Genomic DNA, 57,671 nt, shown 5'->3' on the forward strand with positions numbered 1-57,671 from the left:
ACAACGACGTTCAATGTGCAGATTACGATTACTGCAGCTTGTCTTATTAATTCTGCAACCAACATGGACTTTGGTTCCAATGGTGTTTTGTCGACGAATGTCGACGCGACCAGCACCATAACCGTGCAATGCACGAATTCGACACCTTACAATATCGGCTTGAGCGCTGGCACGGGAACCGGCGCAACCGTCACAAACCGTTTGATGACGGGGCCGGCAAGCGCCACTATTGGATATTCGCTGTACACAACGACGGCCCGCACCGCAGTCTGGGGCAACACCGTCGGAACGAACACAGTCGCCGGGACAGGCACTGGTGCCGCTCAAGCCTATACGGTCTATGGGCGTGTTCCAGGGCAGTCGACGCCAGCTGCGGGTGTCTATACGGATACGGTAACCGCCACGATCAGCTATTAACGTCACGGAGGGTAGAATGCGTGTTCTCACTTTTGCCGCGGCGTTATTGGCGAGCTTGTATCTTGTCCCCGCGCATGCGGCTTCCTTGCGCGTTTCGCCGGTCATCATCGATCTGAGCGCGCCAACGGCGGCTTCAAACATTCGCATCTGGAACGATGCAAAACGGCCCATCAATGTTCAGGCCAGAATATTCCGCTGGAGCCAGAGCAATGGCGTTGATACCTACACGGCAGCAACCGATGTTGTTGTCAGTCCGCCCATATCGCAACTGAAGCCCGGCGGCGAAAACATCATCCGTATCGTGCGCACCACGAAAAGCCCGGTCAAGGCGGAAGAAAGCTATCGGCTGATTGTCGATGAACTTCCCGATAATGCGCAGCGGCGATCCGGCACGGTCAATCTGGTGATCCGCCATTCCATTCCGGTTTTCTTCTCGCAGCCCGGCACGCCGGATGCGAACCCGTCATGGAGTGTCCAGCGTCAATCGGGCGGTTATCAGGTGACCGTTAGTAACAAGGGAAACAAGCGGCTGCGTGTTTCCGATCTTGCATTGCAGGGTGCAGGCGGTCGTGCCGTCGCACAGCGAAAAGGCCTTGTTGGATATGTTCTGGGGCAATCAAGTGCAACTTGGTTCATTCCCGGAACAGGTGGTAGTCGGGGTGGTGGCTCGCTGACGATTTCAGCTCAAAGCGAAGCTGGCCCGATAAATGCGCAAGCGAGCGTCAGGGGCGGTTGATCTTGCGGTTTTGACGATTGCGTTTCTAACGGTCTGCACAGGATGTCTGAAAGCTGCGGCGCAGGAATTGCCACCTACGTCGTCGGGGACGCTTGTTTCCGACGATACCCCTCTGGAGCTTCAGCTTGAGGTCTATGTGAATGGCGCATCATCGGCGCTGATCGCTACGTTTCGTCAAACACCGGACGGATCACTTCTGATTGAGCCCGAACAGCTCAAGAATGTCGGGATCAAGCCCGCCACGGAAGCTATGCGGGATGACGGATGGATCGACGTGAACCGGCTCTCCGGGGTCAACGTCACCTATGACAAGGAGAACCAGATCGTTCGTTTCGATGCGCAGGAAAACAAGCGCGCCGCGCGTGTCATCGATGCGCAGTCTGGCGAGGAAGTCACGTCTGAAGAAGAAGACGAAAAACCCAAGGCCAAGAGCAATTTCGGCGGGCTGGTGAATTATACGATCTATGGCGCCAGCGGCGGACAGGATTGGTATGATCTGACGCAGTTCGAAGGTGTTTCTGGTCTCATGGAAGGGCGCCTGTTCGGTCCCTATGGCGTCCTGTCGTCGTCGCAGGTGCTCAGTTCGTCCGACACCGACAGTTTCGGGTCAACGCGTCTCGATACGAGATGGTCCTATTCGGATCAGGAAACGCTGATGACCTATAATGTCGGTGATTTCATTACGGGTGGCCTCTCATGGACGCGACCGACCCGTCTGGGCGGCGTACAAATCCGGCGCAATTTTTCATTGCGGCCCGATCTGGTTACTATGCCGATGCCTGAGCTGTCGGGGTCTGCGGCTGTGCCGTCAACGGTCGATGTTTATATCGATAACGCACGTCGTGCGACCAGCAATGTTGCATCCGGTCCATTTACGGTCACCAACCTCCCGGTGGTCACGGGCGCAGGCACAGCGCGTATGGTGGTTCGCGATGTTCTGGGCCGAGAGACGGTTACGGAAACGCCGTTCTATGCCTCGTCTAATTTGCTGGCTAAGGGGTTTGCTGATTTTTCTGCCGAAACCGGCTTTGCCCGCCGCTATTACGGCACGGAATCGAATGACTATGATGAGCGCATCGTGGGAAGCGGCACCTTGCGTTATGGTCTCACCAATAACACGACCTTAGAAGGGCACGTTGAAGGTGCCGAGAATTTCTACAATGCGGGCATTGGCGGCGTTTTCAATATCGGGCCTTACGGCGTTGGAACCTTATCCGGCGCGACCAGCAAATTCGGTGGGCAAACCGGCTACCAGATTGCTGCAAGCGTTGAAGCCGATCTCTGGGATGTCAAATTCTACGTGCGCACGCAGCGCACTTTCGGCGATTACAATGATATCGCCTCGATCACGGCCGATATAGACGAGACCGGGCTTCCGGACAATAGCGCCAAGCCTGCCAAAGCGCTTGATCAAGTTTCCGTTTCACTTCCTCGCATCTTCAATGAAACGAATCTGAATTTCTCCTACACGCAGATCGAAACTGTCGATTCCGAAAAATCGCGGATTCTTGGCGTCACCGCCACGCGGCCTTTTGGTAAGAAAGGCAACATGTTCATGTCTGCCTATACGGACTTCGAGCAGAAAGGCTCGTTTGGATTATATGCTGGATTGTCTTGGTCGTTCGACCATAACATCACGGCATCGACGAGTGTTTCGGCTGATGAAAACGGAACCACCGGGTCCATCGACTTGATGAAATCGGAACAGGCCGAGGTGGGAAGCACTGGCTGGCGGTTGCGCGGCTCTTATGGCCAGAGCGACATCATTGCTGCCAGCGGCAGCTATCGTAGCCAGATCGGCAGAATTGAAGCTGGTGTTGAAAAGTATGATGACAATGTTCGCGCCACCGCACAGATCGACGGTGCAGTTGTCCTCGCAGGCGGAGGTGTGTTCCTCTCGAACCGCATCGACGATGCTTTCAGTGTGGTGGATGTGGGCGCACCAGATGTCGACGTTCAATTCGAAAATCGTCCCATGGGCAAAACCAACAAGAGCGGCAAGATGCTGCTGCCCAATCTGCGTTCCTATGACAAGAACGTAATTTCCATTGACCCCAGCAATTTGCCGATTGATGCCACTGTAGGTGAAACTCGACAAGTGGTAAGCCCAAGCGATCGGGGTGGCTCCGTGGTGGACTTCAACGTCAAGGCCGATACGCGAGCTGCCCTTGTCACTCTGCGCGATGAGAGTGGCGCTTACATCGAGACGGGATCGACAGCGCAGCTCAATGGCTCGCAGGAGTTCATTGTGGGTTATGACGGTCAGGTCTATCTTGAAGGCATTGAGAACTCCAACACGTTGATAGTGACGCAATCCGAAAAGGGCTCATGCCAGATTACGTTCAACGCGCCACGCAATACAGAAGAGCGCGTTACCATTCCGGACGCCGTATGCAGGAGCACGCAATGAGATTTTATCGCATCGTCGCATGCGCGTTGTTCAATATATTGATTTTTCTACCAAGTTGGGCCCATGCACAAACCTGTTCCTTCAGCATCACCAATGTCAATTTTGGTACGGTCAATCTTCTTGGGGGTGGCGCGGTTGATACGACGGCGACATTGGGTGTTAATTGCTCCAACACGCTCACAGTCAGTCTTTTTCTTCGGGTGTGCCCCAATATCAATGCGGGCAGCGGCGGCTCAAGTGGCGGCTTGCGCACCATGCTGAGCGGCACCAACGCGCTGACCTATCAGCTTTATTCCGATACTGCGCGTTCGGTTCCCTGGGGGTCTGTTACCAACACGGCATTGGGGTCGCCACCACCCATCGACATGACCTTGCTGCCGCTCACATCCACTACCGCCACGCGTACGATCTATGGGCGTATCCTGTCCGGGCAGGCGGCCACGCCAGGCGGCGCGTATTTATCGACGTTCTCGGGTGCTCAAACCCGCTTCAACTATGCCAGCTATCTGCTTGTGGCGCCTGCCTGTACTGCTATGACGGATAATCCAACGCAGCCAACCTTCAACGTGACGGCCAATGTTGATCGCACCTGTACAGTCTCCGCCACGTCTATCAACTTTGGCAATCACGGGGTTCTGACATCCAATGTGGATGCGACCGGGGCTCTATCGGTAAGCTGTACCACCAACCTGCCCTATAGTGTTTCCCTGAATGGTGGTTTGAGCAACACCACGGCGACCCAAAGGCGAATGACGCTTGGCTCCAATGCGGTCGTCTACGGGCTCTATAGTAACACGGCACGCACAACACCTTGGGGCAACACAACCGGGCAGATCGTGACCGGTACCGGAACCGGCACTGTGCAAAGCCTGACCGTCTATGGTCGTGTCGCGCCGCAGACCACACCTCCACCGGGAACCTATTCGGATACGGTGGTGGTGACGGTCAGCTATTGAGGCTTCAAGGGGCCTTTTTCTTGCGCGGGGGCTTCGCACTATTGAGCGCTATGGCAGCGCGAACGAGGGCTGTCAGCGCATCGACATCGATCTCTTCGCCTTCGCGAATATCGATGGCCCGGCGCATATTGCCGTCCAGACTTGAGTTGAACAAACTGGTCGGGTCGTCCAGCGATGCGCCCTTGGCAAAAGTCAGTTTGACGACCTGCTTATAGGTCTCGCCGGTACAGATAATGCCATCACGTTCCCATACGGGTACGCCGCGCCATTTCCATTCCTCAATGATTTCCGGATCGGCCTTCGTGATGATGGCACGAACCTTGGCAAGCGTTTTGCCTCGCCAGTCGTCAAGCGTGGCAATGCGTTCATCGATCAACTGTGAAGCGGATTTGCTTTCGTTGGTAGTCATCATTTGGCTCACATCTTTTCACCGGGCAACTGGCTTGCTTGCCTCACCCAGTCGGTAAATTGCGCTTCGTCCAGCACGTCGTTTTCATGGATATGGAAGTAACGCGTATCCTGGCTCTTGGACTCCACGGGCGGCTGCGGCGTCAGGGAAAGACCGCGAAAGAAGGCGACCTTTATATATTTGGCGAAGCAATGATAGCTCAGAAACCAGCCTTGTCCTTCAAGCCCGTAGAAAGGCGAGTTCCACTTGACCGCCTTGTGGACGTTTGGGACAGCTTGTTCGATGAGCGTATTCAACTGGCGTCCCACATCGCTTTTCCAACCGGGCATGGCGGCGATATAGGCATTGACCGGTGCGTCGCCTTCGCCTTTTGGAATTTGCGGGTTGCCGCCGGATAGAAGCACCGGCTTGGATGGTGCCTTTTCGGCCATTTTATTTCCTCCTCCGTACCATCTGGGAGGAATCTTAGAGCATTTTTCGCGAAAATGTGAAACGGATTTGCGTGATGGGTTGCTCTGCGGCCAGTTCGGGCAGCGCTCAGGCGCGCTGTCCGACATATCGTCCGACAGCAGCCGGAACGGTCAAGCCCTTCTGGGAAAGCGTGAGGTCTTCCAGCGTTTGCAGAATGACAGGATCAGCAGCAACCGCTTTTCCTGCTTTCGTATCGACATGAAGCAACATCTGTTCCGCGCTTGCCAGTTCTGTCTCACCGCGTTTCAGCGAATGGATCAGGTGAATACGCTTTGCATCGAAGGACAGAAGCTGTGTGTCGACATGCAGTTCGTCGCCAGTTTTGGCTTCATCGCGATGCATGATGTGGGTTTCGACGGTATAGTAACTGTGGCCACCGTTCAGATAAGCGGCATCGACGCCGATCAGCGCGAGAAACTGGTCGGTGGTCTGCCCAAAAAGATCGAGATACCGGTGCTCGGTCATGTGGCCATTATAGTCGATCCATTCGGGGATCACACGGACGTCGAGCAACCGCAGCGGACCAGAACGGGGCCTAGCCTCGCCATCGGTTGCGTCGAGCTGCGCTGTATACTCGTTCAAAAGTGCGCCTGCGCCCCAGCCTTTGCCTTGCTGCTGCTGGGATAGGGCGCGGATGATGGCCACCAGATTGGCGTCGCGAATGGACTCAAGATCGCGGATCGACAGGTTTTCGTTCTGCGCGTCAGACTGGCTGGCAATGCGGCCTATCAGCGTCTCGTCCAGCTCCGGAACATCCGTCAGTTTCGTCCACGGCCATTGCAAGGCGGGACCAAACTGCGCCAGAAAGTGCTTCATCCCCGCCGGACCGCCCGCGATGCGATAGGTCTGAAACAAGCCCATCTGCGCCCAGCGCAAACCGAACGAATAGCGGATGATATTGTCGATTTGCTCAACTGTGGCAATGCCGTCTTTGACGAGCCAGAGCGCTTCGCGCCACAAGGCTTCCAGCAAGCGGTCGCCGACAAAGGCATCGATTTCCTTTTCGAGAATGACGGCTTCCATACCCGTGTGGCGGTAAAGCGCGGCGGCCATTTCGATAGCCTGCCTGCCGGTCTTTTCACCCGGTACGAGTTCCACCAGAGGCAGCAGATAGACCGGATTATAGGGATGCGCGATGATCAGCCGTTCCGGGTGCTGCAAGGGGGCTTGCAGCTTGCTCGGCAGAAAGCCGGAGGTGGATGATGCAATCAGCGCGTCGCTGGAACAGGATGCCTCGATCTCTTTCAGAACGGCCAGTTTCAGGTCGAGCCTCTCAGGCACGCTTTCCTGAATCAGTATGGCATCGCGCACAGCATCGGCCAGTGATGGCGCGAAGGAAAGTGTGCCTTCGTTTGGCAGGCGCTTCGGGGTGAGGGCGGACAGCGCGTGCCGGGCATTGTCGAGGATATGCTCGGTTGTCGCCTGCGCATCCGGCGACGGGTCATAGACTGCAACGTCATAGCCGTTGAGCAGAAAGCGTGCGGCCCAGCCGCTGCCGATGACGCCGCTACCGATGCAGGCGATCTTGGGAGGATGAATGGTCATGGGCATCACCAACGCTTCTTGAGCTTGAGCTTTTCGCGAACTTCACCGGGCGTCAGTATCTTTGACCCCATATTGACGGCGATGTTTCTGGCGCGTTCCACCAGATCGCCATTGGAAGCGAGCACGCCCTTTTCGAGCCAGATATTGTCTTCGAGGCCGACGCGGATATTGCCGCCAGCGAGCACCGCAAGTGCTGCATAAGGCAACTGGTTACGACCAATGGAAAATGCCGAGAATATCCAGTTATCCGGCAGATTGTGGAGGATGGACACCAGCGTCGCGAGATCATCCGGTGCGCCCCATGGAATGCCCATGCACAATTGCACCATCACCGGGTCGTCAAGCAGGCCTTGCTGTTGCAGCCATTGGGCCAATGGCAGGTGACCTGTGTCGAAAATTTCGATTTCCGGGCGAACGCCCAAACGTTGAATTTGCGCTGCCATTTCTTTCAGCATGGCAGGGGTGTTGGTCATCACATAGTCGCCTTCGCCGAAATTCATGGTGCCGCAATCAAGCGTGCAGATTTCCGGCAGAAGTGCTGCAATATGCGCAAGGCGCTCTGTCGCGCCCGCCATATCGGTCTTCGATGCATCCGGCGGCAGAGGCGCTTCGGCAGAACCGAAGACCAGATCGCCGCCGACGCCTGCGGTCAGGTTAAGCACGATATCCACGCCTGAAGCGCGTATATGATCGACCACTTCACGGAACAGTTCGATCTTGCGCGATGGCTCGCCTGTTTCGGGATCGCGCACATGGATATGCGCGATTGCCGCACCTGCTTTAGCGCTTTCAATCGCAGCATCGGCAATCTGCCTTGGCGTGATCGGCACCTTGTTGGAGCGATGTGTGGTGGCGCCAGCGCCGGTAACGGCGGCTGTGATGAAGGTTTCGCGAGCGGGCTGCAAAGGCATGGTGATTTCCCTCGATTTTTGTCGAGCTTGACAGGTCGCAGATTGCTGAGATTATCATTTTACGAAATTAGTTTGGCGAAGAGCGAAGCACGTGATCTTTGAACCATCCGATGAGCAACTGTCTGTCACCTTGCTGGTTTTGCCGGATTGTTCGCTCATGTCATTGGCCGCGACGCTTGACCCGATGCGCGGCGCCAACCGCGTGACGGGTCGTTCGCTCTATTCGTGGCGGGTAGTATCTCCGGATGGCAGCGACCCCATCACATCAAGCGGCCTGAAGGTTGGTGTGAACGGAAAATTCGAGGCAACACCGCAAGATATCCTGATTATCGTCAGCGCATTTCATGCGCTGGAACACGCGACCCCAAAGCTTCTTGCGCAGTTGCGTCAGGCAGCCAAACAGTCCCAATTGGTGATCGGTGTCGAGGCGGGTTCATGGGTGTTGGCAAAGGCCGGGCTGCTCAATGGCAGGAAAGCCACCACCCATTGGGAGGATCTGGAAGCCTTCTCCCAGCGCTTCCCGGATGTGGAAATGCAGTCGGATCGTTGGGTGCGCGACGGTACTTTTCTAACGACAGGCGGGGCGGCTCCTGCGCTCGACATGATGCTGGCGTTGATCCGTGCCCGGCACGGCTATTCCATCGCGCTCGATGTCGCGAGCCTCTATATTTATGACGAGGTGCGGCAGGCTTCGGATGCGCAGCCGCTGGTGTCGTTGGGGCGGCTTTTGAACCGCGAGCCGCGGCTGGCCGACGCCATCAAGATTATGGAAAGCCATATCGACCGGCCGATCCCGGTGACGCGCATCGCCAGACGGCTCGGGCTTTCGACACGCAGCCTTGAAATGCTGTTTGCCAATGTGATCGGGCAATCGCCGGGCAATTATTATCTGTCGCTTCGGCTCAAGGCTGCTCGACGCCTCATCCTCGATACGCATCTTTCAATGGCGGATACGGCGGAACAGACCGGCTTTTCATCGATCAGTTCGCTTTCCCGCGCTTTCAAGCGGCATTTCGGACAGGCGCCGAGCAAGTTGCGGCAAAAATAGTTTCGCGGCTTAATAAGTATCACAAGCCGAGGCTGGACTTCACTTCAGCGAGTGCTGGCTTGCCGTCAAAAGTATTGAAGCCGTCGAGCCACGCGTCGAGCTGTGCCGGGTTCTCCTTGATCCATTTCGTGACGGCATCTTTGGCTTCCATCCCGTCATTGAGGATCATGTTCATCATGGTGCTTTCCATCTCGGTCGTGAACTTCAACTTTGACAGAAAATGCGACACATTCGGGCAGTCGGCTGCATAGCCCTTGCGGGTCAACGTCTCGACCGTGGCGGCACCGTCATTGGGGCCAAAGAGATTATCGCCGTTCTCCAGATAGGTGAGCTTGTAGCGAATGTTCATCGGATGTGGGGTCCATGCGAAGAATACCACCGGCTCATCCTTGCGCACGGCGTTTTGCACCTGTGACAGCATGGCCTGTTCGCTCGATTCCGCCAGCTGGAAATCCTTGAGATCGAAATTGTTCTTCTCGATCATCGACTGGATCGTTGCATTGGCACTGCTGCCCGCTTCGATGCCGTAGATTTTCCCGCCGAGCTGGTCCTTGAATTTTGCTATGTCGGCATAAGTCTTGATGCCGAGATCCTTGCCCGTTGCGGCAAGACCGATCTTTGCATTTTCGAGATTGATACCGGCCTGCTCGATCTTCTTTCCTTCGAGATAGGGTTTGCGCGCTTCCTCCTGAAGCGGCATCCAGTTTCCAAGGAAGATATCGATCTGGCCATTTTCCAGTGACTGGAAGGTCACCGGTACTGAGAGGATTGTCGTCTGGGGCTGGTATCCAGCCTTTTCAAGCAAAAGCGATGCGAGCGCCGTGGTCGCGGTGATATCGGTCCAGCCGACATCCGAGAATTTCGGCGCTTTACAGGATTCTGCTTCGGCTGCAAAAGCCGGAGCAGCGGACAGGATTGCTATACCCGCCACCAGCAAGTGATTGAGCTTCTTCATCATCTCTCCCCTTTGTTTTTTGTTGGGAACAATATGATAGGGGAAACTGACAAAGTCACTTTACGATTCACGCACCATTATTGGCGGTTTACGAAGCTGCTGCCCGGCGCAAAGCCCGATTGCCTGAACGAAGCGGCGCGTTTGGCGGCGTCTCACGACGGCGAGAAAACCTTGGTCAACGCCCATGCCAGCACGCCAGCGACGATGAGAGGCAACATGGTGTAGAAGACGTGCAATATGCGTGAACAGGCTGATGTGTGCTGATCTGGAGAACATCGCCCGCGTGGGTAAATGCGGGCGCGAATTTGGTGAAATCTGGGGGCCAAAGTGCCGCCTATCGGACCAGTCTCAAGAGCGTCGATTTCTTGCCGAAGATCGCATCTGACGCGACAGAACCGGATGAGAGACAGACCGTGTCTGATGCGGTGCGGCAAGCTCTCTTCGCAAAACGAAGCGCCGTTTCGCGGTCGGTGAACAACCCGCCGGTCAGGCCAAGCCGGTCGCACACGAGCCATTGTCCCCACCTGTCCTGACCGATGGTAAATCTGGCTCGCTGTTCGGGGATTACAGTTTTCTGGATGCTGGTCATGATGGTTATACCTTAAGTATCGTTTCAAGGAATGTGTCAGCGGGGAACGACCGCCAGCTGCTTACGGCAATTGTCGTCGGGGTCTCGCAAAGCAGCGATTGGATGCGCATCGGGATCGAGCGCCGCAATGGCGCGGTGAATAGAGGCCGCGGTCTCGTCATTCGCCGCGACAAGCGGTAATCGCACATCCGGCGACAGGCCGCGCGTGTGATGCAGCGCATATTTGATAGGAACTGGGTTGGTGTCTTGCTCCAGAGCCGTCAAAAGCGGCTTGAGTGCAAAGGCGAGTGAGCGCGCGCTACAGCCATCGTTGCGCTGGCAGGCATTGTGTATAGCGAACATTTGGGCTGGCACCACGTTTGAGATCACCGATATCGTGCCGTCACCACCTTCCAGATTGAAAGTCGTGGAGGTCGTGTCATGGCCTGAAAGCTGGATGAGCCGACTTCCCATACGACGAATGAGACGCTTGGGGCGATCCAGGTCGCCAGTGGCGTCCTTGATGCCGACGATCGCCGGGAGTTTGCAAAGCCGTTCGATTGTGTCCAGCGAAAGGTCGACACCGGTTCTCGTGGGCACATTGTAGAGAATGATCGGAATCTGGGTGTTGTTGGCGACTGCCTCAAAGTGGCGATAAAGCCCTTCTTGCGAGGGACGGTTATAATAGGGCGTCACGATAAGCGCGGCATCGGCCCCGCATGCGGCGGCGGCACTGGTCAGGGCGATTGTCGAGAGCGTGTCATTCGTTCCTGTCCCGGCAATGACCGGCACGCGCCCGGCCGAAACGTCGACACAGGTTCTAATGAGACGGATTTTTTCGGCTGTGTTCAATGTCGGCGCTTCGCCGGTGGTCCCGCAAGGGGAGAGCGCATGGATGCCTTCTCCGATTTGCCAGTTTACGAGATCGGCAAAGGCGCGGTAATCGACTTCGCTATTGCGAAACGGCGTGACAAGCGCAGTTGTTACACCACGAAGCCTCGTTTTGAGTTCATCATAAGCCATAATCAGTGGTCTCCGCGTTTCGGGTGGGTTCCCACCCTCGCTCCGGCTCAATCGAACCGGTGGCGATGCGCAAAACTTACGACCGGGCGCATATAAATTCGAGACGGACACCCCGTTCAAAACATTAAAAACCCATCAATGTCCTGTGGTGCTTTCATAATTTCTCTAATTGCAAATGCTTATCATAATCATTCAACGCATTGATATTGCTTGACAATTTTTCCAGTTGCAAATAGATAAGCCGCATCGGGGAGTAGCCACCACCGAAGCGCGGCCCATTCTGGCGGCGCTGAGATCAAGTGGGATCACGTCAACACAATCGCTGAAAAGCGTGGCGTGATCAGCCGTTCAACGGCCCGGCAAGACCGTGGTATCAGCCATCCGCCGACGGACGGATGGCCTTTGTTGCCCGGCCAATCCTCCGTCTGAGCAGACATGATGTCCCCCATCACGGTATTTTTTCTGTCCGTCAGCATGTCGGTCGATGCTTTTGCAGTTTCTGTCGGGCGTGGCACCGCCTTGAACCGCCCCCGGCTTTCCGAGGCTTTGCGCACTGGCATTGTTTTTGGCGTTGTCGAAGCCATCACTCCGTTTCTCGGCTGGGTGGCTGGTGTTCTCGCGAGCGACTGGGTTTCCCATGTCGATCACTGGCTGGCATTCGGTCTATTGTCAGCAGTCGGGCTGCATATGCTTTATACGGTCTTCTGGTCCAAGGGTGACAACGCAGATGAGGCGCCGCAGGGCGGTTCGTTCCTCGTCCTGCTTGCGACGGCGCTTGGCACCAGCATCGACGCCATGGCTGTCGGCCTGTCGCTCGCCTTTCTCGGCATCGGTCTGCAGGGTATCATCGCGATTTCGCTCGCCATCGGCTTTGCGACATTCATCATGTCCACAATGGGCCTGATGATCGGCAAGGCAATCGGCGACAAGTTCGGCAAATTTGCCGAAGTGGCGGCCGGTCTTGTACTTTGTGCGCTTGGCACGTCCATTCTCGTTGAACATCTGTCAGCATAGGTTTGCAAAACATGACCTTGAGCAAGTTTCAGTATTTCCGGCGCCTTTGGGTTGGTGCAGCCGTGCTTCTCGCATTTCTTGCGCTAACGCAGGTGAGGTCGGCCTGGGCCGGTGAAACTCATGAGACGATTGAGGTGGTGGGGCTCTTCCTCATCGTCGCGGGCATTGTCGGGAGACTCTGGTGCACGCTTTATATCGGCGGCAAGAAGTCGTCGGACTGATCTTCGCCCTTGGATGCGCGGTGCTGTTTCAGTTTGTCATCCGGCGGGAAGAAAAACACCTGGGGGAAATGTTCGGCGCGCCTTATGCGGCTTATCTTCGGGAAGTGCCGCGTTTCTTGCCGAAATTCTCCATCTATCGTGACTCGACAACCCTGGATGTCGTGCCACGCAGGGTCTATGTCACATTGATGGACGGACTTGTGTTCTTCGCCGCCAAACCAGCTTTCGAAGCCGTTGAATATCTTCAATCATCGGGCGTGATCGACGCTTCGGCAGCGGTGTTTTGACCCCGGTTTAACGCCAGAATTTCTTGGCATCGAGGACGTCATCAAGAGCGGCTTGAGCCTTATCGATCAACTGGCTCTTATCGGCATAGAAGATCAGCTTCTGAGCCTCGGGCGTTTCTTCGATGCCATATTTTTTCAACACGTCATGGCCTATCGCCAGATCGTTCAGGGCGCCCAGCCGGTCTTGCAAAGCCTCCATGGCCTTGTTGAAATTCTTGTACCGGCGCAGCCCACGCTTGTCGGCAAACAGCGGGGCGAAGAATTCCGCCGCATAGCGCAGTTTCTTGGCGTCTTTGCGCGCCTCGTGCCTGTGCTCGTCATCAATCCCGGAAAGATCGCGACCGTGCTGCTTGAGCTTCTTGCGCATCCGGTCGAGCGCTTTTGCCGCGAAATCTTCAGCGGGCTTTTCGCAGTCCGGATGTTTGGCATAATCACCGCAGAGCAGCCATTCGTTGAAGTCGAGCATCAGCGTTCGGCTGCGGGCTGAACCCAGTGCTTCGACAATCTCATCGTAAGAGTTTTTGCGTGCGGCTTCGAGTTTTTCTCGCAGCTCGCCATCGGTGGCCTTCAACAAGAGCACATCCAGATTGCGGATCTCGCCAAGCGTATTGGCAAGCCAGCGGAATTCGTCTGAAAACCGCTTGGCGTTCTCATCGAGCAGAGGCTTGAACAGAGATAGCGCCGAGCGCAGCCGTCGCATGGCAACGCGCGCCTGATGCAGGCTGCCTGCATTGCCCCTTTGCAGCAGCAAGGTTTCGTTCAGCCGGAACTGGCGGAAACAGGACAGCGCGATCATCCTGAAGCTCTCGCCAGCATTCAGCCGTTGCTCCAGATCGATGGCTTCTGCCTTCGCCGCGCTGCGCATGGCCGACAACAGACGGTAGCCGCGCTCGGATTTGGATTGAACGCCGATCTTAACCGGCACAATGGCATTGACCTTGCGGGCCAGCGCGAAAAGCTGTCTCGGCTCTCCGCCTTTCAGTTCAAGCTCGATTTCATGAAACGGCGCTTGTCGGTCGCCCGCGATCACGGTGCCGGAATCGGCTGCCACTTCGATGCTCGTTGTGCTCTCGGTCAGGTTCCAGATGCGGCGATTGGTGACAACTTCAAACTGCACGATGAGATCGCGCTCGATCGGACCGAACCGGTTGAGGAGAGGGCTGTTATAATCGAAAACGGGTATGCTCGTCTTGGCGGGGGTTTCCCACTCGGATCTGGCGAAAAGCGATGCGTTGGAGCCGGTCGCTTTCACGGTCTGAATGCTCTTGTCGCCGGACCGGCGGATACGCAAGGTGAAGCCATTATCGAAAAGCCGACAATCGCCGGTGTCGAAATAAACTGAATGCAATTCCAATGTCGCAGCTGGTTCTCCCAGAAAACTGGACAGGGCGATCTTTTCAAGATCGACAGGGGAAATTTCGAGCTTCAGTTCGATTTCGGCCAATGGCATACTCCTCGTTGGTGGCCCCGACAACGCCCTCCCGACTAAGTAATCGAATCTTCTGTCAGTCTCATGACGAAGATTATGCGAGATTCACTTAAGTCTCGAGTATCGTATTCTGTGTATTGGCTTTTATCAGCTTTTTTCGGGCGCGCGCGTGGCGGAATCCCGCAGGATCAGTTCGACGGGCCAAAGTTCGTGAATATCGCTGGCGGCCTGCCCGTCGAGCATGTTCATCAGAAGGTCGGCGCAGCGCTTGCCCGCCGCCCGCATGGAAGAGCGTGTTGCTGTCAGTGACGGCACCATATTCTCCGCGCTCAGGAACGAGATCACGTCGTCATGAGCGATGACCGAAATGTCCTTGCCGATGGTCAGCCCGAGCGACCGCGCCGCCCGATAGATCCCAAGCGCCGTCATCATAGATCCAGCCACAAAGGCTGTCGGGCGCGGGGTGCGTTCCAGAAGCTTGAGCGCAAGGCGGTAGCCGATCTCGTCGGTGAAATCGCCATGCTCCACCAGTTCTGGATCGAAGGGGATGCCCCTGCTTTCCAGCGCCTTGCGATAACCTTCGTCGCGATGGAGTGAGAATGTAAAGCCATACCGCCCATTGATCATCGCAATGCGACGGTGGCCGAGATCGAGCAGATGGGCCGTCGAGCGGCAGACTGCGCCTTCATTGTCGATGTCGAGCCATGCATGCGGAATGTCGGTTTCCGAACGCCCGTGTACCAGAAACGGCATGCCAAGTTCATGCAGCAGGCGAATGCGCTCATCATTCGGTTTTGGGGAGGATACGATGATCGCATCGACACGGCGGCTGGTGGCGAGACGACGGCAAATCTGAATCTCATCTTCCGAGCCATCGTGCGAAATGGGGCTGACAAGAATGTCGACCTCGTCCTGACCGAGCCTCTCGGCCATACCGCGCATGAATTCGGCGAAGTGAAACTCGCTGTTGCGGCCCATCACAACGCCGATGGCTCCGGCGCGCCCGGTTGCGAGCCGAACCGCATTTTCATTGGGGCGGTAACCAAGGCGCACGGCTTCACCCATCACCCGCTTGCGCGTGCTCTCGGCGACTTCAGGATAGCCGCTTAGAGCACGACTGACGGTCGTGGCTGAAAGTCCCAGTTGTTTGGCAAATTCGCGAAGTTTCATTTGGTATGTCGAGTTTAAAGGCAGGCAAGGCGGCGGATTATAGCCGCTTCCTTGCGATTAACAATCGGCTCGCCGCTCGAAGGCGGCGTGACTAATTATCATTGTGCAACAAATCCAAACCGCTTTCAAGTTTGTTTCAAAATGAAGCAGGAAATTGCTGCTGTCACTGAGGGCGTTGAATTTTTAGAAAAAGTGGGTATGCCAGTAACAAATTGAAATATATACAATTTACGAAGAAAGTTATGGCGGCGTGCGATCTGTAAGAATCTGTCGCTTGACAGGAATGCGCTCCTCTGCACTTTTTACCATCCAAACCGTTTTCGATTTTAATAATCCGCTTACAGAATGGATGGGAGGAGGGAACAATGAAACCATTAAAGGGTGTGCTCGCTGCCTGTTTGGCATTGGGCTTTGCAACGGTCAGTGCGCAGGCTGTCGAGATTTCTCTTGCTGCCAATGCGACCGGCAACAATATCAAGTTCTTGCAGGACCAGATCGTCAAGTTCGAGAAGGATACTGGCAACAAGGTCAATATCGTGACCATGCCGTCGTCCTCGAGCGAGCAGTTCAGCCAGTATCGTTTGTGGCTGGCCGCAGGCAATGCGGATATCGACGTCTATCAGACCGACGTGGTCTGGGCGCCGCAATTGTCCGACCAGTTTGTCGATCTGACCGAGGCTACCAAGGATGTGACGGGAACGCATTTTGCGTCGATCATCGCGTCGCAGACCGTTAATGGCAAGCTGGTTGCCCTGCCGTTTTACACGGATGCGCCGGCATTGTTCTACCGCAAGGATCTTCTCGAAAAATACAGCAAGCCGGTCCCCAAGACCTGGGATGAAATGACGGCAACTGCCAAGGAAATCATGGACAAGGAACGGGCTGACGGTAAGTCCGATCTTTGGGGTTTCGTCTTTCAGGGCAATGCCTATGAAGGGCTGACCTGCAACGCGCTTGAGTGGATCAAGTCGTCGGGTGGTGGTCAGATCGTTGAGGCGGACGGCACGATTTCGATCAACAATGAAAAGGCAGCCGCAGCGATTGAACGGGCCAAGGGCTGGATCGGTTCAATCTCGCCACAAGGCGCGCTTGCCTATCAGGAAGAGGAATCGCGCGGTATCTGGCAGACCGGCAATGCCGTCTTCATGCGCAACTGGCCCTATGCCTATGCGCTGGGCAACAGCGCAGATAGCGGGGTGAAGGGCAAGTTCGATGTGGCGCCACTACCTGCTGGCGCTGATGGCGATGCGCCATCGTCTACGCTTGGCGGCTGGAATCTCGCCGTGTCCAAATATTCAACCAAACAGGATGCGGCCATTGCATTAATCAAGTATCTGGCATCACCGGAAGTGCAGAAGGTGCAGGCGGTCGAGATTTCGCGTCTGCCGACCATTGAAGCGCTTTACGATGACAAGGATGTCATCGCGGCGCAGCCTTTCATGGCCAACTGGAAGCCGATCTTCCAGAACGCGGTGCCGCGGCCATCGGCTGCGACGAAGGTCAAATATAACGAAGTGTCGTCAAAATTCTGGACGGCGGTTCACAAGACACTCTCCGGCAACGGAACCGCTGCGGAGAATCTCGAAATGCTTGAGGTCGAGCTGACCGAGCTGGAAGGTTCTGGCTGGTAGGGACCGATCAAGCCGCGTTCGGGGTGTCCTCCCAAGCCCCGCCCCCCAAGGTGGGCAACCCGAACGCTCATATTCCTCTGAGCAGGACCAGAGCTGGATCATGACAGAGACTTCTCTCGATATTGCGGAGGCATCGCCTCCAAGGGTGCGTGTTCACTCCGATTTGCGCCGTCAGCGCATCCGGTCTGCATGGATTTTTCTCGCCCCCACGCTGTTTGTGCTGGCGCTGGTGGCCGGATGGCCATTGCTCAGGACCATCTATTTCAGTCTCACCAATGCATCGCTGACCAATCTTGGCTCGGCAGAATTCGTCGGCTTCAGTAACTATCTCAACTGGATCACGCTGAAGAGTGGACGCACCGTCTATCGTGGCCTTCTGGCAGACCCCGCCTGGTGGGGCGCCGTCTGGAACACCATCAAGTTCACGCTGCTTTCGGTCAGTCTGGAAACCATATTCGGCTTGATCGTGGCGCTGGTGCTCAACGCCAATTTTCCCGGGCGCGGGCTGGTGCGCGCCGCAATTCTTATCCCATGGGCGATCCCCACCATTGTTTCGGCCAAGATCTGGCACTGGATGCTCAACGATCAGTTCGGTATCCTCAATCACATCTTGCTCAATCTGGGGCTTATCAGCCAGAAGATCGCCTGGACTGCCAATCCGGACACGGCGATGATTGCGGTTCTGATTGTTGACGTCTGGAAGACGATACCCTTCATGGCGCTGCTCATTTTGGCCGGTCTGCAAATGGTGCCGACGGATATTTATGAAGCGGCCAAGATCGACGGCGTGCATCCGCTGAAAGTGTTCTGGTGGGTGACGCTGCCGCTGATCCGCCCGGCGCTGATGGTGGCTATCATCTTCCGCATGCTTGATGCGCTGCGCATTTTCGATCTGATCTATGTGCTGACGCCCAACAATGCGCAAACAAAGACCATGTCGGTCTTTGCGCGTGAAAATCTGTTCGATTTTGACAAGTTTGCCTATGGCGCGGCGGCATCGACAATGCTGTTCCTCATCATCGCAGGCATCACCTTGCTCTACATGTTCTTCGGGCGTGTGAACATCACCAGCAGGGGAGAATAGAGATGCAGTATATAAAGTTAGCTGGCTTCTATCTCCTCGTTGCGATTATCATTCTGGTTGCGGTATTCCCGTTCTATTATGCGATTATCACCAGTGTGAAATCGGGAACGGCGCTGTTCCAGGTCGATTATTGGCCGACCAATTTCTCGATTGAAAACTATACCAGCGTGCTGACGCAGGGCGGTTTCCTGCGCAGTCTCGGGAATTCGCTTCTGGTTGCGACCGTTGTGGTCGCGTTCTCGCTTCTTCTTGCAGTAACGGCAGCCTACGCACTGGCGCGGGTGAGTTTTCGGGGCCGGGGGCTTTTGCTGCTCACCATTCTTTCGGTATCGATGTTTCCCCAGATTGCGGTGCTGGGCGGTCTGTTCGAGCTGATCCGCTTCCTCGGTATTTTCAACACGCCGCTGGCGCTGATCTTCTCCTATATGATCTTCACGCTGCCTTTCACGGTGTGGGTGCTCACCACCTTCATGCGTGATCTGCCGATGGAGATCGAAGAAGCGGCTATTGTCGACGGGGCGTCGCCTTGGGTCATCATAACGCGGGTGTTCATGCCGCTCATGTGGCCCGCATTGGTGACGACAGGTCTGCTCGCCTTCATCTCTGCATGGAACGAGTTCCTGTTTGCGCTCACCTTCACCTCGTCTGGCAGCCAGCGCACCGTGCCAGTGGCCATTGCGCTTCTGTCGGGCAGCAGCCAGTTCGAAATTCCCTGGGGCAGCATCATGGCAGCTTCGGTGGTCGTCACGGTTCCCCTCGTCATCCTCGTGCTCATCTTCCAGCGGCGGATCGTCTCCGGTCTGACGGCGGGTGGCGTAAAGGGCTAGGAGTCTAAAACATGGCAGAACTTCAATTGCGCGATGTGCGCAAGTGTTTCGGCAATTTCGATGTCATCAAAGGCGTCGACATGGATATCCGCCCCGGCGAGTTCATGGTCTTTGTCGGCCCGTCCGGTTGCGGCAAATCCACCCTGCTGCGCCTGATCGCGGGACTGGAGGAGATTTCATCGGGCAGCCTCGCCATCGATGGAACGGTGGTCAACAGCTTCACCCCGTCGAAGCGCGGTATCGCCATGGTGTTCCAGTCCTATGCGCTTTATCCGCATATGACGGTCTATGAGAATATGGCCTTCGGCATGCAGCTTGCGGGCAAGACCAAGGACGAATGCAAAAGCCGCATTCACAATGCTGCTGAGATGCTGCAGCTGACGCCCTATCTGGAGCGCCTGCCGCGCCAGCTTTCTGGCGGTCAGCGCCAGCGCGTGGCCATCGGCCGGGCCATCGTGCGCGACCCGAAGGTTTTCCTGTTCGACGAACCCTTGTCCAACCTCGATGCGGCACTACGTGTGGCTACAAGGCTTGAGATCGCCAAGCTCCACCAGAGCATGGAAGACACCACCATGATCTATGTGACACATGATCAGGTGGAGGCGATGACACTGGCAGATCGTATCTGTGTGCTGCGCGATGGGCGCGTGGAGCAGGTCGGCACACCGCTTGAGCTTTACGAAAAGCCCAACTCGCTTTTCGTCGCCGGGTTCATCGGTTCACCGAAGATGAATTTCCTGACCGGCAAACATGCTGAGCCTTTCGGTGCACCCACGGTTGGTTTGCGTTCCGAGCATCTTGCCATTGTTCCCGAAGGCGGTCACTGGACCGGTCAGGTGATCCACACCGAAATCCTCGGTTCCGATACCTATGTCTATATCGATCTCGGCCTGGAGGAACCGCTGGTGGTCCGCGAAAGCGGCGTCGCGGTGCGCAAATCAGGCGAGACGCTCTCGGTTTCCCCGGCAGGGGACAATGTTCATCGTTTCGATGAAAAAGGCCGCGCCGTTTGACGTCGACCTCCCAAGCTCAATGACACATGAGACAACCGGGCTTTGACGCCCGCAGCAAGGAGAATATCCGTGCCTATTCGAACAATCGTCTGGGGTGAGAACATCCACGAGCAGATCAATGAAACGGTGCGTTCGGTCTATCCGAATGGCATGCACAACACGATTGCCGACGCGCTGAATGCAGACAGCGGCATCAGTGCTACGACCGCCACCTTGCAGGAGCCGGAGCATGGCTTGCCGGAAGCGCGCCTTGCCGAGACCCACGTGCTGGTCTGGTGGGGACACAAGGATCACGGCGCCGTCAGTGATGAGGTGGTGGAGCGCGTGGCGAAGCGTGTCTTCGAGGGCATGGGGCTGATCGTGCTCCATTCCGGCCATTTCTCCAAAATCTTCAAGCGCGTGATGGGCACGCCCTGCGCGCTCAAATGGCGTGAGGCGGGCGAGCGTGAGCGCGTGTGGGTCGTCAATCGCGGCCACCCGATTGCCCAGGGGCTGGACGAGAATTTTGTCCTCGAAAATGAGGAAATGTATGGCGAACAGTTCTCTGTGCCGGAACCGCTGGAAACCGTCTTCATTTCGTGGTTCGCGGGTGGTGAAGTGTTCCGTTCCGGCATGACCTGGCGTCGCGGTGCGGGCAATGTGTTTTATTTCCGTCCTGGTCATGAAACCTACCCGACCTATCACGATGCGAATGTGCAGACCGTTCTGCGCAATTCGGTCAAATGGGCTTATAATCCGCAACCGGCATGGACAGGCATCCACACCGCGCCGAATGTTCCGGTCGAAAAGGCGCTGGAGCCAATTGTCGAGCGCGGGCCCAAGCTGCACAAGGCTGGTGAAGCCGGTTATCGCTGAGGTGCATGATGCGTCTTCTTATTCTGGGTACTGGCGGCATGGCGAAAAACCATGCCGAAGCCTTCAAGGCGATTGAGGGCGTCGAGGTTGTCGCGGCCTGCGACGTGTCGGCGGAACGTGTCGATGCGTTTTCGGAAAACCACGACATTCATAACCGCTTCACGCGGCTTGAAGATGCGCTGGAGTGGGGCCGCTTCGATGCGGTCGCCAATGTCACGCCGGACGCCATCCATCACCCGACCACGCTGACGCTGGTCGGGGCGGGCAAGCATGTCTTTTGCGAGAAGCCTCTGGCGGAAAGCTATGAGAAGGCGGCTGAAATGGCCGACGCTGCCGAGCAGGCCAATGTCGTTAATATGGTCAATCTGACCTATCGCAACGTCGCGCCCTTGCAGAAGGCACGCGAGATGGTTCTCGCCGGAGAAATCGGGCAGGTCCGCCATTTCGAGGCGTCCTATCTGCAAAGCTGGCTGGTGTCGAAGGCATGGGGTGACTGGAAGACCGAGAGCAAATGGCTCTGGCGTCTTTCGACCCGCCACGGGTCGAACGGTGTGCTGGGTGATGTCGGTATTCATATTCTCGATTTCGCATCCTATGCCATCGGCAGTGATGTGGAACGGGCGTCCGCACGGTTGAAAACCTTCGACAAGGCGGACAACGACCATATCGGCGAATATGTGCTGGACGCGAATGACAGCTTCGTCATGATGGCGGAATATGCCAACGGTGCGCTGGGGGTCATTCATGCCAGCCGCTGGGCGACCGGGCATCTGAACGAGTTGCGCTTGCGCATTCACGGTGACAAGGGCGCGCTGGAAGTGCTTCACACGCCCACCGGATCGAGCCTGCGCGGCTCTATCGGCGAGGATATCGAAACGCCGGTCTGGCGTGACATCGATGCCGGTATCGTCGAGACCAACTATCAGCGCTTTGCCCGCGCCGTGGCTGATGGCATTGGGCTTGAGCCGAGTTTCCGCCATGCCGCCAACCTCCAACGCGTGCTGGATCATGCCATGGTCGTGGATAGACCGTTGCCGGAAGTCGCCGCAAGCTGATCAAACGAGCGCCGATCTGTAGCAACGGGTCGGCGCTCGTCTTTGTTAGAAATTCATTAGAGCATTTCCAGCAAAAGTGCGTAGCGGTTTTGCGTAGGATAATGCGTAAAAACAAATGGATAGAGCGGTTCCACGATTCCGTTTTAACCGGAACCGCTCTAGCGCAAAGTGCGGGATATTTCCGCCTGCGTCGCCTTCAGCGCGGGCAAATAGCGCGCGATGACATCGGCCATCGGTTCATCGGTCAAAGCCAGACCGACATTGAGCGCGGCAACCACTTTCCCGTGGAAATTGGTAAGTGGTACGGCCATGGAACGCAGGCCGATTTCCACTTCCTGATCAATGCCCGCATAGCCTTGTTCGCGAATGCGGGCCAGCTCTTCCATGATGCGCGTCAGATCGGTTTCCGTCCGCGGCGTGCGGGCGATGCGCTGGCTAACGTTTAGTATTTCAAGCGCTTCTGCTTCGGGCAGAGCTGCCAGCAGCACTCGTCCCATAGAGGTGCAATAGGCGGGCAATCGCGATCCCGGCATCAGCATCACCGACATGACGCGCTGCTGCGCCGCGCGGGCGACATAGACAATTTCCGTCTCATCAAGAATGGAGACGGAAGTGCTTTGGCGGATTTCATCCGACAGGCGGTCGAGAAAAGGCTGCACGATACGCGGAAGCGGCATGGAGGCGAGGCACCCGGTGCCGAGCCGCAGAATGCGCGGCGTCACCGTGAAATATTTGCCGTCATAAGCACAATAGCCAAGCTCGGCTAATGTCAGCAGGCAGCGGCGTGTCGTGGCGCGGTCATAGCCGGATAGTTCCGCTGCATCGGAAATGCTGAGCCGTGGGTGATCGAAGGTGAAAGCCTCAATCACTTTCAGCCCCTTGGCCAGTCCGCCCATCATGTCGCGATCCTTGATCTGCACGCGGGCAACCTCCGTATTTGTGCGATTATCGAACAAAGTAAGCATAACGCACAAAATCATTGTGGTCGAGTGGGCGTCGTTTTATTCAATCTGGAGCGCATTTTTGAAGGACGGTTTCCGATTTTCGGCATGCGCACCGCCCGGCCCGACTTTGGCGCTGCGGTCGTCTGAGGAGAAGAATATGGACAAGACAATAGGAAGCCTTGCGGAAGCGGTTGCCGGTATCGGCGATGGCGCGACCGTGATGATCGGCGGGTTTGGTGGATCGGGCGCGCCGATTGAACTCATTCACGCGCTCATCGACAAGGGGTCGAAAAATCTGACGGTCATCAACAATAATGCCGGTAACGGTCGCATCGGCATCGCTGCCATGATCGACGCGGGGCTGATCAGGAAGATGATTTGTTCGTTTCCGCGCTCGTCCGATCCGCGCGCCTTCACGGACAAATATCTGGCCGGAGAAATCGAGCTTGAGCTGGTTCCGCAGGGAACGCTCGCCGAACGCATCCGTGCTGGTGGTGCTGGTATCCCGGCTTTCTATACGCCAACCGCTTATGGCACCGAGCTTGCCGATGGTAAGGTGATTGCAGAATTTGACGGCCGCGCTTACGTGCAGGAGCGCTGGCTTAAGGCGGATTTTGCGCTGATCAAGGCGCATGTGGCTGATATTCACGGCAATCTCAACTACCGTATGGCGGCGCGCAACTTCAATTCGCTGATGTGCATGGCGGCCGCCAAGACCATCGTGCAGGCATCCCAGATCGTGTCGCTTGGCGGCATCGAGCCGGAAAATGTCATCACGCCGGGCATCTTCGTCGACAGCATTGTCGAAGTGGCAAACCCGCAGCAGGAAGAAGAACTCATTCGGGCAGGAGTGGCCTACGTATGACCGTCGATACACGTGAGGACATCAAGCTTTCCAACGCCCAGATTGCCTGGCGCGCGGCGCAGGATATTGCCGACGGCGCTTATGTTAATCTTGGCATCGGCTTTCCTGAAATGGTTGCACGCTATCAGCCGGAAGGCCGCGAAGCGATCTTTCACACCGAGAACGGCATTCTCGATTTCGGCGAAGCGCCGCCGGAAGGTGAGGAAGACTGGGATCTTATCAATGCCGGCAAAAAGGCTGTGACGCTGAAGCCGGGTGCTGCCTTCTTCCACCATGCCGACAGCTTTGCCATGGTGCGCGGCGGCCATCTCGATGTGGCTATCCTCGGTGCCTATCAGGTGGCGCAGAACGGCGATCTGGCCAATTGGCGCGTCGGCGCCAAGGGGGTTCCCGCCGTCGGCGGCGCGATGGATCTTGTCCATGGCGCCAAGCAGGTGGTGGTCATCACAGAACATGTCACCAAGAAGGGCGAGCCGAAGCTGGTCGAAAAATGCGCCTTTCCGCTGACTGGCGTCGGCTGCATCACGCGCATCTATACCAGCCATGCAGTGGTTGACATAGACAAGGGCCGCTTTGTGCTGCGCGAAAAGCTTGCGGCGATGACGCTGGAAGAGCTACAGGCTATGACCGGCGCGAAGCTGCATATCGATGGCCCTGTTGCCGATCTCGTTGTTCCAGAATTGTGAGGCCTGTCATGACCGAAGCCTATATTTGCGATTACATCCGTACACCCATCGGTCGTTATGGCGGTGCGCTTTCCGCAGTCCGCGCCGATGATCTTGGCGCTGTGCCACTCAAGGCTCTGATGGAGCGCAACGCTTCCGTCGATTGGGAAGCCGTCGATGACGTCATCTTCGGTTCGGCCAATCAGGCAGGCGAAGACAACCGCAATGTCGCGCGCATGTCACTGCTGCTTGCTGGTATGCCGGTTAGCGTTTCTGGCACCACCATCAACCGTCTTTGCGGTTCGGGTATGGATGCGGTTATCGCCGCTGCACGCGCGATCAAGGCAGGCGAAGCGGAACTGATGATTGCGGGCGGCGTGGAAAGCATGAGCCGTGCGCCTTTCGTCATGCCGAAGGCCGATAGCGCCTTTTCGCGCAAGGCGGAAATCTTCGACACCACCATCGGCTGGCGCTTCGTCAATCCGCTGATGAAGAAGCAATATGGCGTCGATTCCATGCCTGAAACCGGCGAGAACGTTGCCGAAGACTATAAGGTCTCGCGCGCCGATCAGGATGCCTTTGCCGTTCGCAGCCAGAACAAGGCCGCTGAGGCGCAGGCCAACGGACGTTTGGCCAAGGAAATCGTGGCGGTTACTATTCCGCAGCGCAAGGGCGATCCGATCGTCGTGGACAAGGACGAGCATCCGCGTGCCACCAGCATCGAAGCGCTGGCCAAGCTGCCGACGCCTTTCCGCGAAGGCGGCACGGTCACGGCGGGCAATGCATCGGGCGTTAATGACGGCGCTGCCGCGCTGATCGTTGCTTCGGAAGCGGCGGTGAAGAAATATGGCCTCACGCCTATCGCCCGCGTTGTGGGCGGTGCGACGGCTGGTGTGCCGCCGCGCATCATGGGCATTGGCCCGGCGCCGGCAACCAAGAAGCTAAGCGCCCGCATCGGCATTGCACCTGATGCTTTCGACGTGATCGAACTGAACGAAGCTTTCGCCTCGCAGGGCCTTGCCGTGCTGCGCGAGCTGGGCATTGCCGATGATGACAGCCGCGTCAATCCGAATGGCGGCGCGATTGCGCTCGGCCATCCGCTTGGCATGTCGGGTGCGCGCATTGCTGGCACCGCGGCGCTGGAACTGTCGCTGAACGGCGGCAAATATGCGCTGGCCACCATGTGCATCGGCGTCGGTCAGGGCATTGCCATCGCGCTTGAGCGCGTCTGATCCATCTTCCGCATCTCCAGCGAGGTTGTGAAGCAGCTTTGCTGGAGATATTTGCGGCTTGGTAGATCAAATGGGGTTCTTGGCGGAAGAGAATGGGAGTCGAACCCACCAAAGACCGTCTATCGGCCCCTCCCGGATTTGAAGTCCGGACGCCCCACCAGGGACGCGTCTCTTCCACTATTTAGCGCGTACTTGCAGCTGGTTCACTCTGCGTGAAATCGCCGAACAAGTCCAGCTTGCGCCGGTTTAGCCGACGCAAATCTCCGCGTCGGATCGTGACGCTGTTTCGATCAAAGAATTCAAGAATTTGGATGGCCACCTTGCGGCCACTGTCCACACGGTCACGAAAGCGCGCTGCGATAAACCAGCCGCTGTCGAACTCCGCATCCATTAACGAAAGTATCGCGATCATCTCGGCAATAGTGCTTCGCTGAAAAAAGTGATCCTGCGCAACTTCATGCACACGTCCCATGCGACCGCCGAGTTTGAGAATGCGACGGATTTCTTCCTCTTTCTCATCAAGCAAACCGGCAATGTCGCGCACGCGCGGCGGGCGAAAGCGTGCTTCGCCGCCAAGCATCGGCGCGATCCGCTCCCACAGTGCCGTGTCGGCATCGCTCATGGTCACTTCATGATCGCTGAGACGAAGCCATGCGCCATCGAGCGTCACCCGTTGCGCGTCTGTTAGCGCGGCTATTGCCGCCCGGAAGGCGCTCGCAGGCAGACGTGGCTTCAAAAGCAGGCGCAGCCTTTCCACCCCCATACCAATCAGGTCGGGGTTCTCATCATGAAAATTGCCAAGCCGCTCCAGAATGTCACTGCGCAACGCATTCCAGCGCTCTGGCAGCAGCAGCAATTGCGACTGGCCCTGCGGGAGAACCGTCGCATTGAGTGCTAGTGCCAGAACGTGTGGCTCATCGGCCAAAGCGCAGTCACGCAGGAAAGCGGTTGCATCCAGATAAAACGGGTCGACGGACAGCAGTGCCCGTGCCGCTTCTACCGGATCATCAATGGCATGAGCGTCGAGTTGTGCCAAGCGCTCGGTGCTGCGGCGCTTGCGCTGCGGCGGACGTAGATCAAGAAAGCGACCGCCTCCGATTGTTCGCTGCGCGGACACGTCGCGTATGACAAAACGATCACCTGAGGCGGCTGCAATCGGGCGGTCCAGCACCAGTTGCACACGTGCTTGAGTGCCCGGCGCGAGGTCATTGTCCTGCAACAGCACGATGCGCGCACCCACTTCCGCCGATGCATGGTGCAGCCGCACCGGAAACCACTGGTCTATCGGCTTGCGTTCCGACGACAGGATTGAAAGAGAGGCGTCGATACGGTCTGTCGGCATGTGCAGTTCGGGCGACAACACCATGTCACCGCGGCTGACAGCCTCCTTGGAAATACCATCGCCTGCCAGATTGAGCGCACAACGGTCGCCTGCCTGTGCAGTTTCGCTTGGCCGGTTCTGCGCATGGATTGTGCGCACCCGCACCTGCTTGCCCGAAGGGCTGATGGTCAGTTGATCGCCAAATCTGACAGTGCCGGAAAGGACCGTGCCAGTCACGACTGTACCCGCGCCCTGAATGGTGAAAGAGCGGTCCACGGCGAGCCGAAAGCGTCCATCGGCGCGGCGGTGCGGGAAATTGTGAGCCTCGCTTTCGAGGACCGCTTTAAGGCGGTCCAGCCCTACGCCAGTGATGGTAGACACCTGCAATATGGCCGCATCGGCAAGGGGCGTGGCAGCCAGCACATTGCGGATATCCGTCTCCACCTCGGCCAGACGAGCAGCGTCAACGAGATCGCTTTTCGTGATCACAACGATGCCGCGATTGATCCCGAGCAGACTGACGATAGCCAGATGCTCGCGTGTTTGCGGCATGATGCCATCGTCTGCCGCGACCACCAGCAGAACGAAGTCGATGCTGGCCGCGCCTGCCAGCATGGTATGCACGAATTTTTCGTGCCCCGGCACATCGACGAAGCCGAGAATTTCCTGTTCGTTGCTTGTCAGAGGGAGATAGGCAAAGCCAAGATCGATGGAAATGCCGCGTGCTTTTTCTTCCTTGAGCCGGTCGGTGTCGACTTTCGTCAGCGCACGCACGAGGGACGTCTTACCGTGATCGATATGTCCCGCCGTGCCGATAATCATGGGCGGCGTTCCCCGGCAGCTCTTGTCTCGGCTGTCCGGCGTTCGTCATCATCCAGCTGATCGCGAGCTGCTTGCAGGAAAGAATCGGCAAGGGCGCTGCCTTCGGATCTGGCGCGCAACAAATGTTCGTAAGCCGCCAAAGCATCGCGCTCCACACCCATACCGAGATGCAATGCTGCGCCGAGCATTGCCTCGCCATCGGCATCGCCAGCGTCTGCCGCCTTTCGCCACCAGAACACGGCCTGTGCTGGATCGCGCGGCACACCGACCGCGTTATGATAGATCATACCAAGCCGCGTCATGGCGGCGGCAACGCCGCCCTCGGCTGCCTTCTGTGCCCATTCACGTGCTTCCACCGGGTCGGCAGCAACGGTGTCGCCTTCCAGCAGCATCCAGCTCAACATGTCCTGTGCTTGCGGGTCGCCCTGTTCGGCAGCCAGACGATAAAGCCTTGCCGCTTCCGAATAATCCGGGTCGATGTCCTCGCCCTTGAAGAGAAGCGAGGCGAGATTGCGCTGGCCCGAGGCGTCGCCAGCCTTAGCCGATAAGGCCAGCCATTGATGCGCGAGATCTATGTCTCTTTCGACCCCCATGCCACCGGCAAAGCAAGCGCCGATATTGTTCTGGGCGCGCGCATTGCCCTTGCGCGCCAACGGTTCCCATATTGACAGAGCGGTGGCGTAGTCCCCCGATTTTGCGGCGACAAGCGCCTTTTCCAGTGACTGCGCGTCACTGTCCTGTTTCGGCTTGCGGGAGAAAAGATCAGTGAGCCGCATAGGAAGCCAGATTCCTGACGAAGCGGCCTTCATCATCGAGGCAACGCAGATCGAGAATGAAAGCGCCTTTTTCAATGCGACCGATCACTGGCAGCGGCAATTGTCGCAGCGCGGTGGCCAAAGCGGTGAGCGCGGAGCCACTGCCGTCTTTCGGGACGATGGACAATCCGGCACTTGGAACGGTCGATAATGGCAAAGCACCGGAGCCAATCTGGCTGGCACAATCGGTTACGGTCACATCAAAGGCAGCGCCGAGCACTGTTTGCAGCTCAGGCTGCAATCGGATGGATTGATTGGCGATGTCGCTTTTCGATCGCGCCAGATAGCGAAGTGTTGGCAGCTTTTCGGCCAGTCTTTCGGGGTTGCGATAGAGCTTCAGCGTTGCCTCCAGCGCTGCGAGCCGGATTTTGTCGACGCGAAGAGCGCGTTTCATCGGGTTCTTGTTTATGCGGGCGATCAGATCGCGCCGCCCGACGATGAACCCGGCTTGCGGTCCGCCCAGTAGCTTGTCGCCGGAGAAGGTGATGACATCGGCCCCTTCGGCAACGGCTTCGCGCACGGTCGGTTCATGCGCCAGACCGAAAGCCGTCAGGTCGGCGAGCGTGCCGGACCCAAGGTCGTTGACCAGCGGTACGCCGCGCGTCCTGGCGATTGCGGCAAGCTCTGTAGCCGATACCTCGCGCGTAAACCCTTCAATGCGATAATTGGAAGTGTGGACCTTCAATATCAGCCCGGTATCCGGCCCGATAGCACCTTCATAGTCACGCGGATGAGTGCGGTTTGTGGTGCCAATCTCCACCAGTCTGGTGCCTGCGCGGGTCATAATATCCGGCATGCGGAATGCACCGCCGATTTCAATCAGTTCGCCGCGTGAAACGACCGACTCCTTGCCTGCCGCAAGGCTATTCAGCACCAGCAGCACGGCAGCGGCATTGTTGTTGACGACGGTTGCATCTTCCGCGCCGGTCAGTTCGCAGACAAGTGCGCGCAGATGATCATCGCGTTCACCGCGCCCGCCGGTTGAAAGATCGAACTCCAGCGAAACGGCTTCGCGCATGGCTGCCGTCGCAGCCTCGATTGCCGCTTCGGCCAGAATGGCGCGACCGAGATTGGTGTGCAGAACCGTTCCCGTCAGATTGAACAACGGGCGCAGGCTCGATTGCCCTGAGGCTTCAAGCAGATCAATGGCTCGTGTGGCAATCACTGCGCTGCTGGACGGCGCAGCGCCGGATTTCACGGCTTCGCGAACGTCGGTCAGGACCGTGCGGATGGCTTCAGTCAGTGCCGGGCGACCGAACCGTTCGAGCGTGGAGCCAAGTTCCGGCATTTGCAGAAGCGCATCGACGGAAGGCAATTGTCGCAGGTGAGACCGGGTCTGATCCATGGCACCTCACAATCCGGCAAGCAAGGCTGCAAAGCCGCTGCGCCGATAGGGCGTTTCGCGCATCAGCATATCGAGGCCGAGGCTTGCCACATCGTCGGTCATCGGGTCTGCATCAGTGGATTGCTGCTGGTAGATGATCTTGGTCCAGCTTCCGCATTCGTCACAGGTTTCCGCCTTGATGACGCCGCCGCCGTCTTCGACCTCTTTATAGCCGACCCCTTTGGTAGAGCCGCAGCAGGTGCATTTGATACGGACATAGTGCCAGAGCGTGTTGCAGACCGAGCAGGAACAAAAGCGCGCGCCATGCGCGCCTTTCCAGCCAACGACGATTGAACTCGACGGCATGCTGCCGCAAGCGGGGCAGACCCCGTCTGCAACAGGGTTCACGGCTTTTGGATTAAGCGCGGATGCCAGCAGCGTGAAATGCAACTGGAGACCGGCCCAGATATAGATATGTTCGGCAATTGCATCCGGCGGCAGCATGCCGGTGAAGACCGCATTGATCATGCGGCGGCGCTCCGCAGCGCTGGCGGCGATCACTCGCTCCAAAGCGTCGGCGGCATCCTGCGGTTTGGCGATATTGCGGGCGCGATCAAACAGCTTGTCGAAGATTGAATTCAGGGTGCCGTCCGATGCCGCCGCATCGCGGTCAATGCAGGGCATTTCCGGCAGCTGAGTGGTGTCTGATTGTGTCGCTGGACCTAGCTCGATCTGAACGGCTGCTTGCGCATCGCTCAGATCGGCGACAAATTCGAGATAGGGTTTGAGCGGACTCACCGACCCCAACAGCCGCAGGCGCGCGGCTCTTCGGGAAAACAGGTCGTCAGGATCGGGCAATCTCACAAAGGGTGGAGACGACACCTCGCCAATCGCCGTTGGATCCGGCGCCAGATCTGTCTTGCCTGCCATTCTACTCCCTCACGAACCCGCCGGGCCACGTGGACCACTGCAATCGTATTTATTCTTGGTCGCTCGCCAGATTTTTCAACCCGGCGAGCGCAAAATTATGCAGCCGGTTTGCTGCTTGTGGGTTTGGCCTTTCGCTTGGCGTTCAGCTCGCGCAGCCATTTGCGATGGTGACGCCATGCCCAGCCGCCGGTCACCGTGCCGCGTGTCATGGCGCTGAATGTGCCTCTGATCCATATTGCGGCGTAGACATGCACGATCCAGACGCAGATGGCGACGACAGCGGCCATCGAGTGGATAAGTAGCGCCCAGCGCTGCTGGTTGATGCTGACGATGGAGCCGAAATATTCGTTCCAGATGGCGAGACCCGAAACGATCAGGATGATGATCAGCAGTGACATCGACCAGAAAACCAGCTTCTGCCCGGCATTATATTTGCCGACTTCTGGCAGTTTTTCCTCATCGCCCGCGATCACGTCATTAACCTGGCCGAGCCAGCGCGTGTCTTCGCGCTTCCAAAGATTGGCGCTCCAGAAACGCACGAAGAGGCCAAAGAAGCTGAAGAACAGCACCACGCCGATCCACGGATGGATAGTGCGTGTCCACTGGCCGCCGCCAAAAAGACCGGACAGGAAAAACAGCCAGGGGTGGAACATGGCAAGTCCAGACAGCGCCAGCAGCACAAGGCTGATGGCGGTAATCCAGTGATTGATGCGCGCGCTGCCGGAATAGCGGTGTACCCGCACCGGCTTGCCCGGTTCTATGTCGTCGCTGGCGGAAACATCGTCAAAGTCGGTCTTGCTCATGAGCTTTTTTCTCCCGTGAGCTTTTCGGCCTCTTCCTCGTCATGTTCGGTCACGACGTTCGGACCTTTGATAATATAGTGCAGGAAGCCAGCGGCTGCGGCCAGTCCCATGACCGCCATGCCCGCATATTTGGAGACGCCTTTCCAGACTTCGACAACCGGGCTGATGCGCGGGTTGTTCGGCAAGTTGGCGTAAATTTCCGGTTTGTCGGCGTGGTGCAGCACATACATGACGTGTGTGCCGCCGACTCCCGGCGGATCATAAAGCCCGGCGTTTTCAAAGCCGCGGGATTTCAGATCCTTAATGCGCCCATCGGCCCATTCCTTCATCTCGTCCTTGGTTCCATAGACGATGGCCTGGGTCGGGCATGCTTTTGCGCAGGCAGGGCCTTGTCCAACCGCAATGCGGTCGGAGCACAGCGTGCATTTATAGGCCTTGTGGGTCACTTCCGAGACACGGGGGATGTTGAACGGACAGCCCTTGATGCAATAGCCGCAGCCAATGCAGTTATCGTGGATGAAATCGACGATGCCGTTGGAATACTGCACGATGGCGCCCGGCGCCGGGCAGGCCTTGAGGCAGCCGGGGTCTTCACAATGCATGCAGCCATCCTTGCGGATCAGCCATTCCAGATTACCGGTATCGGGATTATCCCACTCGGTATAACGCATCAGCGTGAAGGTGTTCGGCGTCAGATCATGCGGGTTGTCATAGACCCCCACATTGATGCCGACTTCCTCATGCGTATCGTTCCATTCAGCACAGGCCGACTGGCACGCCTTGCAGCCAATGCATTTCGACACGTCGATCAGCTTGGCCACTTCGGTCTGGCGTTCGACTGGCGGCGTCACGGATGACGCCGACCGCCGCATCAGATCATTGTCACCAAAGCGCGGAGCTTGTGGCTGGACGTTGGGATTGGGAACGGGTGGAAACATTCTTCAATCCCTTCTAAGCAACAGGCGCGCTGCTGCGCTCGATATTGACCAGAAACGCCTTGAATTCCGGCGTCTCGATGTTTGCGTCGCCGACAAACGGGGTCAGCGAATTCGGACCGAAGCCCTTGCGGGCAGCGCCCATGAAGCCCCAATGCAGCGGAATGCCCACCACATGCACCGTCTTGCCGTCGCAGATGAGCGGCTTGATGCGTTTGGTCACCACTGCCTTGGCCTTGACCGAGCCGCGCTTCGACCAGACACGCACCCAGTCACCCTTGGCGATGCCCTTTTCCTTCGCCAGCTCTTCCGAAATTTCCACGAAGAATTCCGGCTGAAGCACGGCATTCACATGCACATGCTTGGTCCAGTAGTGGAAGTGTTCGGTCAGGCGATAGGAGGTTGCCGCATAAGGGAACTCCTCGGATGCCGTATCGGCGAACTGCTTGAAGTCGTTGTTGAAGACGCGGGCCACCGGATTGCCCCGAATATTCGGCGCAATCACATTGGCCAGCGGTGACTCAAACGGCTCGTAATGGGCCGGGAACGGACCGTCGCGCATCATGCCACGGCAGAACAGGCGCGATGTGCCTTCCGCATTCATGATGAACGGCCCGACTTCATGCGGCTTGGCGGTCGGCGCAATGTCCGGCACGTCATAGCCTGTCCACTTCGTCCCATCCCATTCGATGAGCTTGCGGCTCGGATCCCACGCCTTGCCGTCAAGATCGGCGGAAGCACGGTTATAGAGGATGCGACGATTGGCGGGCCATGCCCAGGACCAGTTCAAATAAGCGCCAGTCTCGTCGGGGTCGTGATTGTCGCGACGGGCCATGTTGTTGCCCGCCTCGGTGAAGCAGCCGGAATAAACCCAGCAGCCCGACGTTGTGGAGCCGTCATCGCGCAGCGCGGCAAAACCGGGCAGCAGTTTCCCTGCCTCCAGAACCACCTTGCTCGGGTCTGTCGGATCCATCAGCGTGGTCAGTGCACGACCGTTCAGCTCCTGCGCCAGTTCTTCGGCGGTCGGTTCTTCCGGGTCCTTGTAATCCCAGACCAGATTGAGAATTGGATCAGGGAAGGGGCCGCCTTCTTTGCTGTAAAGCGCCTTCAGCCGCATATAAATCTGCGCCATGATCCAGTTATCGGTCTTCGCCTCGCCCGGCGGTGTTGCTCCCGGCCAGTGCCATTGCAGCCAACGGCCGGAATTGGTCAGCGAGCCTTCATCCTCTGCAAAGCAGGTGGATGGCAGCTGGAACACTTCCGTCTGGATCGACGCTGTATCGACGTCGTTATATTCGCCGTGGTTTTCCCAGAAGCGCGATGTTTCCGTTTCGAGCGGGTCCATCGTGACGAGGAATTTCAGCTTCGACAGGGCCGCGGTCAGCTTGTTGCGGTTTGGCACCGCCATCAGCGGATTGAAGCCCTGACAGACATAGCCGTTGACCTTGCCATTGTTCATCATGTCGAAAATGCGCAACACGTCATAATTCGGCACGTCGAGCTTCGGCAGCCAGTCATAGGCGAAGTCGTTTTCCACGGTGGCTGCATTACCCCACATGGACTTCTGGAAGCTTACGAAGAATTTCTTGTAGTTCTGCCAGTAACTCGTCTGGTTCGGACGCAGAGGCTTGAAGCTGCGCGTCGACATATAGGTGTCGAGGTCGATCTCTTTCTCCACCGGGATATTCATATAGCCCGGCAGAAGATTGGACATCAGGCCGATATCGGTCAGCCCCTGAATATTGGAGTGGCCGCGCAGCGCATTCATGCCGCCGCCCCGCACCCCGATATTACCGAGGATCAGCTGAAGCATCGCCATGCCGCGAATGTTCTGCGCACCCTTGGAATGTTGCGTCCAGCCAAGCGCATACATGGATGTCATGGTCTTTGTGGGTGACGAACATTCCCCGATCATCTCGGCCACTTTCAGGAATTTCTCCTTCGGTGTGCCACAGATGCGCTCGACCATTTCCGGCGTGTAGATGGAAGCATGCTGTTTCAGCAGGTTCCACACGCAACGCGGATGCTGCAACGTATCGTCCACGACGGCATAGCCGTCGTCGCCGATCACATATTCCCAGCTCGAGCGATCATAATCGCGCTTTTCCTCGTCATAGCCGGTAAACAGCCCGTCCTTATACTCGAAGCCATCCTTGACGATGTAGCTGGCATTGGTGAAGTGCTTCACATATTCCCACTGCACGTGATCGTTCTGGATGCAATAGTTGATGACGCCGAGCAGGAAGGCGATATCCGACCCTTGACGGATCGGCGAATAATAATCCGCTACCGATGCCGTGCGCGTGAAACGCGGATCGACGACGATCAGCCGGGCGCCACGGTTGGCCTTGGCCTCCGTCACCCATTTGAAGCCGCATGGATGCGCTTCCGCCGCATTGCCGCCCATGACGACGATGAGGTCAGTGTTCTTGATGTCTGTCCAGGCGTTGGTCATTGCGCCACGGCCAAATGATGGGGCGAGACTCGCCACCGTCGGGCCGTGTCAGACGCGAGCCTGATTATCGAATGCGACTATGCCTGCACTGCGCACCACCTTGTAGGTGAGAAACGCTGTTTCGTTGGTTGTTGCGGAAGCGGCGAGGAACCCCGTCGACGTCCAGCGGTTGACGGTGACGCCCGCCTCATTCTTCGCGATGAAGTTTGCATCGCGGTCATCCTTGAGGTGGCGCGCAATCCGATCCAGCGCATCGTCCCAGGATATGCGCTTGAACGCGCCCGAGCCGGGTTCACGCACCATCGGATATTGCAGGCGGGTATTCGCTTTGACGAAATCCTTGAGCGCCGCACCCTTCGGGCACAACGTGCCGCGATTGGTCGGGTGATCCGTGTCGCCTTCGACATGGATCAGGTCAGCCTTCTCGCCCTTGCGCACATCGCCCTTGGAATAAAGGATGATGCCACAGGCCACCGAGCAATAGGGGCAGGTATTCCGGGTTTCGGTCGTATTGGCCAGCTTGAAGGGGCGAATGGACTCGGCATAGGCGGTTTCCACCGCGCCAAAGCCGAAAGAACCGAGCGCCGAAGCCGCTACCACCGCTCCCGTTCCGCCCAGAAACTGGCGGCGTGAGAGCTCCACATTCATAGCGCGATACCTCCCTGATGATCAGAACCGACGTGCCGGGATATAGTCGCAGGCACGTTGCCGGGCAGGCTTGACTTTCAAGTCGTTAGTTCAACGCAATAAATTGCAGTTGTCAACCGAAGCGAAGGTCGAAAAATGTAACAACAAAGTGCATTTATAAATAACATGACTATCATAGTCAGGTATTAATACATGAATGTAATCTTTACGAACACTTTGTCTTGTTTGTTCGTTGATTGACGGACTTCTACAAACACGGCAGACTGCCGTTGTGACTTCTTCCGCTGCTCCCGAGTTTCGGGGCCTTGATCATGGATCATTCCTGGCCTGCGCTGACCGTTCCGGTCAGGCGCAACAGCAGCGCTTTCTCCGCAAAATCGCAAGAAACAAAGCTCATGGCTCCAAAAGGGGCTATTTAAGGGGATCGTCATGAATCGTCGGGAACTCCTGAAATCCGGTGCGGCCTGCGCCGCCCTCAGCGCCATGCCGGGCTTAAGCTTGACGCCTGCCTTCGCTGCTGACGGCACCTTTGCGCCGCAGCCGTCGAACTGGCGCAGCTTCGAAATCAAGACCGTCGTCAATCCAGCCGGGTCCAAGGATGTCATCCGGGCATGGGTGCCGCTGGCAGGGTTTCAGGCGGATGACTGGAACCGCGCGGAAGGCAATCGCTGGAGGACCAATGCCAAGGTCGCCCAACTCGATCGTGATCCGCATAGCGGGGTAGGCCTGCTCTATCTCGAATGGGCGCCGGGCGGGGAAGAGCCGTCAGCGGAAATTATCAGCCTCATCTCGACCCGGGACCGCGCGAGCAACCTTGAAGCATCGGCAGCTGTAGCACCACTGACGCAGACAGAACGCGCCAAATATCTGGCCGGAACACGGCTGGCTCCGGTGGATGGCATCGTTCGGGAAACCGCCGACAAGATCGTCGGCGATGCCTCACGCGATCAGGACAAAGCGCGCCGCATCTATGACTGGGTTGTCGCCAACACCTATCGGCGTGCCTCCACGCGCGGCTGCGGTGATGGCGATATCGTGGCCATGTTGAAGAGCGGCGATCTTGGCGGCAAATGCGCTGATCTCAACCCGCTTTTCGTGGCGCTGGTACGCTCAGCCGGCATTCCTGCCCGCGATCTTTACGGGGTGCGGGTGGCACCGTCCGCCTTTGGTTACAAGAGCCTTGGCGCGAAGAACGAGGTCATCACCAAGTCGCAGCATTGCCGTGCTGAAATCTATCTCGACGGCGTTGGCTGGGTGGCGACCGATCCTGCCGATGTTCGAAAGGTCATGCTTGAAGAGGAGAAGGACGGGCTGACCGCAGACGATCCGCGTGTCGTTGCTGTTCGTCAGAAGCTCTTCGGGGCGTGGGAAGGCAACTGGATCGCCTTCAATGACGGCAGTGACGTCGATCTGCCATCCGCGAAGGGTGGGGAGCTTGGTTTCCTGATGTATCCGCAAGCCGAAGTGGCCAGCACGCGTCTCGATTGCCTCGACGCGGATGCTTTCCGTTATAGCATGACGGCACGCGAAATCTCGATCTGATACGAAATAACATGCCGGGGCGGTTTCTGTTTGCACTCGCGAACGAACCGCTTTCGGCTCAGGAGGAATTATGGATATCGCATCGCCCATCCGTCTCAGCACTCTGGCGCATGGCGGCGGCTGCGGCTGCAAGCTGGCGCCTGCCGTGTTGCAAAATCTGTTTGCGGACCAGCCCGCCATTCAGCCTTTCAAGCAACTGCTTGTCGGCACTGAGACCGGCGACGATGCAGCGGTCTGGCAGCTGGATGATGAAACCTGCGTGATCGCTACGACGGATTTCTTCATGCCGATGGTGGACGATCCTGTCGATTTCGGGCGCATTGCTGCAACCAACGCCATATCCGATGTTTACGCTATGGGTGGAACGCCGATCATGGCGCTGGCGATCCTCGGCATGCCGGTGAACCAGATGCCTGCCGAAATGATCCGTGATATCCTGAAAGGCGGTTCCAGCATTTGCGCCGAAGCCGGTATTCCGGTGGCAGGTGGCCATTCCATCGATGCGCCGGAGCCGATTTATGGGCTGGCGGTGATCGGCACATGCAAGCTCTCGAATCTGCGCAAGAACAGTGGAGCCAAACCGGGCGATGTGCTCATTTTGACCAAGGGGCTTGGCGTCGGCATCTATTCCGCCGCTTTCAAGAAACAGGTGCTCGACAGCGCAGGTTACGATGAGATGATGGCCTCCGTCACTCTGCTGAACCGTGTTGGCGCTGAACTTGGAAAGGATGAGGCCGTTCATGCCATCACAGATGTGACAGGCTTCGGTATCCTCGGTCATGCGCTTGAAATGGCGCGAGGATCGAAGGTTGGCATCACACTTCGATATAGTGAACTTCCGCTTTTGAGCCAGGCTGCACGCCTTGCAGAGGAGGGCTTTATCACTGGCGCTTCGACCCGCAACTGGGCGAGCTATGGCGACGAAGTGCACCTCGCCGACGACACGCCGCTCTGGCAGCAGCAATTGCTGACTGACCCGCAAACCTCCGGTGGTCTGCTTGTTTCCTGTGCGCCAGATGCGGCGGAGCGTATTCTCGCGACAATCCGCTCCGCCGGTTATCCGGCGGCGCGTATCATCGGAACGGTTGGTGAAGCACCGTCAGTGGTAACGGTGGTCGACTAAAGCCCTGATTGATTTGCCAGCAAAATTCGAGCATTTCTTGAGCGTCGCCCAAGCCTAAGGCATAGTGTTTTCGATTAAGACAGAGTCGCAACCCGCGATAGGGCGCCGCGATAAGGATTGAGCATGTATTGGGCGGATATTATTGGCATTCTGGCGGTCCTTCTTCTGGTGGCCGCCAACGGCTTCTTCGTTGCCGCTGAATTCTCACTGGTGGCTGTCCGCAAAAGCCGGGTGGCGGAACTCGTCGCCGCCAAGCGGACCAATGCTACGGCTCTTCAGCGCGCAGTGGATCATCTCGATGCCAATCTTGCGGCCACGCAGCTCGGCATCACCATTTCCTCGCTCGCGCTTGGCTGGATCGGTGAACCGGCCCTTGCGCACCTGATCGAACCTGCTTTGAGCGCACTGCCAACCGAATGGGTGAGCTTCGGTTCGCATGCCATCGCGGTTGCGATTGCGTTCATCATCATCACGGCACTGCATATTGTGCTGGGTGAACTCGCACCCAAAAGCCTCGCCTTGCAGCGCAGCGAGGGCACGGCGCTGTTTGTGGTCCGTGCGCTCGGTGCTTTCACCTTTATCTTCTGGCCCGCCATTTCCACGCTCAACGCGCTGGGAAATCTGGTGCTGCGGGTGTGCGGTTTGCAGCCGGGCAACGGGGAGGGATCGACCCATTCTCCGGAAGAGATCAAGCTGCTCGTCGCGGCCAGCCAGCAGGCTGGTCTGATCGAAATGACGCAGCGCGAGGTGGTGGCGCGTGCGCTGACCATCGGTGACCGTCGCGTGGGCGACATCATGACGCCTCGGCGTGAGATCGACTGGGTGGACGCCGACGACACGCAGGAACAGATGCTCAAGACCGTCCGCGAATGTCGCCATGAACAATTGCTGGTCGCGCATCAAAGCATCGACGAACCCATCGGCATGGTTCTCAAGAAAGATCTGCTTGATCAGGTGCTCGACGGTCATGCGGTTAATCCGCTAAAGGCGATCCGGGAACTCGTCGTCGTGCATGAGGCGACGCCGATTTTCCGTGTGCTTGAAATCTTCAAGAAAAGTCCGGTGCGGCTGGTCGTCGTCGTGGATGAATATGGCATCCTCGAAGGCATCGTCACCCAGTCGGACCTGCTGGAAGCCATTGCGGGCGACATACCGGATATTGACGACGAAGAGCCGGATATCGTGACGCGCACGGACGGGTCGCTTCTGATCGACGGTCTGATGTCGGCCCATGAGGCCTTCCATCGTCTGGGATTTACCGAAGTCCCGGAAGATCGCGGCTATCATACGATTGCCGGTTTTGCCCTGCTGCAACTGGGCGACCTGCCTTCTGTTGGCGACAGTTTCGAATATGACAATTGGCGGTTTGAAATCGTCGATATGGACGGTCGGCGCATCGACAAGATTCTCGCGCAGAAATTATAGCTATGTTGTGGATGCCGCTCCGCCGAAAGGTGTAGCGGCTCCGCCTTATACGGCGATATGCTCGGCAGCTCTGTTTGTGCATTCTGCATGCATGAAGATAGAAGCTGAACAGCAACGCCAATTCTGGAACGACTGGAACGCGCAGACCCGCGAAAAAGAGCTGCACGAAATCTCGCGTCGTCAGGCGGAGATGGTCCTCGACAGTCTGGCGCGCACGCGCAGAAGCGGGTTGAAAATCCTCGAAGTCGGCTGTGGTGCGGGGTGGCTCTGTCCAGAGCTGGCCCGGTTTGGCGACGTTGTAGGAACCGACCTATCCGACGAGGTTTTGCAACGGGCGCAGGCGCGCTGGCCGGAAATCAAATTCGTGTCGGGCGATTTCTTCTCGCTGTCCTTCGAGCCGCAATCCTTCGACGTGATTGTCAGTCTGGAAGTGCTGTCGCATGTCGAGAACCAGCCCCATTTCATGGAGCGGCTGGCCGATCTGCTGGTTCCAGGCGGCATGTTGCTCCTCGCGACGCAAAACCGTCCCGTGCTGCAAAAACATTGCAGCGTTGCTCCGCCCGGTCCGGGACAGGTTCGCCGTTGGGTCGACCGGACAGAACTTGCCGGGCTGGCGTCGCCTTTTTTCAAGATAGAACAGTTGCGTTCCATCACGCCCATGGCGCAACGCGGCTACCGGCGTTTCCTGACATCGCAAAAACTCAACAATGCACTCGCGCCGGTGATGGGGCATCGCCTTCGCGATCTGCTGGAAGCCAATGACTGGGGCTGGACGCTGATGCTGAGAGCCACCAGACATCTGGCGGTATAAGAAGCGGCATCTTTTCGATTCAGTTTGAAAGATCCAGCCGACGGCTGAGGTGTAGGCTGACCTGCAGACGGGGGCAAACGCTTTGCTTGCGGCGGCGTAAGCAGACCCGCAGCAAAGGGATATCTAAGCGGGATATTCCCCGGTCACGATTTTAAGCCCACACCGCGCATTCGACTTTTGCAGTGTGCCGCTAATACTTTATTGCCCACAACAAATGATCGGGCTAGCATGGTCCCCATTACAACAACGGCAGGACAAACCTGTCGAAACAAATGGGGAAATAAGATTATGAAAATGGCACGCCTTGCCTTCGCCGGTGCACTTCTCGCAACTGTCACCGGTTTTCATGTTGCGCCTGCTGCGGCGCGCGATCTGACAGTTGTCTCCTGGGGCGGCAACTATCAGGATGCGCAACGCGAAATCTATTTCAAACCGTTGTCGGAAAAGACCGGAAAGCCGCTGCTCGATGAATCCTGGGACGGCGGCTACGGCGTCATTCAGGCCAAGGTGAAGGCTGGCAAGCCCAATTGGGACGTGGTGCAGGTGGAAGCCGAAGAACTGGCGCTTGGCTGTGCCGACGGTCTCTATGAAAAGATCGACTGGGCCAAGCTTGGCGGCAAGGACAAGTTTCTCGACAGCGCGGTCAATGATTGCGGCGTCGGCGCCATCGTCTGGTCAACGGCCATCGCCTATAATGGCGACAAGCTGAAGGATGGCCCCAAGTCCTGGGCGGATTTCTGGGATGTGAAGAAGTTCCCTGGTAAACGCTCGTTGCGCAAGGGTGCAAAATACACGCTTGAATTCGCGCTGCTCGCAGACGGCGTCAAGAAGGACGAAGTCTATGACGTGCTGGGCACGCCTGAAGGCGTCGACCGCGCCTTCAAGAAGCTCGATGAGCTGAAGCCAAATATCGTTTGGTGGGAAGCTGGCGCACAGCCGCTTCAACTGCTGGCATCCGACGAAGTTGTGATGGCCTCGGCCTATAATGGCCGTATCACGGGCATCAATCGTGCTGAAGGCAAGAATTTCAAGGTGGTATGGCCGGGCAGCATCTATGCCGTTGATAGCTGGGTTGTCCTCAAGGACGCCGAGAACAAGGATGCAGGCATGGATTTCATCGCTTTCACAAGCGAGCCTGAAAACCAGGTCAAGCTGCCGAAATTTGTTGCCTATGGTCTTCCAAACAAGGAAGCCGCCAGCAAGGTGCCGGCGGAATTCGCAGGCGATCTGCCAACCGCAGAAGCCAACATGACCGATGCTATTCCGCTCAATGTCGATTTCTGGATCGACAATTCGGAAGAGCTGACGAAGCGTTTCAACGCCTGGCTGGCGCAGTAAGAGGGTAGCCTGAAAAACGCCTATCGCCGTCCCGTCTGCCGTTAAAACAAATAGCTGGAGCGTTTCGTTTAAAACCGGAATCGCTCTGGCGGGTGGACGGGATATTCCGATTGCCGGCAAATGGAGTGATTCATTGACGGACTATCGAATTCGATTTGAGAATATCAGTAAATCCTACGCCGATTTCAAAGTCATAGACGGGCTCAACCTCGATATCGCACGCGGGGAGTTTGTCAGCCTTCTGGGGCCGTCGGGCTCTGGTAAAACCACGCTTCTAATGATGCTCGCAGGCTTTGAAAGTCCGAGCGGCGGTAAGCTCATCGTCGATGGCAAGTCCATCAACGATGTGCCGTCCTATAAGCGCAATATGGGTGTCGTCTTCCAGAACTATGCGCTGTTTCCGCATATGAGTGTCGGCGAGAATGTCGCGTTTCCGCTACAGATGCGCGGGCTTGGCAAGGCGGAAATTTCCGACAAGGTCGGAAAAGTGCTGGATATGGTGCAGCTTTCCACCATGCGCGAGCGCAAGCCATCGCAGCTCTCCGGCGGGCAGCAGCAGCGTGTGGCTCTGGCACGCGCGCTGGTTTTCGAACCGGGCGTGGTGCTGATGGACGAACCGCTCGGCGCGCTCGACAAGCAATTGCGCGAACAGATGCAGCTCGATATCCGCGCTCTGCATAGCCGCCTCGGTTTGACGATTGTTTTCGTGACGCATGACCAGAGCGAGGCTCTGACCATGTCGGACCGCATTGCTGTGTTCAACAAAGGTCAGATTGAACAGATCGGCTCACCGCGCGAAATCTATGACGAACCCAAGACCCGTTTCGTGGCGGAGTTTATCGGCGAAACCAATCTTGCCGAAGGCAAGGTGGAGCGTATCGACGGAACCAATACGTTGATCCGCCTCAACAATGGCGCCGAGCTGAATGCCTCTTCATCGGGGGCGCTGACGCCAGGGCAGAACGTGTTGCTTTCAATCCGCCCGGAGCGGATAGAACTGGGCGGCGAGGGCAGGGCGGACAACAGTCTCAGCACGCGCGTTACCGATAGTGTCTATCAGGGCGACCATCTGCGCATCCAGCTGGATGACAAGGCGCATAATTTCATTGTCCGTCTCGATCGCAAGGCGCGCGAGTGGAAGCCGGGTGTCGATGTGGTGGCGCATTTCAATGCCGCTGATTGCTGGACCATTGTCGCATGACGGTACTTTCCGCCAAGAGCACGCGCTCCGTTTTGCTCATCGCCCCGCTTTTGATCTTCATTGCGCTGTTCTTCTTGTGGCCGCTCGGCGTGATGATGAAACAGGCAATTTCCGATACGGCGGTGCTGCGTGTTTTGCCGCAAACGGCAGAAGCGGTCGGCGCGTGGGACGGTCAATCCGGCCCGACACCGGAGATGAAACAGGCGCTTGTTGCCGATCTCAAGACCTCCACCGACCAGCAGGCTGTCGGCGATATGGTGCGGCGGCTGAACAGCGCCCAGTCGGGCTTTCGTACGCTGATGAGCAAGACGATCTCGGCCATTGAGAAGGGCGATCCCGCGCTCGATCTTGAGGCCGTTGATAAACGCTGGAGCCAACCTCAATATTGGCGCGCAATTGCCAATGCCCTGTCCCCCACCACGGATCGCAATCTATTGGCCGCTGTGGATATGGAACGCGACAGTTCCGGCGAGATTGTTTCCATGGCGCTGGGCACATCGGCAAATCGCGCCATCATGCTGCGCACCTTCTGGATTGCCGCGCTGGTCACATTAGCTTGCGCCGCTATCGGCTATCCCTATGCGGTGTTGCTGGCTTCCGCCACGGGCTGGGTGAAAAGCGCCTTGTTTGCAGCGGTGCTGCTGCCGCTCTGGACGTCGCTTCTGGTGCGCACGGCGGCATGGTTCATTCTGTTGCAGGATAAGGGGTTGATCAACGACACGCTGACCTGGCTCGGGCTTACCAACGGGCCGCTGCCGCTGATATTCAACCGGACCGGCGTGATCATCGCCATGACGCATGTGCTTTTGCCATTCATGGTTTTGCCGATTTACAGCGTGCTGGTGTCCATCCCGAATAATCTGATGCCTGCCGCTGCCTCGCTGGGCGCGCCGCCATGGCGCGCGTTTCTGCGGGTTCTGCTGCCGCTCAGTATGCGTGGAATTCTGTCGGGCATGTTGCTCGTCTTCATGAGCGCGATTGGCTATTACATCACTCCGGCGCTGATCGGCGGTCCGAGCGACCAGATGATCAGCTCGATCATCGCTTATTATGCAACCGGCTCGGCCAATTGGGGCATGGCGGGTGCGCTGGGCATGGTGCTGCTGGTCGTTTGTCTGGTGCTCTACGCGGTCTATGGTCGCCTGACCAACGAAAAGCCGGGGAGGGCATGACCATGGGGCGCTCTGTCAAAATCATCTTCGGCGTCGCCGCGGTCATATTTCTGGTCGCGCCGTTGTTTGCCATCCTGCCGCTGGCATTCACCTCAAGCGTGTTTCTCACCTATCCGGTGCCCAGCTGGTCGATGCGCTGGTTCGAAGAGCTGGCAACGGCTGATGCCTGGCGACGCGCCATCGTCAACAGCCTGATCATCGGCACTGGCACGATGGCGCTGGCGACGGTGCTCGGAACCATGGCGGCGCTTGGCCTGCGCAATCGGGCGCTGTTCCTGTCGGGTCCGATCCGCACGTTGTTTCTGCTGCCGATGGTCGTGCCTGCGGTGGTGATGGGCGTCGGCATGCAATTGCTGTTCGTGCGGCTGGGGATTGCGAATTCCTATTTCGGGGTCATCGTCGCGCATACGGTGGTGTCGATCCCGTTCGTGATGGTGAGCGTCACCGGCGCGCTGGCAGGTATTGACCGGCGCGTGGAACTTGCAGCGGAAAGCCTTGGCGCATCGCCGCTGACGGTGTTCCGCAGGGTGACTTTGCCGCTTGCCATGCCGGGCGTGGTTTCAGGTGCAGTACTGGCTTTCGCCACGTCGCTGGACGAGGTGGTGCTGACGCTATTCGTCGCTGGACCAAACCAGCGAACGCTGGCGCGACAGATGTTTTCCACGATCCGCGAAAACATCAGCCCGGCAATTGCCGCCGCCGCCTTCCTGTTTATCGCGGGAACCCTGATCCTCGGTCTGGCGGCAGTGCTGTTCAAAAGGAAAACACCACGCACGGCTTGAATGAAATTTTCTAGCCGTGCTCAGGCGCCTGCATGAAATAGGGAACCTTTCACTGTGTGAGGGGTTTGAAATTCATGCACCTTTCAAAGGCGAATTCAGAAAGCACCTCGCTTGCGGCGCTATCGGCGGATAATGCCGGATATGCGCTTTTCTTCGATATCGACGGAACCTTGCTGGATCTGGCGCCGACGCCTGACAGCGTCGTGGTCGATCCAGCGCTTGTTGATGCTCTGGAAAAACTGCGCCAGCATTTGTCCGGCGCGGTGGCGCTCGTGACTGGACGCCCCTTGGAATTTGTGGCGGAGCGCTTCCCTTCTTATTCGGGTGCTGTTGCGGCATTGCATGGCACCGAATTCCGCCTTCCGTCGGGGCATGTCGAGATGCTGGAACCCGGCGAACAATTTGCACGCGCCAAGGATTTCATTCGCCAGACGCAGGCGGGCATTGCCGGGCTTCTCGTCGAGGATAAAGGCAATGCTATTGCCGTCCATTTCAGGGCAGCACCCGAGAAGGAAGATATCGCTCGTGAGTTGATCGACGCGGCGGAAAAGCTGGCCGGTCCCGACTGGCGCGTTCAGGCGGGTAAATTCGTTTTCGAATTGCGATCACGCCATGGCGATAAGGGCGCTGCCTTGCGCCGTCTGATGCGGAGTGCGGCCTTTGCCGGTCGTCGTCCGATCGCTTTCGGCGACGATCTGACGGATGTGCCGATGCTGCGCGCTGCGATGGATATGGGCGGGTTGGGCGTTGCGGTCGGCGACGCGATCCGCGACCTGCCCGGGGAGACAATATCCTCTCCGGCGGCTGTTCGGGCCTGGATTATCGACATTGCAGGAAATTGCTAGAGCGGTTCCGGTGAAAACGGAATCGTGGAACCGCTCTAGCTATTTGTTATTACGCATTATCCTACGCAAAACCGCTACGCACTTTTGCTGGAAATGCTCTAACTTTGAGAGGAGAGTGGAGTGGGACGCCTTGTCGTGGTTTCCAACCGGGTGCCCTTGCCGGACAAGCAGGGGAAAGCACCGGCGGGAGGATTGGCCGTCGCCTTGCAGGCGGCTTTGAATGTGCGCGGCGGGGTCTGGTTTGGCTGGTCCGGTGAAACGCTATCCGGCAGGCAAACACACCAGCTCGAAACGAAGCAGGTGGGGCCGATCAGCTACGCTCTGTTGAGCCTGCAAAAGAAAGATATCGACGAATATTACGCTGGCTTCGCCAACCGAATGTTGTGGCCGCTTTGTCATTACCGGCTCGACCTGATCGATTATACGCGCAAGGACATGGCGGGTTATTTTCGAGTCAACCGGTTGTTCGCGCAGCAATTGCTGCCGCTGCTTGAGCCGGACGACATCATCTGGGTGCATGATTATCACCTGATCCCGCTGGCCGAAGAGCTGCGGCGCTGCGGTGTAGAAAATCGCATTGGCTTTTTCATGCATATTCCCTGGCCACCGGCTGATCTACTTTTGACCTTGCCGGTGCATGAGGCGATCATTCGCGGCTTGACGGCCTATGATCTCGTCGGGTTCCAGACTGAAAACGATGTCGAGAATTTCATCGGTGGTTTGCGGCGCGAAAAGATCGGCAAACAGATCGAACCTCGCCGCTTCGAAGCGTTCGGGCGCAGTTTCAGCGTGGACAGTTTCGGCATCGGTATCGAAACGGAGATGTTTGCCGAGATCGCCAGCAAGACTCAGAACAGCCCATCCGTAAAGCGCATGCGCGCCAGCATGAGCGGGCGCGATCTGATCATCGGCGTCGACAGGCTGGATTATTCCAAGGGGATTACCAATCGGCTCGAAGCTTTCGAGCATTTCATGAAAATCGATCCGGTCAATCGCGGCAATGTCACCTTCTTGCAGGTAACGCCGAAGTCGCGAACCGAGGTGCCGGAATATAAGGCGATGCAGCGGGAGGTGGCTGAAATGGCCGGGCGCATCAATGGCGCCAATGCGACCTTCGACTGGACGCCGATCCGCTATATCAACCGGTCTCTCAACCGCGATGTTCTGGCCGGGCTTTATCGCCTGTCAAAGGTGGGGCTGGTCACGCCTTTGCGTGATGGCATGAACCTCGTGGCAAAGGAATATGTCGCGGCGCAAGACCCGGATGATCCGGGTGTGCTTGTGCTGTCACGCTTTGCTGGTGCTGCGCAGGAACTGGACGGCGCGGTGCTGGTCAATCCCTATGACACGGAAGCGGTGGCCTATGCGATAGCGCGTGCGCTCTCCATGCAATTGGAGGAGCGGCAGGAGCGCTTTAATGGCATGATGGATTTTCTGAAAACCCACGACGTCACACGATGGTGCGACGATTTTCTGGCGCGGCTTGCGCCAGAGAAATAGGCAACAGCTTGCGCCCGAAACAGGCGCAAGCTGTTCTTGAAATTTAGGCTACAGCCTTGCCGTAAGTGCGCACGACATTGCGGACGGCTTCCACCATCAGGGCGTGCGGCGTCGGTTCAACGTCACCGGAGGCAACCGCCGGATAAAGCGTGCCCAGATACTGGCTGATCAGCGTTTCCGGTATCTTGCGACCTTCCAGACGCTTCAAAAGTGCATCCACAGCAGCGGTTGCTACCGGGTGCGGCCAGTAATAGCGGATGCGGTCGCTATAGGAGAAATGGCGTTGCAGACGCAGTTCTTCCGCATCGCCATGGTAGTACTTTTCCCAGTTCTTCGGCTCGGCCAGAAGCAGGGCTTCCATTTTGCCGCGCAGGGTTTCTTCTTCCGGCAGCTTGTCGAGGAAAGCCGCAATCTGGTCGAGACCGTAAAGCGCCTCGCGCAGTGCAAAAGTCAGGCCGGGGCCGACTTTCAAAATGGCAAAGCCGTCGTGAACGAGATCGGAAAGCGCTTCCACCGGCTGATAATCGGTCGAATGTGCTTCAAAGACGAATTGCGGCATTTCGCTGAGAACACCGCTCAGCGCCGTCGCCTTTTCGCTGTTGTAGAAGACCACATTCTCGTTGCCGAATTCGACGCCCGGCTGCACCACAACGCCGATGGCGCGGGCAAAGGCATCTTCCAGTCCGAGTGCTGCGAAAGCCTTGCGGTGAATGGCGACTGTTTCGACCGCCGCGCCCGGCTTGGTCAGTTCCAGCTCTTCGATTTCTTCCATCGCACCGCCGGGAATCGGGACTTCGGTGCCGATAATATAGACCGGAAGGTCGTATCCGGCTTCACGGGCTGCGGCTTCGGAAACCTTGGCCAGACGCGCGGCGCGCTCGGCGGTCACGGCATCGGGCAGTGCAACCGGCTCGCCAGCGCAGCCCATCGACGTGTCGAGATGGATCTTGGTGAAGCCCGCGCGCACGAAGGCATCGATCATGACATCCGATTTCAGCAGGGCTTCTTCGGCAGGCAGATGCTTCCACGGGTTCGGGCCGAGATGGTCGCCACCCAGAATGAGCCGCTTGGTGTCGAAACCGACGCGAGCCGCGATGTCTTCCACAAAGCGGCGGAAGTCGGCAGGCGTCATGCCCGTATAGCCGCCGTCCTGATTGACCTGATTGCAGGTGGCCTCGATCAGCACGTCCGTGCTGGTCGCGATGCCTTCAAGAAGGGCGGCCTCAATCACCAGAGGATGCGCAGAGCAGATCGACGTGATGCCGCCGCGAGTTCCGCTGGCGTAACGGGCGGGAAGTGCGCTCAGAACGTTCGTGCTGCTCATGCTGGAACTCCGTTTTTCTGAAGGAAGGCTTCAATTTCGGCCATGGTCGAGGTGCCCTCCATCGGCCCTTTGACACCAACGGCGCGTGCGCCGGTGGCGTTGGCGATGACAAGAGCTTCCTTCGGGGCCATGTCGCGCAGCCAGCAGGTGACGAATGCCGCGCCAAAACTGTCGCCTGCTCCGGTTGGGTCGATTTCATCGACCTTGAAAGCAGGTGCGAAAACTTCGCCAGACTGGTCGAAATAGCTTGCGCCTTCAGCGCCGCGCTTGATCACAACGGCTTTGATACCGCGGGCCAGCAGTTCTTCTACGGCAGCCTTTTCCTCGGTCGCCTTGGTGAAGAGGAAGATTTCCGGGCCGCTTGGCATGAACAGGTCGGTGTTTTCCAGCGCATGGGCCAGTGCCTGGCGCATGCCCGGCAATTCCAGCATTTCCTTGCGGATGTTCGGGTCGAAGGACACTGTGCCGCCCTTCGCCTTGATGCGGATTGTCGCCTCGTGGATCGCCGAAACAATGCCGTCGGAGAACAGGGCCGAACCCATAATATGCAGGTGATCGGTGGTCTCGATCAGCTTTTCAGCTTCCGGCGTCAGGCCGATGGCACTGCATGCGCTGTGCTTGATGTTGAAGATGAAATCGCGATTGCCATCGGGGCGATAACGCACGAAGGCGCTTCCGGTGGCGGCCGTCGGATGTACGCCAATGGCCGAAACATCCACGCCGTCTTTTTGCAGGCGCTCGACATTGAGTGCGCCGAAATCGTCATTGCCGACTGCACTGACCATGCCGCAAGGCTGGCCCATTTTGGCCGCCTGATCGATGAAGATCGCAGGCGCGCCGGAAGCGAACGGGCCGATCAACGGGATGGCAGACTTGAAACCGTTGCCGGTTTCCACGGCCATGATCTCGACGACGATTTCGCCGATGGTGATGATCTTTTTCATAAGCTGCACCGCGATTACGTACGAACGGATTTCGAGCGCACATCGAGCCAGACCGCGACCAGAATGACCACGCCCTTGACGATGAGCTGATAGAAGTAAGGCACCGACAGCATGTTCATGCCGTTATTGATGACGCCGATGATAAGCGCGCCGAGAATGGTGCCGACCATGGTGCCGACGCCGCCAGCAAGCGAGGTGCCGCCCAGCACGACCGCCGCAATGGCGTCGAGTTCGTAGCCCATGCCCGCATTGGTCTGCGCCGAGGACAGACGCGACGACAGGAGAATGCCGCTGATCGCAGCCATGACGCCCGAAAGCATGAAGACGATGATCTTGATGCGGTCGACGCGGATGCCCGAATAGATCGCCGCTTCCTTGTTGCCGCCCGACAGATAGATGCGGCGGCCAAAAACGGTCTTCGACAGCAGGATATAGTTGAAGATGAACAGGACGCCGACGATCCAGATGATGATCGGCAGGCCGAGCCAGTTTTCCGAACCAATGGCGAGCCATGTGTCGTTTTCGATGATTTCAGGTGCACCATTGGTCGGCAGGCTGACCATGCCGCGATAGATGCCCATTGTCGCCACCGTTACGATGAAGGATGGCAGCATCAGCTTTGCCGAAAGCACACCATTCAGCCCGCCCATGATGGCGCCCGCCGCAAGGGTAAAAACAACAGTCGGTACGAAGCCGAAGCCCATGGAGAAGGCTTGCGCCGCCACCATGCCGGAAACCGCGATGATCGAACCGATCGACAGGTCGATTTCACCGAGCAGGATCACATAGGTCATGCCATAGGCGGCAACGGCGATCACCGCCACCTGCTGCATGATGTTCATGAAGTTGTTGAAGGCGAGAAAGCGCGGGTTCAACACCGCGAAGACCACGCAGAGCACGGCCAGCGAGATGATGATGCCGCCATATTGACGGATCAGCGGGGAGCTGAAAAGCGAACGGCGGACTTCCGCGTCCACGGCTTTCTTCTGAAGATTTTGTACGTTGCTCATATGTGCATTCCTGCTGCGTAGCTCATGACGGTTTCGGGCGTGAGGCCATCGGCATCGACAATGGCAGCGACATGCTTGTTATGCATGACGGCCACGCGGTCGCTGAGACCCAGCACTTCCGGCAGTTCGGAGGAAACCATCAGGATCGCCGCGCCATTGGCGGCAAGTTCACGGATGATGCGATAGATTTCGAATTTCGCGCCAACGTCGACACCGCGCGTCGGTTCGTCGAGAATGAGAATGCGCGGCTTTGTTTGCAGCCACTTTGCCAGCACGATCTTCTGCTGGTTGCCGCCGCTGAGCGATCCGGCAACCGTGTCGATGGATGCTGTCTTGATGGCCAGACGCAGCACTTCCGCCCTGGCGGCGGAGCGCTCCGCGCTGGAACGCATCAGGCCGAAGGGCCCCGCCAGCTGACCAAGCCCAACCATATTGATGTTGCGCTCAACGCTATGCGGAAGAACGAGACCTTCTTCCTTGCGGTTCTCGGTCACGAAAGCAATGCCGTTGCGAATGGCATCGGTCGGTGAGGAAAGGGTGATGACCTCACCATCGAGCCGGATTTCGCCCGTTGGACGCAACATCCCGAACAGCGCCTTCATCACATCGGAACGGCCAGAGCCGACAAGCCCGAACAGCCCGAGAACTTCGCCCGCCTTCACATCGATGGTGACGTCATGAAATTTACCCGGCACGGAGAGGTTCTTCGTCGCCAGAATCGGCGGAACATTTTCTGAGGGGCGCGGCGCTTCACGCGGCGGGTAGATATCGTTCATCTCACGACCAACCATCAGCGCGATCAGACGGTCGATGCTGGTTTCACTCTTTTCGGCGGTCGTGACATATTCGCCATCGCGGACAACCGTAATGTCGTCGGAAAGCCGCATGATTTCTTCCATGCGGTGCGAAATATAGATGACGGCAGTGCCCTTCGCTTTCAGCCGCTCGATGATCGAAAACAGAATTTCAGCTTCGCTGTCGGACAGCGACGAGGTCGGCTCATCCAGAATGACGACGTCAGCAGGCTGGCTCAATCCCTTGGCGATTTCGACGAGCTGGCGCTGGGCAATCGAAAGATCGCCGACCTTGGCGCGCGGATCGACCGGAAGTCCGAGATCGGCAACAAGTCTGGTCGCTTCCGCGTTCAGCTCGCGCTCGCGGATGAAGCCGAAGCGGCTTGGCTCGTGGTTCGCGAAAATATTCTCGGCAACAGTCAGGTTGCGGGAGAGGCTCAATTCCTGAAAGACGATGGCGATGCCACTGGCGCGCGCGTCGCGCGGATTCTTCGGCGCATAGGCCGCGCCTTTGAGCAGAATGGTGCCGGAGGTTGGCTTGAACACGCCGGCCAGAATCTTCATCAGCGTGGATTTGCCCGCACCGTTTTCGCCGAGCAGCGTATGCACGCGACCACGACGCACGGTCAGGTTCATGCGCTTCAGCGCTATGACCGGGCCGAAAGATTTCGCGACATCGCGAATTTCCAGAACCGTATCTGCTGCCGTCTTCTGTTCGGATTTGGTGGCTGTCACAGGATCTGTCACTTTTGAGGCCTCCACGCTCCGTTTGCTGCAGTCTGTCACGAACCGGGTGTTACCGGGGTCGCACAGTGCTGCTGTCTAAAGGGATGCGGTGGCGGCTCGGAAAGGGGAGGTTTCCCTGGCCGCCACACGCTGAAAGGAAACAGCGACTGGGAGGAGTGTCGCTGCTTCACGCGGTCTTACTTGGTTTCGCCGTCCTTGGTGACGACGCCCGGAACGATCGGCTGCTTGGCCGGAACGCTCTCGCCCTTGATGACCTTAGCGGCGGTTTCAACCGCAACCTTGCCCATCTGGTCCGGATACTGTGCGATAACGCCGACCATGATCGGGTCGTTCTTCACGGCGTTGCGGGCTTCTTCCATACCGTCGAAGCCGATCACCTTCACTTGGTTTTCGAGCTTGGCAGCCTTCACAGCCGATGCGGCAGCCAGTGCAGCATCGTCGCCGAAGCCGAAGATGCCGACGATATCCGGATTGGCCTGCAGGATGTTCTGCGCGGTGGCCAGAGCTTCCGGACGGGTGATGCCCGGCTGGATCGCCACGATCTTGATGTCCGGGTACTTGGCGATACCCTTCTTGAAACCTTCAATGCGGTCAACAACCGACTGAACCGTCGGGTAGTCGATGACGGCGACATTGCCCTTTTCACCAATGGTCTTGGCCATCAGCTCGGCAGCGCGTTCGCCACCGGCAAAGTTGTCGGTGCCGACGAAGGACGTCACGTCGACATTGTTTGCAGGCACATCGACGGTGATGACCTTGATGCCAGCCTTTTCAGCCTTGTTGATGGCCGAGCGAACGCCCTTGCTGTCAACCGGCGAAATGATGATGACGTCGACGCCCTTGGTGATGAAATCTTCCACATCGGCGAGCTGCTTGCTCAGATCCTGATTGGCGATGGAGATTTCGAGCGGCACGTTTTCTGCCTGCGCTTCCTTCTTCATCGCTTCTGCGAGCGAGATGTAGAAAGGATGCTGCTGGGTGAGAAGCGATGCGCCAACACCTTCGGCAGAGGCAACGCCTGCCATCATGGCCAGAGCGACGCCGGAAAAGAGAATACGGCCGAGAGAATTGCGAAACATGATTTCCTCCGAATGAACCGGCGCTTGCCGGGCTGTCCTTCTAACAGGGACATGAATGATGACTTACCTGCTGGTTCATCAGACCTTTGCGCTTTGCGTCAGTCTTCAAACCTCCCGGAAGGGCAGGTGCCTTCAGCTCATTATCGAGCTTCTCTAGACATGATGGAGCTTGTTCAACGTGTCAATATATAATTTTCCACGTGTAAAATTTATAACGATCTAAATTCGCTTAAGGAGTATCAAATCCGGGCCGTCCAGCGGGGCCTATCAGCTTTTGTCGCTGGATTGGGCGTCTCTGTCGATGAAATTCAAGTTGCTTCTGCGAAGAAAAAAATTTACGCATGAAAAAATATTGAGGCGTGGAGTGAGCGTCTCGGCACCTGGTAGGGGATAGCCCGAGGAAAGCGGAGCATGGCTGAAAACAAGATCAGGACGATGGAGGAGTTCGCTGTGGCGAGCGGTTTGTCGCGTCCTACGGTCTCGAAATATTTCGATAATCCTGAAAGCGTAAAGCCTTCGACGCGGGCCCGCATCGAGAAGGCGCTGAAGGATCACAACTATCAGCCCAATATTTTTGCCGTCAGTCTCAACCGCAAGAAGCCGAAGAATATCGGCGTCATCGTTCCGCATATTTCAGATCCGTTCTACGCCGAAATCATTCGCCAGATCGAATTGCGATGCCTTGCCGAAGGTTACTGGACTATCGTTCTGTCGTCGCATGGCGAGCGCAAGCTTGAAGCACGCGCCATGCGCTCGCTGATGTCTCTCAAGATCGCCGGTGTCCTGATGGCGCCGCTCGGTTTCGAAACCGACACCAAGCTTCTGACCAGCCTTTCCGATTCCATGCCCGTGGTGTTTCTGGACAGCCGCATCGGCGAGGACCAGCCCTTTGTCGGTACCGACAACCGGGTCAGCATTGGCAACATTACGGAATATCTGTGCAGGACTGGCGAGCATCCCTGTTTTCTGGAAATGCCTGCCGTCAACCAGAACGCGCTTGAGCGCCGTGCGGCTTACATCGCCACGATGGAACGGCTCGGTATCGAGCCCATCGTTTTGCCGATGACGCCAAAAAACTGGAGTTTTGAAGAGCTTGGCTATCAGGAGGCGGGCCGTATTCTCGACCGCGGCGGTTTCCCGACGCGCACGGTCCTTTGCGCCAATGATCGTCTGGCCTTCGGTGTGATTTCGGCCGCCTTTGAGCGCAGACGTCATGTCGGGCGGGAAGAAGGCAGCGATCTGCGGGTTGCCGGACACGACGATCATCCGCTCAGCCGCTTCACCTGCCCGCCCTTGACGACGGTTGCCCAGGATTACCGCCAGATCGCGCAGCTTGGTCTGGATATGCTGTTCTCACGCATTAACGAACAGGACAGCAGCGCCGCGACCGGCGAGGATATCCGTTATCTCGACAGCCATCTGATCATGCGTAGTTCGGCCTGACGGGTTCTTTCCCGTCGCATTATCCTGCGCAAAACCGCTTCACACTTTTGCTGGAAATGCTTTAAGCCGACATTCTCAGCTTGATCTCCGCATTCAGCAGGATGCGGTTGCTTTCAGGCAGTTCCAGTCGGTCTTCGGAATCTTCGCCCAAGGTGCGGAAAAGCAGCTCAATCGCCAGCCTGCCGATTTCGTTATAATCCTGCGCGACAGTGGTGAGCGGCGGGCAGGTATATTCCGACAGCGGATTGTTGTCGTGACCGGCAACGCGGATATCACAATCCTTGAGTCTACCGATTCTCAGCCCCGCCTGCCAGAGAGCCCCTGTAACACCAAAGGCGATGCGGTCGTTGGAGCAGAGCACCGTCGAGGTCGGAAAACTAGCCTTCTCGCGCATGATGCGGGCCGTCTGCTCGAAGGCATATTGTTCGAAATCCCAGCTACGGCTGGGTTCCAGTTCGATGATACGTGGCTCGTGACCGAGCTTTTCCATCGCAGTCGTATAGGCTTCGCGCCGCTTGATGGCGTTGTTGTTCACAATCGGCATCGAGAAATAGCAGGGCTCGCTGCCTGAGCGGCAGAGATAATCCACGATCAGGTGGAAGGATTTCTGGTTGTCGGTGCCGACAAAGGGCGAGGTGCTGTCGAGTGGCGAGTCGACATAGACGATGGGGACGTCATCGGCGAGACGCGCCAGCGCGGAATGCTGCGATTGTTCACCAAGCGGGGCGATGATGGCGCCTGCGACATTGAGCGAGCGCAGCGTTTCAATCGCGCGCTTTTCCAGTTCCGGCTTGCCGTCCGACGACAGAACCACGGTCAAATAGCCACGCTGCTCGGCTAGCGTCTGCAGCCTGCGCGTCATCGCCATGTAGAAATGATCGAGCTGATTGGGAATGATGATTCCCAAAATTGTCGTGCGACGACGATTAAGGTTCACCGCGAAAAGATTGGGCCGAAAGCCGGACTGCTTGACGGCCGCTTCTATGATCTCGCGGGTCTTCGGGCGGACGGATGTTGGGTCGTTGAAATATTTGGAAACCGTGGGGCGAGACAGCCCGACGAATTCCGAAAAGTCTTCCATGGTGCGTATGGTTTTGCGCACGGTTCTCTGTCCTGTCCGTCAGCTGCCCGCAGCAATTTCTTGCCGTGGCAGTGCAAATTCTCCTGCTATCGGTTGGGTCGAGATGAGCTGACCCATAGATGCATGACACATGGTCCGCAGCTTGTTTCCCAATAATTTCAGGATGTTCCTCCAACCAGACCCGCCGCGAAGTTTTTCAGGGCAAGGTCAAGTCAAACTGTCAAAGGCTGAAGCAAAGGTCAAGCGGACAATATCAAACACTTGGACCGATGCAGTGCATATCTGAATGTGCTAAGATAATTTCGGGGTCAAGTCGTGTGGTGGAAAATCCGTTATTTCCGCCGCGAAAGCAATCGAATTGGCAGTCTTTGTGTCGCGCAAATCAAAATCAAAAACCGTGCTTGACAAGCTACGGATAGCCGCGTCATAAATTTTACATATGTAAGAATTTTGCTATGCATTCGTAAAGGAGGAGACGAAATGCGGACCAAAACTTATGTGACAGGGCTTATTGCGTCTGCCGCTGGCGTCGCGATGCTGGCCGGTTCGGCGTGGGCGGAGGAGCTCACGATCGCAACGGTCAACAATGCCGATATGATCATCATGCAAAAGCTTTCGCCGGAATGGGAAAAGGCCACCGGCAACAAGCTCAACTGGGTGGTGCTTGAAGAAAATGTGCTGCGCCAGCGTGTCACCACCGACATCGCAACCAAGAGCGGCCAGTTCGACATCATGACCATCGGCGGTTACGAAACCCCGATCTGGGGTAAGGCCGGATGGCTTCTTGCGGTCGATGATCTCGGCGAGGATTACGACTATGACGATCTCATCAAGCCGGTGCGCGCCGGTCTGACCGTCGATGGCAAGCTTTATGCCGTGCCGTTCTATGCGGAAAGCTCGTTCACCCTTTATCGCAAGGATCTGTTCGAAGCCGCTGGCCTGAAAATGCCGGATGCGCCGACCTATACCGAGATAAAGGAATTCGCGACCAAGCTCACCGATAAATCGAAAGAACAGTACGGTCTCTGCCTGCGCGGCAAGCCGGGCTGGGGCGAAAACATGGCCTATCTTTCGACGCTGGTGAACACATTCGGCGGCAGCTGGTTCGATGAGAGCTGGAAGCCGCAGATGAGCTCCGATACCTGGAAAAAAGCCATCAATTACTACGTCGATCTGATGAAGGAAGCAGGCCCTCCCGGAATCACCTCGAACGGCTTCAATGAAAATCAGGCGCTGTTCTCCACCGGCCATTGCGCCATGTGGATCGACGCCACCTCGGCTGCGGGCCGCATCTACGATCCGAAGCAGAGCCAGGTTGCCGACAAGGTTGCTTTCACCAAGGCGCCCGTTGAAGTGACGCCGAACGGCTCGTCTTGGGCCTGGTCGTGGAACCTCGCCATCCCGGCATCGACCAAGAAGGCGGAAGCCGCAAAGTCGTTCCTGAAATGGGCGACCTCCAAGGGCTATGTCGAACTGGTCGGCAAGTCGGAAGGCTGGGTTGCCGTTCCGCCAGGTACGCGTCAGTCGACCTATGCCAACGAAGAGTACAAGAAGGCTGCGCCTTTCGCCGAGACGGTTCTCAAGGCGATTGAATCGGCCGACCCAACCAAGCCGACCAAGGACCCGGTCCCCTATACCGGTATCCAGTTCGTGGCGATCCCTGAATTCCAGGCGATTGGTACGATTGTCGGTCAGGCCATCTCTTCGGCTGTCGCC

The 57,671-nt window shown here is 57.5% G+C and carries 50 protein-coding genes, 1 tRNA gene, 1 pseudogene and 1 riboswitch (1 of these 53 running past the window's edge); of the genes and pseudogenes, 28 read left to right on the forward strand and 24 right to left on the reverse strand.

Annotated features, from left to right (window positions below):
• The 4 genes from ACTJKP_RS16415 to ACTJKP_RS16430 form a co-directional block, all read left to right on the forward strand.
• A partial coding sequence (locus ACTJKP_RS16415) for a Csu type fimbrial protein (RefSeq protein ID WP_440631421.1) occupies positions 1–417 on the forward strand: 417 nt, incomplete at its 5' end.
• Positions 418–433: 16 nt separating this feature from the next.
• Positions 434–1,153: a fimbrial biogenesis chaperone gene (locus ACTJKP_RS16420; RefSeq protein ID WP_440631206.1), complete on the forward strand. Its 720-nt coding sequence runs from the start codon at positions 434–436 to the stop codon at positions 1,151–1,153.
• A complete protein-coding gene (locus ACTJKP_RS16425) occupies positions 1,125–3,563 on the forward strand; it encodes a fimbria/pilus outer membrane usher protein (RefSeq protein WP_440631207.1) in 2,439 nt (812 codons plus the stop codon). Before ACTJKP_RS16420 ends, ACTJKP_RS16425 begins: the two co-directional genes overlap by 29 nt.
• Positions 3,560–4,519, forward strand: coding sequence for a Csu type fimbrial protein (locus ACTJKP_RS16430; protein ID WP_440631422.1), 960 nt, complete (start codon positions 3,560–3,562; stop codon positions 4,517–4,519). The genes ACTJKP_RS16425 and ACTJKP_RS16430 overlap by 4 nt, the downstream gene beginning before the upstream one ends.
• Positions 4,520–4,523: 4 nt before the next feature.
• On the opposite strand, the gene ACTJKP_RS16435 is transcribed toward ACTJKP_RS16430, so the two are convergent.
• The 4 genes from ACTJKP_RS16435 to ACTJKP_RS16450 all read right to left on the reverse strand — a co-directional run bounded on the left by ACTJKP_RS16435 (position 4,524) and on the right by ACTJKP_RS16450 (position 7,855).
• Positions 4,524–4,931 carry a DUF1801 domain-containing protein gene (locus ACTJKP_RS16435; protein ID WP_440631423.1) on the reverse strand — a complete coding sequence of 136 codons (408 nt, stop codon included), beginning with the start codon at positions 4,929–4,931 and terminating at the stop codon, positions 4,524–4,526.
• A gap of 5 nt (positions 4,932–4,936) precedes the next feature.
• Positions 4,937–5,359 carry a DUF1801 domain-containing protein gene (locus ACTJKP_RS16440; RefSeq protein WP_440631424.1) on the reverse strand — a complete coding sequence of 141 codons (423 nt, stop codon included), beginning with the start codon at positions 5,357–5,359 and terminating at the stop codon, positions 4,937–4,939.
• 106 nt (positions 5,360–5,465) lie between these two features.
• Positions 5,466–6,944: a carnitine 3-dehydrogenase gene (locus tag ACTJKP_RS16445; protein ID WP_440631425.1), complete on the reverse strand. Its 1,479-nt coding sequence runs from the start codon at positions 6,942–6,944 to the stop codon at positions 5,466–5,468.
• A 5-nt stretch (positions 6,945–6,949) separates the two neighbouring features.
• Entirely contained in the window at positions 6,950–7,855 is a 906-nt protein-coding gene (locus tag ACTJKP_RS16450) for a 3-keto-5-aminohexanoate cleavage protein (RefSeq protein ID WP_440631426.1), read from the reverse strand.
• A gap of 91 nt (positions 7,856–7,946) precedes the next feature.
• Here ACTJKP_RS16450 and ACTJKP_RS16455 point away from each other — a divergent pair, with 91 nt between their 5' ends.
• Positions 7,947–8,903, forward strand: coding sequence for a GlxA family transcriptional regulator (locus ACTJKP_RS16455; protein WP_440631427.1), 957 nt, complete (start codon positions 7,947–7,949; stop codon positions 8,901–8,903).
• A 19-nt stretch (positions 8,904–8,922) separates the two neighbouring features.
• On the opposite strand, the gene choX is transcribed toward ACTJKP_RS16455, so the two are convergent.
• From choX to dapA, 3 genes are all read right to left on the reverse strand, one after another.
• On the reverse strand, positions 8,923–9,858 hold the full coding sequence (gene choX / locus ACTJKP_RS16460) for a choline ABC transporter substrate-binding protein (protein ID WP_440631428.1): 936 nt from the start codon (positions 9,856–9,858) through the stop codon (positions 8,923–8,925).
• Positions 9,859–10,192: 334 nt separating this feature from the next.
• The gene (locus tag ACTJKP_RS16465) at positions 10,193–10,447 is read right to left on the reverse strand and encodes a hypothetical protein (RefSeq protein WP_440631429.1); all 255 of its coding nucleotides are present in this window, start codon (positions 10,445–10,447) and stop codon (positions 10,193–10,195) included.
• 36 nt (positions 10,448–10,483) lie between these two features.
• Positions 10,484–11,449 (reverse strand): 4-hydroxy-tetrahydrodipicolinate synthase, encoded by a 966-nt coding sequence (gene dapA, locus ACTJKP_RS16470; protein ID WP_440631430.1) that lies wholly within the window; start codon positions 11,447–11,449, stop codon positions 10,484–10,486.
• Positions 11,450–11,685: 236 nt separating this feature from the next.
• Positions 11,686–11,807: riboswitch (yybP-ykoY riboswitch) on the forward strand.
• Positions 11,808–11,887: 80 nt separating this feature from the next.
• Here dapA and ACTJKP_RS16475 point away from each other — a divergent pair.
• Positions 11,888–12,463, forward strand: a complete 576-nt coding sequence (locus ACTJKP_RS16475) for a manganese efflux pump MntP (RefSeq protein WP_440631498.1) — start codon at positions 11,888–11,890, stop codon at positions 12,461–12,463.
• Positions 12,464–12,474: 11 nt separating this feature from the next.
• Positions 12,475–12,971, forward strand: a pseudogene (locus ACTJKP_RS16480) (methyltransferase family protein).
• A 7-nt stretch (positions 12,972–12,978) separates the two neighbouring features.
• Here the strand turns inward: ACTJKP_RS16480 and ACTJKP_RS16485 are convergent.
• Both ACTJKP_RS16485 and ACTJKP_RS16490 read right to left on the reverse strand, forming a co-directional pair.
• The gene (locus ACTJKP_RS16485; RefSeq protein WP_440631431.1) at positions 12,979–14,415 is read right to left on the reverse strand and encodes a CYTH and CHAD domain-containing protein; all 1,437 of its coding nucleotides are present in this window, start codon (positions 14,413–14,415) and stop codon (positions 12,979–12,981) included.
• 132 nt (positions 14,416–14,547) lie between these two features.
• The gene (locus tag ACTJKP_RS16490) at positions 14,548–15,570 is read right to left on the reverse strand and encodes a substrate-binding domain-containing protein (RefSeq protein WP_440631432.1); all 1,023 of its coding nucleotides are present in this window, start codon (positions 15,568–15,570) and stop codon (positions 14,548–14,550) included.
• A 365-nt stretch (positions 15,571–15,935) separates the two neighbouring features.
• Between ACTJKP_RS16490 and ACTJKP_RS16495 the strand changes: the two genes are divergently transcribed.
• From ACTJKP_RS16495 to ACTJKP_RS16520, 6 genes are all read left to right on the forward strand, one after another.
• Positions 15,936–17,201: an ABC transporter substrate-binding protein gene (locus ACTJKP_RS16495; RefSeq protein WP_440631433.1), complete on the forward strand. Its 1,266-nt coding sequence runs from the start codon at positions 15,936–15,938 to the stop codon at positions 17,199–17,201.
• Positions 17,202–17,301: 100 nt separating this feature from the next.
• Positions 17,302–18,285, forward strand: a complete 984-nt coding sequence (locus ACTJKP_RS16500; RefSeq protein WP_440631434.1) for a carbohydrate ABC transporter permease — start codon at positions 17,302–17,304, stop codon at positions 18,283–18,285.
• Between the two features lie 2 nt (positions 18,286–18,287).
• Positions 18,288–19,112 carry a carbohydrate ABC transporter permease gene (locus ACTJKP_RS16505; protein WP_078338300.1) on the forward strand — a complete coding sequence of 275 codons (825 nt, stop codon included), beginning with the start codon at positions 18,288–18,290 and terminating at the stop codon, positions 19,110–19,112.
• Positions 19,113–19,123: 11 nt separating this feature from the next.
• A complete protein-coding gene (locus ACTJKP_RS16510) occupies positions 19,124–20,125 on the forward strand; it encodes an ABC transporter ATP-binding protein (RefSeq protein WP_440631435.1) in 1,002 nt (333 codons plus the stop codon).
• A 69-nt stretch (positions 20,126–20,194) separates the two neighbouring features.
• Positions 20,195–20,980 carry a ThuA domain-containing protein gene (locus ACTJKP_RS16515; RefSeq protein ID WP_440631436.1) on the forward strand — a complete coding sequence of 262 codons (786 nt, stop codon included), beginning with the start codon at positions 20,195–20,197 and terminating at the stop codon, positions 20,978–20,980.
• An 8-nt stretch (positions 20,981–20,988) separates the two neighbouring features.
• Positions 20,989–22,035: a Gfo/Idh/MocA family protein gene (locus tag ACTJKP_RS16520; RefSeq protein ID WP_138786244.1), complete on the forward strand. Its 1,047-nt coding sequence runs from the start codon at positions 20,989–20,991 to the stop codon at positions 22,033–22,035.
• A 158-nt stretch (positions 22,036–22,193) separates the two neighbouring features.
• Here the strand turns inward: ACTJKP_RS16520 and ACTJKP_RS16525 are convergent, their stop codons facing one another.
• Positions 22,194–22,955: an IclR family transcriptional regulator domain-containing protein gene (locus tag ACTJKP_RS16525; protein ID WP_440631499.1), complete on the reverse strand. Its 762-nt coding sequence runs from the start codon at positions 22,953–22,955 to the stop codon at positions 22,194–22,196.
• A 181-nt stretch (positions 22,956–23,136) separates the two neighbouring features.
• Between ACTJKP_RS16525 and ACTJKP_RS16530 the strand changes: the two genes are divergently transcribed.
• Genes ACTJKP_RS16530 through pcaF form a run of 3 tightly spaced genes read left to right on the forward strand, consistent with a single transcriptional unit; the run spans position 23,137 to position 25,741 of the window.
• Positions 23,137–23,844, forward strand: a complete 708-nt coding sequence (locus tag ACTJKP_RS16530; protein ID WP_440631437.1) for a 3-oxoacid CoA-transferase subunit A — start codon at positions 23,137–23,139, stop codon at positions 23,842–23,844.
• On the forward strand, positions 23,841–24,530 hold the full coding sequence (locus ACTJKP_RS16535; RefSeq protein WP_078338305.1) for a CoA transferase subunit B: 690 nt from the start codon (positions 23,841–23,843) through the stop codon (positions 24,528–24,530). Before ACTJKP_RS16530 ends, ACTJKP_RS16535 begins: the two co-directional genes overlap by 4 nt.
• Before the next feature lie 8 nt (positions 24,531–24,538).
• The gene (gene pcaF, locus ACTJKP_RS16540) at positions 24,539–25,741 is read left to right on the forward strand and encodes a 3-oxoadipyl-CoA thiolase (protein ID WP_440631438.1); all 1,203 of its coding nucleotides are present in this window, start codon (positions 24,539–24,541) and stop codon (positions 25,739–25,741) included.
• A gap of 80 nt (positions 25,742–25,821) precedes the next feature.
• Here the strand turns inward: pcaF and ACTJKP_RS16545 are convergent.
• The 8 genes from ACTJKP_RS16545 to fdnG all read right to left on the reverse strand — a co-directional run bounded on the left by ACTJKP_RS16545 (position 25,822) and on the right by fdnG (position 35,794).
• Positions 25,822–25,917 (reverse strand) — tRNA-Sec (locus ACTJKP_RS16545).
• A 5-nt stretch (positions 25,918–25,922) separates the two neighbouring features.
• On the reverse strand, positions 25,923–27,884 hold the full coding sequence (gene selB, locus ACTJKP_RS16550; RefSeq protein ID WP_440631439.1) for a selenocysteine-specific translation elongation factor: 1,962 nt from the start codon (positions 27,882–27,884) through the stop codon (positions 25,923–25,925).
• The gene (locus ACTJKP_RS16555) at positions 27,881–28,660 is read right to left on the reverse strand and encodes a tetratricopeptide repeat protein (protein ID WP_440631440.1); all 780 of its coding nucleotides are present in this window, start codon (positions 28,658–28,660) and stop codon (positions 27,881–27,883) included. Before ACTJKP_RS16555 ends, selB begins: the two co-directional genes overlap by 4 nt.
• Positions 28,647–30,044 carry an L-seryl-tRNA(Sec) selenium transferase gene (selA, locus tag ACTJKP_RS16560; RefSeq protein WP_440631441.1) on the reverse strand — a complete coding sequence of 466 codons (1,398 nt, stop codon included), beginning with the start codon at positions 30,042–30,044 and terminating at the stop codon, positions 28,647–28,649. Before selA ends, ACTJKP_RS16555 begins: the two co-directional genes overlap by 14 nt.
• A gap of 6 nt (positions 30,045–30,050) precedes the next feature.
• Complete coding sequence (gene fdhE / locus ACTJKP_RS16565) at positions 30,051–30,953, reverse strand: formate dehydrogenase accessory protein FdhE (RefSeq protein WP_440631442.1); 903 nt, start codon at positions 30,951–30,953, stop codon at positions 30,051–30,053.
• Between the two features lie 95 nt (positions 30,954–31,048).
• The gene (locus tag ACTJKP_RS16570; protein WP_440631443.1) at positions 31,049–31,756 is read right to left on the reverse strand and encodes a formate dehydrogenase subunit gamma; all 708 of its coding nucleotides are present in this window, start codon (positions 31,754–31,756) and stop codon (positions 31,049–31,051) included.
• Positions 31,753–32,694 (reverse strand): formate dehydrogenase subunit beta, encoded by a 942-nt coding sequence (fdxH, locus tag ACTJKP_RS16575; RefSeq protein WP_440631444.1) that lies wholly within the window; start codon positions 32,692–32,694, stop codon positions 31,753–31,755. The genes ACTJKP_RS16570 and fdxH overlap by 4 nt, the downstream gene beginning before the upstream one ends.
• Before the next feature lie 13 nt (positions 32,695–32,707).
• Entirely contained in the window at positions 32,708–35,794 is a 3,087-nt protein-coding gene (gene fdnG / locus ACTJKP_RS16580; protein WP_078338334.1) for a formate dehydrogenase-N subunit alpha, read from the reverse strand.
• Positions 35,795–36,223: 429 nt separating this feature from the next.
• Here fdnG and ACTJKP_RS16585 point away from each other — a divergent pair, with 429 nt between their 5' ends.
• The 10 genes from ACTJKP_RS16585 (at position 36,224) to otsA (ending at position 47,533) form a co-directional block, all read left to right on the forward strand.
• Entirely contained in the window at positions 36,224–37,336 is a 1,113-nt protein-coding gene (locus ACTJKP_RS16585) for a transglutaminase domain-containing protein (RefSeq protein ID WP_440631445.1), read from the forward strand.
• Positions 37,337–37,406: 70 nt separating this feature from the next.
• The gene (gene selD, locus ACTJKP_RS16590; RefSeq protein ID WP_440631446.1) at positions 37,407–38,459 is read left to right on the forward strand and encodes a selenide, water dikinase SelD; all 1,053 of its coding nucleotides are present in this window, start codon (positions 37,407–37,409) and stop codon (positions 38,457–38,459) included.
• A 123-nt stretch (positions 38,460–38,582) separates the two neighbouring features.
• The gene (locus ACTJKP_RS16595; protein WP_078338337.1) at positions 38,583–39,884 is read left to right on the forward strand and encodes a hemolysin family protein; all 1,302 of its coding nucleotides are present in this window, start codon (positions 38,583–38,585) and stop codon (positions 39,882–39,884) included.
• A gap of 91 nt (positions 39,885–39,975) precedes the next feature.
• On the forward strand, positions 39,976–40,695 hold the full coding sequence (locus tag ACTJKP_RS16600; RefSeq protein ID WP_440631447.1) for a class I SAM-dependent methyltransferase: 720 nt from the start codon (positions 39,976–39,978) through the stop codon (positions 40,693–40,695).
• Positions 40,696–40,983: 288 nt separating this feature from the next.
• Entirely contained in the window at positions 40,984–42,033 is a 1,050-nt protein-coding gene (locus ACTJKP_RS16605) for an ABC transporter substrate-binding protein (RefSeq protein WP_440631448.1), read from the forward strand.
• Between the two features lie 133 nt (positions 42,034–42,166).
• Positions 42,167–43,234, forward strand: coding sequence for an ABC transporter ATP-binding protein (locus ACTJKP_RS16610; RefSeq protein ID WP_440631449.1), 1,068 nt, complete (start codon positions 42,167–42,169; stop codon positions 43,232–43,234).
• Positions 43,231–44,406 carry an ABC transporter permease gene (locus ACTJKP_RS16615; protein WP_440631450.1) on the forward strand — a complete coding sequence of 392 codons (1,176 nt, stop codon included), beginning with the start codon at positions 43,231–43,233 and terminating at the stop codon, positions 44,404–44,406. Before ACTJKP_RS16610 ends, ACTJKP_RS16615 begins: the two co-directional genes overlap by 4 nt.
• A 2-nt stretch (positions 44,407–44,408) precedes the next feature.
• Positions 44,409–45,188 carry an ABC transporter permease gene (locus ACTJKP_RS16620; protein WP_138787001.1) on the forward strand — a complete coding sequence of 260 codons (780 nt, stop codon included), beginning with the start codon at positions 44,409–44,411 and terminating at the stop codon, positions 45,186–45,188.
• 74 nt (positions 45,189–45,262) lie between these two features.
• Positions 45,263–46,033: a trehalose-phosphatase gene (otsB, locus tag ACTJKP_RS16625; RefSeq protein WP_440631451.1), complete on the forward strand. Its 771-nt coding sequence runs from the start codon at positions 45,263–45,265 to the stop codon at positions 46,031–46,033.
• 120 nt (positions 46,034–46,153) lie between these two features.
• Complete coding sequence (gene otsA / locus ACTJKP_RS16630) at positions 46,154–47,533, forward strand: alpha,alpha-trehalose-phosphate synthase (UDP-forming) (RefSeq protein ID WP_440631452.1); 1,380 nt, start codon at positions 46,154–46,156, stop codon at positions 47,531–47,533.
• A gap of 43 nt (positions 47,534–47,576) precedes the next feature.
• Here otsA and ACTJKP_RS16635 read toward each other — a convergent pair whose 3' ends face one another.
• From ACTJKP_RS16635 to ACTJKP_RS16655, 5 genes are all read right to left on the reverse strand, one after another.
• On the reverse strand, positions 47,577–48,857 hold the full coding sequence (locus ACTJKP_RS16635; RefSeq protein ID WP_440631453.1) for a D-tagatose-bisphosphate aldolase, class II, non-catalytic subunit: 1,281 nt from the start codon (positions 48,855–48,857) through the stop codon (positions 47,577–47,579).
• On the reverse strand, positions 48,854–49,801 hold the full coding sequence (locus ACTJKP_RS16640) for a tagatose kinase (RefSeq protein WP_440631454.1): 948 nt from the start codon (positions 49,799–49,801) through the stop codon (positions 48,854–48,856). The genes ACTJKP_RS16635 and ACTJKP_RS16640 overlap by 4 nt, the downstream gene beginning before the upstream one ends.
• Positions 49,802–49,815: 14 nt before the next feature.
• Positions 49,816–50,811, reverse strand: a complete 996-nt coding sequence (locus ACTJKP_RS16645) for an ABC transporter permease (protein ID WP_440631455.1) — start codon at positions 50,809–50,811, stop codon at positions 49,816–49,818.
• Positions 50,808–52,352: a sugar ABC transporter ATP-binding protein gene (locus ACTJKP_RS16650; protein ID WP_440631456.1), complete on the reverse strand. Its 1,545-nt coding sequence runs from the start codon at positions 52,350–52,352 to the stop codon at positions 50,808–50,810. The genes ACTJKP_RS16645 and ACTJKP_RS16650 overlap by 4 nt, the downstream gene beginning before the upstream one ends.
• A 176-nt stretch (positions 52,353–52,528) precedes the next feature.
• Complete coding sequence (locus ACTJKP_RS16655; RefSeq protein ID WP_151589805.1) at positions 52,529–53,431, reverse strand: substrate-binding domain-containing protein; 903 nt, start codon at positions 53,429–53,431, stop codon at positions 52,529–52,531.
• Positions 53,432–53,842: 411 nt separating this feature from the next.
• Between ACTJKP_RS16655 and ACTJKP_RS16660 the strand changes: the two genes are divergently transcribed.
• A complete protein-coding gene (locus tag ACTJKP_RS16660) occupies positions 53,843–54,874 on the forward strand; it encodes a LacI family DNA-binding transcriptional regulator (RefSeq protein ID WP_151589804.1) in 1,032 nt (343 codons plus the stop codon).
• A gap of 61 nt (positions 54,875–54,935) precedes the next feature.
• Here ACTJKP_RS16660 and ACTJKP_RS16665 read toward each other — a convergent pair whose 3' ends face one another.
• Positions 54,936–55,955 carry a LacI family DNA-binding transcriptional regulator gene (locus ACTJKP_RS16665; RefSeq protein WP_440631500.1) on the reverse strand — a complete coding sequence of 340 codons (1,020 nt, stop codon included), beginning with the start codon at positions 55,953–55,955 and terminating at the stop codon, positions 54,936–54,938.
• A gap of 480 nt (positions 55,956–56,435) precedes the next feature.
• On the opposite strand from ACTJKP_RS16665, the gene ACTJKP_RS16670 reads away from it, so the two are divergent.
• Positions 56,436–57,671 carry the 5' portion of an ABC transporter substrate-binding protein gene (locus ACTJKP_RS16670; RefSeq protein ID WP_440631457.1) on the forward strand. 84 nt of this gene lie beyond the right edge of the window, so the window shows 1,236 of its 1,320 coding nt (coding positions 1–1,236); it begins with the start codon at positions 56,436–56,438; the stop codon falls past the right edge of the window.

Source organism: Brucella sp. 22210, from assembly GCF_052045675.1.
In the GTDB taxonomy this organism is placed as follows: Bacteria; Pseudomonadota; Alphaproteobacteria; order Rhizobiales; family Rhizobiaceae; genus Brucella.

Bases quoted from the DNA above. Each gene is read 5' to 3' on its own strand.
- ACTJKP_RS16420 (WP_440631206.1), top strand. From the start codon at position 434: ATGCGTGTTCTCACTTTTGCCGCGGCGTTATTGGCGAGCTTGTATCTT.
- ACTJKP_RS16425 (WP_440631207.1), top strand. From the start codon at position 1,125: ATGCGCAAGCGAGCGTCAGGGGCGGTTGATCTTGCGGTTTTGACGATT.
- ACTJKP_RS16430 (WP_440631422.1), top strand. From the start codon at position 3,560: ATGAGATTTTATCGCATCGTCGCATGCGCGTTGTTCAATATATTGATT.
- ACTJKP_RS16435 (WP_440631423.1), bottom strand. From the start codon at position 4,931: ATGATGACTACCAACGAAAGCAAATCCGCTTCACAGTTGATCGATGAA.
- ACTJKP_RS16440 (WP_440631424.1), bottom strand. From the start codon at position 5,359: ATGGCCGAAAAGGCACCATCCAAGCCGGTGCTTCTATCCGGCGGCAAC.
- ACTJKP_RS16445 (WP_440631425.1), bottom strand. From the start codon at position 6,944: ATGACCATTCATCCTCCCAAGATCGCCTGCATCGGTAGCGGCGTCATC.
- ACTJKP_RS16450 (WP_440631426.1), bottom strand. From the start codon at position 7,855: ATGCCTTTGCAGCCCGCTCGCGAAACCTTCATCACAGCCGCCGTTACC.
- choX (WP_440631428.1), bottom strand. From the start codon at position 9,858: ATGAAGAAGCTCAATCACTTGCTGGTGGCGGGTATAGCAATCCTGTCC.
- ACTJKP_RS16465 (WP_440631429.1), bottom strand. From the start codon at position 10,447: ATGACCAGCATCCAGAAAACTGTAATCCCCGAACAGCGAGCCAGATTT.
- dapA (WP_440631430.1), bottom strand. From the start codon at position 11,449: ATGGCTTATGATGAACTCAAAACGAGGCTTCGTGGTGTAACAACTGCG.
- ACTJKP_RS16475 (WP_440631498.1), top strand. From the start codon at position 11,888: ATGTCCCCCATCACGGTATTTTTTCTGTCCGTCAGCATGTCGGTCGAT.
- ACTJKP_RS16490 (WP_440631432.1), bottom strand. From the start codon at position 15,570: ATGAAACTTCGCGAATTTGCCAAACAACTGGGACTTTCAGCCACGACC.
- ACTJKP_RS16495 (WP_440631433.1), top strand. From the start codon at position 15,936: ATGAAACCATTAAAGGGTGTGCTCGCTGCCTGTTTGGCATTGGGCTTT.
- ACTJKP_RS16500 (WP_440631434.1), top strand. From the start codon at position 17,302: ATGACAGAGACTTCTCTCGATATTGCGGAGGCATCGCCTCCAAGGGTG.
- ACTJKP_RS16505 (WP_078338300.1), top strand. From the start codon at position 18,288: ATGCAGTATATAAAGTTAGCTGGCTTCTATCTCCTCGTTGCGATTATC.
- ACTJKP_RS16510 (WP_440631435.1), top strand. From the start codon at position 19,124: ATGGCAGAACTTCAATTGCGCGATGTGCGCAAGTGTTTCGGCAATTTC.
- ACTJKP_RS16520 (WP_138786244.1), top strand. From the start codon at position 20,989: ATGCGTCTTCTTATTCTGGGTACTGGCGGCATGGCGAAAAACCATGCC.
- ACTJKP_RS16530 (WP_440631437.1), top strand. From the start codon at position 23,137: ATGGACAAGACAATAGGAAGCCTTGCGGAAGCGGTTGCCGGTATCGGC.
- ACTJKP_RS16535 (WP_078338305.1), top strand. From the start codon at position 23,841: ATGACCGTCGATACACGTGAGGACATCAAGCTTTCCAACGCCCAGATT.
- pcaF (WP_440631438.1), top strand. From the start codon at position 24,539: ATGACCGAAGCCTATATTTGCGATTACATCCGTACACCCATCGGTCGT.
- selB (WP_440631439.1), bottom strand. From the start codon at position 27,884: ATGATTATCGGCACGGCGGGACATATCGATCACGGTAAGACGTCCCTC.
- ACTJKP_RS16555 (WP_440631440.1), bottom strand. From the start codon at position 28,660: ATGCGGCTCACTGATCTTTTCTCCCGCAAGCCGAAACAGGACAGTGAC.
- selA (WP_440631441.1), bottom strand. From the start codon at position 30,044: ATGGATCAGACCCGGTCTCACCTGCGACAATTGCCTTCCGTCGATGCG.
- fdhE (WP_440631442.1), bottom strand. From the start codon at position 30,953: ATGGCAGGCAAGACAGATCTGGCGCCGGATCCAACGGCGATTGGCGAG.
- ACTJKP_RS16570 (WP_440631443.1), bottom strand. From the start codon at position 31,756: ATGAGCAAGACCGACTTTGACGATGTTTCCGCCAGCGACGACATAGAA.
- fdxH (WP_440631444.1), bottom strand. From the start codon at position 32,694: ATGTTTCCACCCGTTCCCAATCCCAACGTCCAGCCACAAGCTCCGCGC.
- ACTJKP_RS16585 (WP_440631445.1), top strand. From the start codon at position 36,224: ATGAATCGTCGGGAACTCCTGAAATCCGGTGCGGCCTGCGCCGCCCTC.
- selD (WP_440631446.1), top strand. From the start codon at position 37,407: ATGGATATCGCATCGCCCATCCGTCTCAGCACTCTGGCGCATGGCGGC.
- ACTJKP_RS16595 (WP_078338337.1), top strand. From the start codon at position 38,583: ATGTATTGGGCGGATATTATTGGCATTCTGGCGGTCCTTCTTCTGGTG.
- ACTJKP_RS16600 (WP_440631447.1), top strand. From the start codon at position 39,976: ATGAAGATAGAAGCTGAACAGCAACGCCAATTCTGGAACGACTGGAAC.
- ACTJKP_RS16605 (WP_440631448.1), top strand. From the start codon at position 40,984: ATGAAAATGGCACGCCTTGCCTTCGCCGGTGCACTTCTCGCAACTGTC.
- ACTJKP_RS16615 (WP_440631450.1), top strand. From the start codon at position 43,231: ATGACGGTACTTTCCGCCAAGAGCACGCGCTCCGTTTTGCTCATCGCC.
- ACTJKP_RS16620 (WP_138787001.1), top strand. From the start codon at position 44,409: ATGGGGCGCTCTGTCAAAATCATCTTCGGCGTCGCCGCGGTCATATTT.
- otsB (WP_440631451.1), top strand. From the start codon at position 45,263: ATGCACCTTTCAAAGGCGAATTCAGAAAGCACCTCGCTTGCGGCGCTA.
- ACTJKP_RS16635 (WP_440631453.1), bottom strand. From the start codon at position 48,857: ATGAGCAGCACGAACGTTCTGAGCGCACTTCCCGCCCGTTACGCCAGC.
- ACTJKP_RS16640 (WP_440631454.1), bottom strand. From the start codon at position 49,801: ATGAAAAAGATCATCACCATCGGCGAAATCGTCGTCGAGATCATGGCC.
- ACTJKP_RS16645 (WP_440631455.1), bottom strand. From the start codon at position 50,811: ATGAGCAACGTACAAAATCTTCAGAAGAAAGCCGTGGACGCGGAAGTC.
- ACTJKP_RS16655 (WP_151589805.1), bottom strand. From the start codon at position 53,431: ATGTTTCGCAATTCTCTCGGCCGTATTCTCTTTTCCGGCGTCGCTCTG.
- ACTJKP_RS16660 (WP_151589804.1), top strand. From the start codon at position 53,843: ATGGCTGAAAACAAGATCAGGACGATGGAGGAGTTCGCTGTGGCGAGC.
- ACTJKP_RS16665 (WP_440631500.1), bottom strand. From the start codon at position 55,955: ATGGAAGACTTTTCGGAATTCGTCGGGCTGTCTCGCCCCACGGTTTCC.